Here is a 57,671-nt window from a genome sequence, read left to right on the forward strand (position 1 = left end):
CTTCGTTTCTTCAACTTAGCAATTATTTCGGGACCTTAGCCGGTGGTCCGGATTCTTCTCCTCTCGGACATGGACCTTAGCACCCATGCCCTCACTCCATCGGTCGATTATCATGCATTCGGAGTTTATCTGGACTTGATAGGCGGTGAAACCCTCGCATCCAATCAGTCGCTCTACCTCATGATAACATCCAACAGGCTGCACCTAAATGCATTTCGGGGAGTACGAGCTATCTCCAAGTTTGATTAGCCTTTCACCCCTACCCTCAGTTCATTCGAAAGCTTTTCAACGCTTACCGATTCGGTCCTCCAGTTAGTGTTACCTAACCTTCAACCTGACCAAGGGTAGATCACTTGGTTTCGCGTCTACTGCCAGTGACTATATTATCGCCCTTTTAAGACTCGCTTTCGCTTCGGCTCCTTATCTACTATGACAATTAACCTTGCCACTAACAGTAACTCGTAGGTTCATTATGCAAAAGGCACGCAGTCACACCTTAATGGCGCTCCTACCGCTTGTAGGCAGACGGGTTCAGGGTCTATTGCACTCCTCTGTTCGAGGTTCTTTTCACCTTTCCCTCACGGTACTGGTTCACTATCGGTCTCTCGGGAGTATTTAGCCTTACGGGATGGGCCCCGCTAATTCACACAGGATTTCTCGTGTCCCGCGCTACTCAGGTGCTCCGTCAGTCATCATGCGATATGTCGGATACGCAGCTATCATGCTCTTCGGCCATACTTTCCAGTATGTTCTCCTATATCTAAAAATAACCTTCGTTCGAAGTCCTATTACCCCGCCTTTGCCGAAACAAAAACGGTTTGGGCTGTTCCCCGTTCGCTCGCCACTACTCAGGGAATCACTCTTGTTTTCTTCTCCTACGGGTAATGAGATGTTTCAGTTCCCCGCGTTCGCTCATGATCTTAAATCATGTGTCAGACCATAGCCTGACGGGTTGCCCCATTCGGATATCTGCGGATCAATTCGTATGTGCCGATCCCCGCAGCTTTTCGCAGCTTATCACGTCCTTCATCGCCTCCGAGAGCCTAGGCATCCACCGTCTGCCCTTACTTACTTTTGTGCGCCCGGCAATATGATTGCCGCGGGCGGTATACTTAAGCTTGTTGTGCTCTACTTCAATTCTTTATTCTATTTTGCTTCCAATATGTCAATGATCGCCTTTTCTTTCGTGGAGAATATCGGATTCGAACCGATGACCCCCTGCTTGCAAAGCAGGTGCTCTAGCCAGCTGAGCTAATCCCCCGTAGTCCCAGGCAGAGTTGAACTGCCGACCTCTACATTATCAGTGTAGCGCTCTAACCAACTGAGCTATAGGACTGCTTCTCTCTTATTCGAACTCTTTACCCTCTGCCTGTGGCAGCATGTGCTGCCTGACCGTCACATCGTTTCTTTTATCCTCCTTTCCTTCTTAACTCCCGCCTCCCCCTCCATAAACAGATGGAAAGATCGAAAGAAGAAAGATCGAAAGATAAACGAAGAACTGCCTCGGGGGAGGGAGAGACTCCTGTTTTTTCAAAGTCTATTCTCTCTTATCGCTCTAAGAGAGAACCCTCCCGGACATCCTCCCGCCGCGCCCAAGGCGCGCCACAGAGAATATCCGCAGGTTATATTCGTTTTATTCATACGTCGAACACGCTATCCTTTGCAGCGCGTGTGTAGTAAAGCTTTTTTAAGTTAAAAAGCCGAGAGTCGAAACCGAAGGCGATAGATGGATTCCTTCGCGTTCGGATAAATCTCCGAAACACGACGGTTCACCCCTACCTGCTTCTTAATCTCCTTATCCCCTTGGACGGACAATTCCTTTTACAGTCCGAACTCCAGAAAGGAGGTGTTCCAGCCGCACCTTCCGGTACGGCTACCTTGTTACGACTTAGCCCCAGTCACCGGTATTACCCTAGTGCGCCCCTTGCGGTTACGCCCTTCAGGTACCCCCGACTCCCATGGCTTGACGGGCGGTGTGTACAAGGCCCGGGAACGTATTCACCGCGCCATGGCTGATGCGCGATTACTAGCGAATCCAGCTTCACGGAGTCGAGTTGCAGACTCCGATCCGAACTGGGGAAGGGTTTGGAGATTCGCATCCGGTCGCCCGGTAGCTGCCCTTTGTCCCTCCCATTGTAACACGTGTGTCGCCCCGGATGTAAGGGCCGTGCTGATTTGACGTCATCCACACCTTCCTCACGCCTTACGACGGCAGTCTCGGTAGAGTCCTCAGCTAAACCTGTTAGCAACTACCGATGTGGGTTGCGCTCGTTATGGCACTTAAGCCGACACCTCACGGCACGAGCTGACGACAACCATGCAGCACCTACATAGACGCCCCGAAGGGAAGACGGCTTTCACCATCCGTCGTCTACATTTCAATCCCGGGTAAGGTTCCTCGCGTATCATCGAATTAAACCACATGTTCCTCCGCTTGTGCGGGCCCCCGTCAATTCCTTTGAGTTTCACCGTTGCCGGCGTACTCCCCAGGTGGATTACTTAACGCTTTCGCTGTGGAAGCTTGACGGTATATCGCAAACTCCTAGTAATCATCGTTTACTGCGTGGACTACCAGGGTATCTAATCCTGTTTGATACCCACGCCTTCGTGCTTCAGTGTCAGTCGCAGTATGGCAAGCTGCCTTCGCAATCGGAGTTCCTCGTGATATCTATGCATTTCACCGCTACACCACGAATTCCGCCTGCCGCCTCTGAACTCAAGCCCGGCAGTTTCAACGGCACGCTGAACGTTGAGCGCTCAGTTTTCACCGCTGACTTACCGAACAACCTACGCACCCTTTAAACCCAATAAATCCGGATAACGCTCGCATCCTCCGTATTACCGCGGCTGCTGGCACGGAGTTAGCCGATGCTTATTCTTACGGTACATTCACAGCAATACACGTATCGCCCGTTATTCCCGTATAAAAGAAGTTTACAATCCTTAGGACAGTCTTCCTTCACGCGACTTGGCTGGTTCAGGCTCTCGCCCATTGACCAATATTCCTCACTGCTGCCTCCCGTAGGAGTCTGGTCCGTGTCTCAGTACCAGTGTGGGGGATAAACCTCTCAGTTCCCCTACCCATCGTTGCCTTGGTGAGCCGTTACCTCACCAACCAGCTAATGGGACGCATGCCTATCTTACAGCTATAAATATTTCCTTACCCGGTCATGCAACCGAATAAGTATATGCGGTATTAGTCCGTCTTTCAACGGGTTATCCCCCTCTGTAAGGCAAGTTGCATACGCGTTACGCACCCGTGCGCCGGTCGCCATCAAACTTAGCAAGCTAAGTTCATGCTGCCCCTCGACTTGCATGTGTTAAGCCTATCGCTAGCGTTCATCCTGAGCAGACTGAAAAAATTATCCTTGACGATAATTCGATTTATCAGGTAGTACACCTCGGTTTCTTTTTCCCTCTCGGTCTTTTCTTTCTCTTTGACAGAGTATTTTTTGAGTCGAGAGCAGTATGCATCGCCCTTTGCCTCTATCCCCCGGTTTCAGGGCAGAGCCAAGGAAAACGAAGCACTTCTCTCTCGCTTCTCTTCTTGTACTACACTTTTGTTCTTCGTATGAACAATGTCAATGATCGCTGTCTTTTTATCCCATATCCCCCATCACGGCACGGAGCCGATCAAGCAGCGGACAGTGGGTGCAAAAGTAAAACCTTTTTCCGAATCAGCAAAATCAATCGGCGTTTTTTCGCCTGACTTTGAATAAAGGAGGCGTTTTGCCGTCCTTCCCGTTAAAGAACCCCCCGACCCGCTTGTCGGAAAAACCCCTTCATCCTCGGTAAATCGGTCATGGATCGCTTTTGCGGTCACAAAAGTACTCCTTTTTTCTTTACAACCAAATCTTTCAAAGAGTTTTTTCCTCAAAAATACCCACAAAACATGCGGAAAAGGAAAGACATCACCCATGAGAAAAACCGGAAATACAGGCATATATAAATGGTTCGCGCGCGTAAGAGAGAAAAAGGACTGAAAGAGGAGGAAAATGAGAAGAAGAAAATTTTCTCTGCAAAAAGACTTTTCAGCCGGAAATGTTGGCGGCTGGTCGGGAATAAAGGGCACACCGGGGGAGAGAAGGGTGTCGAAAAAAACAGAGGTTATCAATCGCACAAGCCGAAAATCGAGCCGTAAATCACCCAAATCTCAAACCAAAATCCACCAAAAATGGCGCGAGAATATTTTCGGTCCGGTGCGAGATTTTTTCAACTCCCGCACCAAAACAAAATTTTTCTCAGACCACGTTTTACAGCCCCAAATACACCGAATTTTTCAAACCAAAATGGATATGACAGAGNGAGATTTTTTCAACTCCCGCACCAAAACAAAATTTTTCTCAGACCACGTTTTACAGCCCCAAATACACCGAATTTTTCAAACCAAAATGGATATGACAGAGTCTTTGGGAGAAATGAAAGCAGAGTACTCGGATGGTACAAAGCGGCACAAGACGAACATAAAACAAACACTCCCCGAGAAAAACGCTAAATTTGTGGGCTTACATATAATAATCGCGTTTGAGACCTGACCCATGAGTCTCTGAAGCACATATATAACTAAGGAGTAACAAAGATGAATATCTCATACAAATGGCTCTTGGAGTACCTGTCTTGCACTCTCTCTCCGCAGGAGATAGCCGATACGCTCACCTCCATCGGTCTGGAGACCGGCGGTGTAGAAGAGATCGAGACGATTCGGGGTGGTTTGCGAGGTTTGGTGATCGGCCATGTTCTGACTTGTGAGGAGCACCCGAATTCGGATCATTTGCATATCACCACGGTAGATGTGGGGGCGGATGCGCCCTTGCAAATTGTCTGCGGTGCGCCCAATGTAGCCGCAGGACAAAAGGTGGTAGTGGCCACGGTGGGTACCACGCTCTATCACGGAGAAGAAGAGTTTGCCATCAAGAAATCCAAGATTCGGGGAGTAGAGAGCTTCGGAATGATTTGCTCCGAAGTGGAAATCGGTGTAGGTTCGTCGAATGACGGGATTATCGTCCTGCCGAGCGATGCGCCTGTGGGGATGCCTGCTGCCGAGTACTATCATGTAGAAAGCGATTACTGCATAGAAGTTGACATTACGCCCAACCGCGTAGATGCCACTTCGCACTATGGCGTGGCACGCGACTTGGCGGCCAGCCTGAAACGGAATGGCATACCTGCAAAACTCAAACTGCCGGAGGTAAATCTGCCGACAGACATCATTGACAGTCGAATAGAGGTGAAAGTGGCAGATGCTACGGCCTGCCCACGCTATCAGGGATTGGTGATCAGAGATATTACGGTAGGAGAAAGCCCTGAATGGCTACGCAACAGGTTGCTGGCGATCGGCCTGCGCCCGATCAATAACATAGTGGACATTACGAATTACGTTCTTCATGAGTTCGGTCAACCTCTTCATGCTTTTGATATGGCTTTCATCAAGGGAGATCGAGTTCATGTGCAGACAGTGGCCGAGGGTACTCCGTTCATCACACTGGATGGCGTGGAGCGTAAGCTGACGGCCGAGGATCTGATGATATGCGATTCGAACGGCGATCCCATGTGTGTGGCGGGCGTTTTCGGCGGTCTTCACTCCGGTGTAACGGAAAAAACAACAGATATATTCCTCGAGAGTGCCAATTTCAACCCGACGATGGTACGCCGTACAGCTCGCCGATTGGGTCTCAATACGGACAGTTCTTTCCGCTTCGAGCGCGGATTGGATCCGGAGCGTACGGATTGGGCATTGCGTCGTGCGACTTCGCTTATATTAGAGATTGCAGGCGGCTGTCTCGGTGGGATGACAGATATTTATCCCAATCCCCTGCCACCGCACCGGATCTGTTTGTCTTTCGAGAAAGTGAACTGCGTGATAGGCAGAACGATAGAGCCTGAGATGGTGAGGAGCATCCTCAACAGTCTTGAAATTCGCATCAGCAAAGAAGAGGACGGGGTCATGACGTTGGAAGTGCCACGCTATCGTACGGATGTAACCCGCGATGTGGATGTGATCGAAGAGATCATGCGCATCTATGGCTACAACCAAGTGGAGCTGACGGGCTATATCCGTGCCAGCCTGGGACACGAGGCAGAAACGGATCGTCGCTACAAATGGCAAACAGTCGTATCCGAACAATTGGTCGGAGCCGGCTTCAATGAAATACTCAACAATTCGCTTACGGCCGGTTCTTATTACGAAGGTCTTAAGGCCCATCCGAGAGAGATGGCCGTGGAGCTGATGAATCCGCTGAGTCAGGAGCTTAACTGCATGAGGCAGACTCTGCTATTCGGAGGATTGGAGACGCTCAGCCACAACCTCCGTCGTAAGCATCTCTCCCTCTATCTCTTTGAATGGGGTAAATGCTATCGCTTCCATGCCGCAAAGCGCATGGACGAGACTCCCCTTGCTGCCTATGCAGAGGACGATCGCCTCGGCATTTGGATATGCGGACAACGGGTGCACAATAGCTGGGCACACCCCGAAGAACCGACTTCGGTGTTTGAGCTGAAAGCTGTGGTGGAGCAGGTGCTTTGTCGCGTAGGGATCGAAACCGGAGCTTATACGCTGGAGACAGCTGACAATGATCTGTACGTATCTGCCATGGAGGTCAAGACTCGTTCGGGCAAACTGTTGGGTACATTCGGAACGGTATCAACGGAACTGATCAAACGCTTCGACATCGAGCAACCCGTTTACTTTGCCGAATTGCTTTGGGATGCCCTCATGAGCGAATCGGCCCGATACAAATTGGAGGCACGCGATCTGCCTCGCTTCCCCGAAGTAAAGAGGGATCTGGCATTGCTTTTGGATAAAGCTGTTTCCTTTGCCGAAATAGAATCACTGGCTCGTGGCTGTGAGAAGAAACTGCTGCGCAGGGTGGAACTATTCGATGTGTACGAGGGAAAGAACCTGCCTGCCGGAAAGAAGAGTTATGCCGTGAGCTTCTTCCTGCGCAATGAAGAGAAGACGCTTAACGACAAACAGATAGAGGCTATCATGGCTAAGATACGGACGACTCTGGAGCAAAAGCTCGGTGCGCAACTCCGCTGACAATCAAACGAAAAACGACAAAATAAGAATCGACATATCATTATGGGACGAGCATTTGAATATCGTAAAGCAAGGAAAATGAAACGCTGGGGCAATATGGCCCGCGTCTTCACCAAGTTAGGAAAGGAAATCACCATCGCTGCGAAAGAAGGCGGCCCCGACGTGGAGACCAATCCGCGTCTGCGTATCCTCGTGCAGACAGCCAAGAAGGAGAATATGCCGAAGGAGAACGTGGAACGTGCCATCAAAAAAGCTACCTCCAAAGACTACACAGACTACAAGGAGATGAACTATGAGGGCTATGGCCCTTACGGCATCGCGATCTTCGTAGAGACTGCTACGGACAATACCACACGTACCGTGGCCAACGTACGCAGCTACTTCAACAAACATGGCGGATCGCTCGGCACTTCCGGCAGCTTGGAATTTCTCTTCCAGCACAAATGCGTATTCCACATCGTCAAGAAAGACGATATGGATCTGGAAAGCCTCGAACTCGAACTGATAGACTACGGTGTGGACGAACTGGAAGAGGACGAAAACGAGATCATTCTCTACGGTGACTTTTCGGAGAACTCCAACATCCAGAAATATCTGGAAGACGCAGGCTATGAGATTGCTTCGGCCGAATTCGTCCGCATACCTAACGATACGAAAGAGGTGACCGCCGAACAGCGCGAACAGATCGAGAAGCTCATCGAACGAATCGAAGAAGACGAAGACGTGCAAAACGTCTTCCACAACATGAAGGAAGAGGAGGGCGAAGAGTAATCCACTCAAGCCCTATTCCCTCTATCCCCTTCTCTTTTTACCCATAACCTCTCTAAGCGGAGTGCATTGACCGCTGAGATGGCGGTGTGTCATAATGCGCAAATTACTGCGTTGCGCGACATTCGGCTTCAGTCACGTACTTCACAGTACGCTCCTTTCAGCCTCAGTGCCTTGTACTTTAGGCATTCTTACGTACCTAAAAGGGAGCTGTGCCAAGAATGAATTTTGACACAGTCCCCGTCAAGCTCTCCGGGGACAATGTGCTTCGCTTGCGTTTTTTCTTATCCAATCAACTTTTTTCACGATGGCAAAGCCTGTGGTAGAAACGCCTTTGATGCGCCAATACTTTCAGATCAAGCAAAAACACCCCGATGCTATCCTGCTGTTCAGGGTGGGAGATTTCTACGAAACATTCTCGGAGGATGCCATCGTGGCTTCCGAGATCTTGGGGATAACGCTGACACGGCGCGCCAACGGTGCTGCCCAGTTTGTCGAATTGGCCGGCTTTCCTCATCATGCGCTGGATACCTATCTGCCCAAATTGGTACGAGCCGGCAAGCGCGTGGCCATATGCGACCAACTGGAAGATCCGAAAAAGACCAAAACGCTGGTCAAACGAGGCATTACCGAGCTGGTCACTCCCGGCGTATCGACCAACGACAATGTGCTCTCTCATAAGGAGAACAATTTCCTTGCAGCCGTCTCCTGCGGCAAGGAGGTCTTCGGTATTTCTCTTCTGGACATATCCACCGGCGAATTTATGGCCGGACAAGGCAATGCCGACTATGTGGAAAAACTCCTGACCAACTACCGCCCGAAGGAAATCCTCGTGGAACGGTCGGAGCGGTCTCGCTTCAACGATCTCTTCCACTGGAGCGGATTTATCTTCGACATGGAGGACTGGGCTTTCTCCTCGGAGAACAATCGACAGCGCGTACTCAAGCACTTTGACCTGAAAAGCCTCAAAGGTTTCGGGCTGGAAGAGCTTTCGATAGCCGTAACGGCAGCCGGAGCCGTGCTGAACTATCTCGATCTGACACAGCACCATCAGCTACAACACATCACTTCGCTGAGCCGACTGGATGAAAACCGGTATGTACGCTTGGATAAGTTCACCGTCCGAAGCCTGGAATTGCTTAGCCCGATGAACGAAGGAGGCAAGAGCCTGCTCGACATCATCGACCATACGATAACGCCTATGGGAGCAAGGCGTATGCGACAATGGATCGTATTTCCACTCAAAGATCCTGCACGCATACAAGCCCGACAGCGAGTGGTGGAGTTTTTCTTCCGACATCCTGAAGAGCGAGCCATCATTGCCGAACACCTGACAGAGATAGGCGACTTGGAGCGTTTGGTGACGAAAGGTGCCATGGGACGCATTTCGCCGCGAGAGATGGTACAGCTACGCGTTGCCCTGCAGGCACTCGAACCGATCAAGGCAGTTTGTACCCAAGCAGACGAAGAGAATCTGCGCGCACTGGGAGAAAAGTTGGAACTGTGTACGGAATTACGCGACAGGATATTGCGTGAGGTGATGCCGGACGCTCCGGCCGCTCTCGGTCGCGGTCCCGTCATCGCACATGGTGTCGATGCCACGCTCGACGAACTGCGCGCACTGGCATACAGCGGCAAAGATTACCTGATCAAACTACAGCAGCAGGAAATAAAGCGAACGGGAATACCCAGCCTCAAAGTAGCTTATAACAATGTGTTCGGCTACTATATCGAAGTGCGCAACACGCACAAGGACAAGGTGCCGGCCGAGTGGATCCGCAAGCAAACGCTCGTCAGTGCCGAACGGTATATTACGGAAGAACTGAAAGAGTACGAAGCCAAAATACTCGGAGCCGAAGAGAAAATAGCTACCCTCGAAGGACAGCTATACGCCCTGCTTGTAACCGAGCTGCAGCGATACGTGGCTCCTCTGCAACAAGACAGTCAGGCGGTGGCTTCTCTGGATTGTCTTCTCTCCTTTGCCGAGTCGGCACGTCGCTACAGATTTATCTGCCCTGTAGTGGACGAGAGCTTTACCATCGACATCAAAGCCGGCCGCCACCCCGTCATCGAACAGCAGCTGCCGGCCGATGAACCTTATATCGCCAACGATATTTATTTGGACACAGACCGCCAGCAAGTCATCATCGTCACCGGCCCCAATATGAGCGGTAAGTCCGCTCTGCTCAGGCAGACGGCCCTGATCTCTCTGATGGCACAGATCGGCTCCTTCGTACCGGCCGAAAGTGCACGTATCGGCATGGTGGACAGCATTTTCACACGGGTGGGAGCTTCGGATAACATCTCCATGGGCGAATCCACCTTCATGGTCGAAATGCAGGAAGCCTCCAATATTCTGAATAACCTCACACCCCGCAGTCTGGTACTATTCGATGAATTAGGGCGTGGCACCAGTACCTACGACGGTATCTCCATAGCCTGGTCTATCGTGGAGTACATCCATGACAATCCCAAAGCGCATCCACGCACCCTCTTCGCCACACACTACCACGAGCTGAACGAGCTGGAAGGGCAACTCGATCGGGTACACAACTTCAATGTATCGGCTCGCGAAGTGGACGGCAAGATGCTATTTCTTCGCAAATTGGAGCCGGGCGGCAGTGCACACAGCTTCGGCATTCAGGTAGCCCGTCTCGGCGGCATGCCACCTCATATCGTACAGCGAGCTACGGACATATTGCATCGGCTCGAACAAGAAAGGGAGAGAATAGAGGGAGAAGAGCCGAAAACCAAAGACACCAAACGAGGCCCTTCCGAAAAGGTAAAAAATGCATCGCCCACGCTTCCCCGGGACGAAAAAGGCAGGAGCATCGACGGCTATCAACTTAGCTTTTTCCAGCTCGACGATCCCGTCCTGTCCCAAATCAGAGAGGAGATCCTCGACCTGAACATCGACAACCTCACCCCCTTGGAGGCCCTCAATAAGCTAAACGACATCAAACGAATCCTCCGCGGATACTGATACGGCTGTAAAAGCCGGCACCTCGTCCGATAGTCCAAACGGTGTGACAGGCTAAAAACTCAAGCCAAAAAAGTTTTCAACAACGAAGACGAACTTGGAATCATTCCAAATAAGCATCTAAAAGGAAGCTGGATTCAATCTAAAAAGGGAAGAAAATCCAACTAAATGAAGTACAGAAACGATCTGTGTATAAATGAAATTCGATTTATATACAGATCATTTTCGTTTTATATATAAATCGTTTTCTATTTGTATATAAATCGTACCTGATTTATATATAGTTCGGACGGCTCAAAAGGCCGATTCACGAGCTTACAAAAAAGAGGCACGCACTTGATTCGTAGATGAATCGAGTGCGTGCCCCATCTGTTTGATGGGGATTGGGAAAGCTTTATCTCTCTTTACTTCATAATAGGAAAGGCTGTCCGACCGGTTCAAAAACCCTGAATATCGAATAAGCAAATGGCAGAAAGGGCTCTACCATCGACCGTTTGCACATTAGGATGAAGTCGGAGTACATATACATATCGTTTGTTGATTCGTCAATACAAATTCTATTCACACGACAAGATCTATCTGTTATACAGATATTTACCTTCAAGCGAAAGGCTTTGTCGGTGTGCAAATGTAATCAAAAAGCCGAAGCCGAATGAATCGCAAACATTCGGATCCTACCGCTATGCCCTCGGGAGAAGAATACATCCTTATGATTTTGATCCACTTCTTGTTGGAAATCGACCGACCAACATTTAGAAAACCTACTTGGTTAATTTTCTAACTCGAAACACTTGGTATAAAATCCCTTGCATTTTTTTACTGTTGGATTTTTATTTATCAGCCGCATTTCCTTACCTTTGGGACGAAGTTCGAAGAAGAATAGATGGGGGCACGGTAGGAACTATCCGATCGAAACCCCTTTTTTGCGATAGAGACAAATAAGACTCAGGTATGAAACGATTGATTACCGCATGCGTTTTGGCGTGCTCCTTGTGGCCTGTATATGGGCAAAGAGTACTGAGCGTGAACGAATGCCGGCGCCTCGCTCTCGAGCACAACAGAGACTTAGCCATAAGTCGCGAGAAGATAAATGCGGCTACCAGTACTCGCAAAGCCGCTTTCACCAGCTACCTGCCCGAGATCTCGGCCACAGGTACCTATCTGCACAACCAAAAGGAAGTATCACTACTGAGCGACGAGCAGAAGCACAAGCTCCAGAATCTCGGCACCGACCTTGTCACAGCCGTAGGCCAGAATCCTTACATCACGACGGCCATTCAGTCCATCCTCGCCCAGCATCCCGATTTGGCTCCCCTTATCGGATCCATGATGCCGCAGATAGCCGCCCAGACGAGTCAGGGGCTTAATGCCTTCGGCACACACCTTGTCGATGCCCTCCGCACCGACACTCGGAACGTCTATGCCGGTGTACTGACCCTGACCCAACCGCTGTACGTAGGCGGCAAGATATATGCCTACAATCGCATCACGCGCTATGCAGAAGAGATAGCACACTGGCAGCACAAGACCGGACAGCAGGATGTGATCCTCGCCACCGACCAAGCCTATTGGCAGGTAGTTTCCCTGGCCAATAAGCACCGCCTTGCCGTGAGCTATCTGGAGTTGCTGACGAAGCTCGACAACGATGTTCAGAAGCTCATCAAGGAAGGATTGGCCACCCGTGCCGACGGTCTCAACGTATCGGTAAAAGTGAACGAAGCGGAGATGACGCTCGCCAAGGTAGAGGACGGGCTTAGCCTCTCGCGCATGCTCCTGTGCCAAACGATAGGACTACCCCTGGAAGAGAAGATCGTCCTCGCAGACGAAGGGCAAGAAGAACTGCCGACAGCCATTGCTCCGGCAGAGGCCGACCTGCAATATACGCTCGACAACCGCCCCGAACTCAAGAGCCTCGCCCTGTTAGAGCAAATCTCCAAACAGAAGATACGGCTTACACGGTCGGAATATCTGCCTTCGCTGGCTTTCGTGGGCAACTATATAGTGACTAATCCGTCCTCCTTCAACGGCTTCGATAACAAATTCGGAGGCATGTGGAATGTGGGTGTGATGCTCAAGGTTCCCATCTGGCACTGGGGACAAGGCACGCATAAGGTAAGAGCGGCCAAAGCGGAAGCTCGCATCGCAGCCCAACAGCTTGCCAAAGCACGCGAAAGCATCGAGCTGCAGCTCTCCCAAAGTGTCCTCAAAGTACGGGAGGCAGGCAAACGCCTTGTCATGGCCACGAAGAATATGGAGAAAGCAGAAGAAAACCTGCGCTATGCCAATGTAGGTTTTCGTGAGGGCATCATAACGGCCTCCAACGTACTGGAAGCGCAGACGGCATGGCTATCGGCCCGGTCTGCAAAGATCGATGCACAGATCGATGTGAAACTGACCGAACTGATGCTGCGCAAGGCTTCGGGACACCTCTCTCCGGAAGAAGTCGTTTCGGAATGATACCGTTTTTCCTTATTTCGTTATTCATCTGATCAAACATATTATCATTATGACGGACAACAAACAACGTAATATCGTATTCCCGGCTTTTCTCCTCTTGCTGGGAGTCATCGCAGTGGTGACGATCGTTGGGTTTTTCATGCTCAAACCTGCCGAGGAGATTATCCAAGGACAGATCGAAGTGACCGAATACCGGGTGTCCAGCAAAGTACCCGGGCGCATCAAGGAGCTTAGGGTATCCGAAGGGCAGCAGGTACAGGCCGGCGATACCCTCGCCATCATCGAAGCTCCCGACGTAGCAGCCAAGATGGAACAGGCAAGGGCTGCCGAAGCGGCTGCACAGGCTCAGAATGCCAAGGCTCTCAAAGGGGCACGCAGCGAACAGATACAGGCAGCCTATGAGATGTGGCAGAAAGCACAAGCCGGCGTAGCCATAGCGACCAAGACGTACCAGCGCGTGCAGAACCTCTATGACCAAGGAGTTGTGCCGGCTCAGAAGTTGGACGAAGCCACAGCGCAGCGCGATGCGGCTATCGCTACGCAAAAAGCGGCCGAAGCCCAGTACAATATGGCTCGCAACGGTGCTGAACGCGAAGACAAGTTGGCGGCTTCTGCCCTCGTCGATAGGGCCAGAGGGGCTGTCGCCGAGGTGGAGTCGTACATCAATGAAACCTACCTCATAGCCCCACGGGCCGGCGAAGTGTCGGAGATATTCCCCAAAGCTGGCGAACTCGTAGGCACCGGCGCACCTATCATGAACATTGCCGAGATGAACGATATGTGGGCGAGCTTTGCCGTTCGGGAGGATTTCCTCGGCAATATGGCCATGGGAAGCGTCCTGGAGACGGTAGTACCTGCTCTGAATGAAGAAAAAGTACGCTTCAAGATCACATTTGTCAAGAACATGGGTACCTACGCGGCTTGGAAAGCGACCAAGACAACGGGGCAGTACGACCTGAAAACGTTCGAGGTAAAGGCTACCCTCGTCGATAATGACAAGGCACAAAAACTACGCCCGGGTATGTCCGTGATCATACGCAAGTAACGATGAGCAGTAAGGTCATGCACGGGACAGCCCTTATAGCCACCATGCGCAGAGAGGTACGACAACTGTCGAGTCGCGCCCTCTTCCTCTTCTGCATGGTGATAGCTCCTGTCTTTTGCTGTCTCTTCTTCCCCTCTATCATGGATATGGGTTTGCCGCAGAACCTGCCTGCAGGGGTTGTGGATCTCGATCGTACACAGACGTCGCGCACCATAGCACGCCACCTCAATTCGATGGAGCAAACCCAAATCGTCAAGCAGTTCGAGAGCGTACGCGAGGCTCGGCTGGCGGTACAGCGAGGTGAGATATACGGTTACTACTATATCCCTGAGGGAATGACACGGGATGCCTACGCACAGAAGCAACCCAAGCTCTCCTTCTATACCAACTATGCCTATATGGTGGGCGGTTCGCTCCTCTTCAGGGACAATAAGATGATCAGCGAGCTGGTAGCCGGTGCAGCCGCTCGTTCGCAGCTGTATGCCCGGGGAGCCACCGAAAGCCAGGCCATGGAGTGGCTGCAGCCGATCGTCATCGACACCCACCCCATAGGCAATCCGTGGCTCAACTACTCCATCTACTTGAGCAACATCATGATACCCGGCGTGCTGGGTCTGCTGATCTTTATGGTCACAGTGTGTAGCATAGCCATGGAGATCAAGAGGTCGACAGCTCGCGAATGGATGGAAATGGCCGGCGGCAGCATGTCCATCGCTCTTTTGGGCAAGCTGCTACCCCAAACGGTGGCATTCATGCTTATCGGCACCTTTATAGACGTATATCTGTACGGCTTCCTCTCCTACCCGATCAATGGTGGTTTTATGCCGATGCTGATCCTTATGTATCTCTTCATCCTCGCTTGTCAGGGTTTGGGCGTACTCATGTTCGTCACCCTGCCGACGATGAGGTTGGGGCTTAGCTTTGCTTCTCTGTGGGGCATTATTTCCTTTTCCATATGCGGAGCTTCATTTCCCGTTCTCGGTATGCCCACCATCATACAGCCCGCCAGCGTGCTATTCCCGTTGAGGCATTACTATCTAACTTACGTGACCAGTGCTTTGGACGGATTCTCACTGCAATATGCCTGGACCAATATCCTCGCTTTCGTCATCTTCGCACTGCTGCCACTGCTGCTCCTTCGCCGGCTCAAGCACATACTCCTAACCCACAAATACGTCTCTTGACATGTCCGATATTACTCCGAAACAGCCTCGACGCTTTTCTACGGCATTCTTCCTGACGATGTTCTTAGACCTCTTTGCCATATGGAGGTACGAGCTATGCAAGACGTTCAGAGATATGGGTATGGTCATCTTTTTCATCATAGTACCCCTCCTCTACCCACTTCTCTACAGCTATATATACAGCCTCGAAGTGGTACGCGATGTACCGGCCATGGTGGTGGACAGATCGAACTCGGCATCGAGTCGTGACTACCTGCGAAGGGTAGATGCCACTCCAGAAGTAAGCATCGTAGGGCACTGCACCGACATGGAGGAAGCCAAGGAACAGATCCGCAGGCGCAATGCCTATGGTATCATCTATGTTCCGGAGGATTTCTCCCAACAACTCAATACCGGCAGAAAGGCCCATATTTCCCTCTACTGCGATATGAGTGGACTGCTCTACTACAAGAGCCTGCTCATTGCCAATACACAAGTTTCGCTGGAGATGAACAAGGAGATCAAGATAGCGCGCAGCGTGGGTGCTACGGAGCGTCAGGGAGAGATCATCTCTTACCCCATCAACTATGAGGACGTGGCACTGTACAATCCGTCCGCCGGCTTCGCTTCGTTCCTACTACCTGCCGTGCTCATCCTGATCATACAGCAGACACTCCTGCTCGGTATAGGCCTCTCGGCCGGTACGGCGCGTGAGAAAAATAGGTTTCACGATCTCGTGCCTACGGACATCAGCCACTACTCCGGTGCACTCCGTATTGTCTTTGGGAAGGGGCTGGCCTATCTGACCATCTACGTACCAGTGCTGTGCTATACACTGGTTATCGTGCCTCGTATGTTCGGCTTTATCCAGCTGGCAGAAGCGATGGATCTGATTCTCTTTGCCCTGCCTTATCTGCTGGCTTGCATCTTCTTCGCCATGTCGCTCTCTGTCTTAGTACGCCATCGTGAAAGTTGTATGATGATCTTCGTCTTTACTTCCGTACCGCTCCTCTTTATCTCCGGAGTGTCGTGGCCGGGTGCATCCATACCGGAGGGCTGGCGCATTGTCTCCCATCTCTTCCCCTCTACATTCGGCATCAACGGATACATCAAAATCAAGTCCATGGGTGCCAATCTACGAGAGGTCAATAGCGAGTACATGGCTCTTTGGCTACACACGATCGTCTACTTCCTGACTACCTGCCTCATCTACTACCGTCAGGTACGGAAGAATCGCCGCCACATTCGCGAAGCTAATGCTCTCATTACACAGGGTAACAAAGAAGTCCTGAAATAAAGCTGCCGGTCTCCGATTCGCATTTAGCCAACAGAGATACAGCAACAAAAAAGCGATGCTCTTTCGAACATCGCTTTTTTCTTTTGGGGTTGGTACTTTAACCTTGCCCCATCCTCAAGAGTTTTTTACTTTGCGGCATAAGCAGACAGCATCCAAACGAGCTTCTCCTGCTCAGAGAGGAAACCGATCATCAGATCCACAGTTACCTCATCACCGGCCTCACCGGCAACTTCTGCGATGTCACGCTCCTTGGCAATGATGATCTGCAGCGTGTCGGACACATTCTTCAGTGTACTTGCAGCACAAACGAGATCGTGCTCTTCCTTCACTTCAGCCACTTTCAGGTACTCGCTGAAGCGGTTCTCAGGCTTGCCACCAAGTTGGAGGATACGCTCAGCTACTTCGTCGATCTTTCCTGCGAGGTCATCGTACATCTTTTCGTACTGCTCATGCAGAACGAAGAACTCTGCGCCACGGATATTCCAGTGGAATCCACGAAGGTTGGAGTAATACACTTGGAGGTCAGCCAACAGACCGGACAAACCTTTCACAACGGGAGCAAGATTCTGCTCTTTCAAACCTGTTACTTCAAGAATCTTTTTCATAATCTTCTACGTTTTTAATTGTTTCTTTCTTTTTTGTTGTGAAACAAAGGTAGGCATTAACTCCCCCACCTGCAACAGAAACCATTTATACACATATTGAACCCGTCAATAGCCCCACATCTTACCTTCCATAGGCCACGAAGACTATATGTTTTACTATAAAAATAGACGGGCTACCGATACAGCTAAGTAAATCCGGCCAAGACAATAATACAGCAGAACTACCCGTAAAAGGTTTCCTTATAAAAGAAGAAATTTGCGAACAAGCCTGAAATGATTTATGTTCGTAGTGTCCGAATGACAGGAACAAAAACATGTGCTTCGGGGGTTTGATGTTTGGAAAGTAGCCGGAACGTAATGAGTTTGTAATAACCACGGTCTACTTTTACGACGAGAATAATACAAGATGAATATGAACAAGAATCTAATTCTATCAGTCTGCTTCTGCCTCTCCGGCATGGCAGCTTTCGCTCAAAACAACCAACAAGACAGCATCCTCCGTGCTCTGGAGGAGCGTGTGGCGGCACAGGAAGAAGTCACTCGGGAAAACAAGAAAATCAAGATCTCGGGCTACGTGCAGGGGTACTTCCAGCATGGAGAGAAGCAGGCTTCTCTCAATGTGGGCAGCCCCAATGAGAATACGGACGAGGCTTTCAACCGTATCGGTATCCGCCGCGGACACCTCAAATTCGCCTATGGGGACAAGTGGGGTGGCGTCGTATTGCAAATGGACGTTACGGAAAAAGGTGTAGGGCTGAAAGATGCATACATGGATCTGAAATCACCGCTCGGAGATGCCAGCTCGATCCGTGCCGGCTTATTCGATCGTCCCTTCGGTCATGAAATAGGCTACTCCTCTTCACGCCGGGAATCGCCCGAACGCTCTATGATCTTCCGTACCCTTTTCCCTAATGAGCGCGATCTGGGAGCCAAGGTTGTACTCCAGACAGGCAAAACCTCTCCATGGCATTTCCTCAAGCTCGAAGCCGGACTCTTCGCCGGTAACGGCATCAAGCCGGAGATCGACAACCGCAAAGATTTTATCGGACGGATCTCTGCCGGCAATACCATCGGCAACGCCATCGAGTGGGGGATAGGAGCATCTTTATATAGCGGTGGCGTTTATCAAGGGTCGACCAAAGTATTCCGCATGAACGGGAGCGACTTCGAACTCGATGACAAGGAGGGCAACAAAGGCGCATTCGCCACGCGTCGCTACTACGGCGTGGATGCCCAATTCTCCTATTACAGCAGCACAACGGGTATGACACGTCTTCGTGGCGAATTTATCGGTGGAACGCAGCCCGGCACGGATGCTTCCAGCAAAAGCCCGAACTCCTCTTCTCTGCCGACGGCCGACACCTATATCCGCCCCGTCTCGGGCGGTTACATACTGCTGGCACAGGATATAGCCACTCTACCTTTCACTGCTATTGCCAAATACGACTGGTACGACCCGAATACGAAGGTTTCGAAAGACGAAATCGGCAAGGGCTACACCGGGAAAGCAGACATCGCATACCAAACCTTGGGTCTGGGACTGATCTGGAGAGCGACATCGTCCATCAAACTTACGGCCTACCACGAATGGGTAAACAACGAGAAAACCGCGTCTCTTTCCTCCTACACAAAGGACCGTCAGGACAACCGTCTCTACCTCTGCGTACAGTACAAATTCTGATCACATAGCACACAAGCGCACGGGAAGAAACGAACCCGACGCTACACATACAAAGGCCGAGACCTCAGGTATTCCACCCGAGGTTTCGGCCTTCTCGTATTATCAAGGGGAAGGAGATCGGCGGAAGAAAAACATCGGAATCATAGCAAAAGAGCTGTTGTAACAAATTCATAACAATCCTGACATATGGGCGTAATAAGTGGGCTATACTTTTGGCTCAGGTAATAAGAAACCCAATTACACACGATTCAAAAAACTAAAATGAAAATGAAGAAAACACTCTTTGCCGGAGCGATGCTTACCATTATGACTTTCTCTCTTCAGGCACAGCGTATCAAGGGATCCGACACAGTATTGCCTTTGTCACAGAAGGAGTCCGAGCAGTATATGAAAGAGAACCCGTCTGCTCGCCTGACCATCACCGGTGGAGGGAGCGGAGTCGGCATAGCAGCACTGATGTCCGGTACTACTGACATCGCACAGGCTTCGCGCCGAATCAAATTCTCAGAGCGCCAGAAACTACAGGAGAGCGGCCGCTCGGTCAAGGAGGTAGTGATCGCATACGATGCTCTGGCCGTAGTGGTGCATCCGTCCAACAAAGTCGGCAAGCTCACGCGTCAGCAGCTGGAAGGCATCTTCACAGGCAAGATCAAGAACTGGAAAGAGGTAGGCGGTGCCGATATGAAGATCGTACCCTACTCTCGTGAGACCTCTTCGGGCACTTACGAATTCTTCAAGGAAGTCGTACTCGGCAATAAGAACTATATGAACGGTATCATGAGTATGCCGGCCACGGGAGCCATTATTCAGTCAGTTAGTCAGACGGCAGGTGCCATTGGATATGTAGGACTTGCCTACCTGAACAAAGAAGTAAAGGCCCTGTCCGTTTCCTTCGATTCGGGCAAGACTTTCACGGCCCCTTCGGTAGCCAATGCCAAGAATAAGAGCTATCCGATCGTACGTCCGCTCTATTACTACTACGACACACGATCAGAAGCCAAAGTAAAGCCTTTTGTCAATTACGTTCTCTCCCCCAAAGGGCAGGACATCGTAGACAAAGTCGGCTTTATCAGCATCAAATAAGCTCCTTCCCCAATAGATAAACACAAGCCTCAACACAAATTATGAAGTTCCTACAGAAAATCCTCGGACGGATGGTAGAGGCTCTTTTCACACTTAGCGGTGCCATTACGAGCATCGCTATTGTGCTTATCACACTGTTCCTCTTCAATGAAGGGCTCGGCCTTTTCCGTTCGCCCGTGATTGAAGAGGGATACGCCCTCTATCGCCATGCCGACAACCGAGTACAGAAGCTGTCGCCACATGACATCAAACGGATTTTCGATGGAGAAATAACCAATTGGAGCCAACTGGGAGGAGACGATCAGGATATCATGCTCTTCCGTATCGATGACCTGTTTTCTATCTACAGCGAGGAAGAATTAGGCGAGAACTATGCGCTCCTCCCCGATAAGATAGGAGAGGTGATCGCAGCCAATCCGGGCATCATCGCTTTCCTGCCGCAGAAATATGCTCCTGCGGACAGCGGAGTAGTACGGGCTATGGACACGGGCGACATTTCGCTTAGCGACTTCTTCGGGAGAACGGAGTGGATGCCTACGGCTTCTCCCGCCCCGTTATACGGTATTCTCCCGCTTATATTAGGCACGCTACTGGTTAGCTTGGGAGCTATCGCTCTGGCCCTTCCGTTGGGCCTGGGTGTAGCCATTTACCTGTCCGAACTGGCTTCGGGGCGTATTCGCAAGATACTCAAACCGGCCTTCGAACTACTGGCAGGGATACCCTCCGTCGTTTACGGCTTCTGGGGATTGGTCGTGCTGGTTCCCTGGGTACAGCAAACCTTCGGTCTCTCCGTCGGCGAAACGGCCTTTACGGGCAGCCTCATCCTCGCCATCATGGCCTTGCCCACCATCATCACGGTGGCTCAGGACGCCATGAACAATACTCCCCGATCCATGCGAGAAGCCAGTCTGGCTCTCGGGGCTACCCGCTGGCAGACGGTCTACAAAGTCGTGATACCCTATGCCAAATCGGGCATATCGGCCGCCGTAGTACTGGGGATCGGCCGAGCCATAGGGGAGACGATGGCCGTGCTCATGGTTACAGGCAATGCAGCCGTCATGCCCACCTCCTTCTTCGAATCGGTACGAACCATTCCGGCCACGATCGTAGCAGAGCTGGGCGAGGTACCTGCAGGTAGCTCCCACTATCAGGCACTCTTCCTGCTGGGATGTATTCTATTCGTGATCACGATGATCATCAGCATAACGGCTGAAGTAATCTCCAAGAAACAACCCAAAGCATCGGTCTAAACAATGGTATTGAACAAGAAAAACAGCGAACGCATAGCGTTTCTCACCTTTCGGATACTCGGATTCTCCATATTGGTGCTACTGATGGCCTTGCTCGGATTCATTATCTATAATGGTATCGGGGTAATCAACTGGGAGTTTATCACCACAGCTCCGACCGAAGGGATGACGGCAGGCGGTATCTATCCGGCCATCGTCGGTACACTCTGCCTCGTGGCAGGCAGTATGCTCGTGGCCTTCCCGGTGGGGATCATGTCCGCCATATACACACGGGAGTATGCACGCAACGGGTGGCCTGTACGCATCATCCGCATCATGACCAACAATCTGGCCGGCATTCCCTCCATCGTATTCGGGCTGTTCGGTATGGCTCTGTTCGTGAATACCATGGGTTTCGGCGATTCTATCATCGCCGGCTCGCTCACACTCGGTCTGCTGGCACTGCCCCTCGTGATCCGAACGACGGAGGAGGCACTGAAAGCCGTACCCGATTCATACCGCACCGGTAGCTATGCCCTAGGGGCAGGTAAGCTGCAGACGATATTCAGGGTGGTACTGCCTGCAGCCTTTCCGGATATTATGACGGGCCTCATCCTCTCCATCGGAAGGGTCTCCGGCGAGACGGCTCCCATCCTCTTCACTGCGGCCGCTTACTTCCTGCCGAAACTCCCTTCGAGCATATTCGATCAGGTCATGGCACTGCCATACCACCTCTACGTGATCGCCACCAGCGGAACGGACATTGAAGCCTCGCGGCCGATAGCTTACGGCACCGCTCTTGTGCTGATCACCATCGTACTACTGATGAACCTGATAGCTACGGGTATCAGATCCTATATGTCCAAAAACAAGAAACAATCTGCCTAAACAGCAATGATAGAAGCGAAAAATATAGATTTTTTCTATGGCGACTTCCACGCCCTCAAGTCGGTAAGCATGAAGATGGAGAGCAATACGGTAACGGCTCTCATCGGTCCTTCGGGCTGTGGTAAGTCCACCTTCCTGCGCCTGTTCAACCGCATGAACGACCTGATCGAGGGAACCAGCCTCACGGGGGAATGCCTGATAGATGGCGTGAACATACACGACAAATCCATATCCGTAGACGACCTGCGCAAGAAGGTGGGTATGGTATTTCAGAAACCAAACCCTTTCCCCAAATCCATTTTCGAGAATGTGGCATACGGCCTGCGCGTCAATTCGATGGGCGATAAGCAATTCATTGCCCAACGAGTGGAGGAGTCCCTACGCGCGGCTGCACTCTGGGACGAAGTAAAGGACAAACTGAAGAAATCCGCCTTTGCCCTGTCCGGTGGCCAGCAGCAACGTCTCTGTATAGCCAGAGCTTTGGCCATCTCCCCTTCCGTCCTGCTCATGGACGAACCGGCATCGGCTCTCGACCCCATCTCCACAGCCAAGATAGAGGAGCTGATACATGGACTCAAGGAGCTGTACACGATCGTAATCGTCACACACAATATGCAGCAGGCAGCACGCGTGAGCGACAAGACGGGGTTCTTCATGCTCGGCCAACTCATCGAATACAGCGATACGAAGAAGATGTTCCTGTCGCCCGATTCCGAACAAACGCAGAACTACATTACCGGCCGTTTCGGCTGATCGTTCTCCCCTCCCAAACACTTAAATTCAAACAAGGAAACTGCAATGAAGCATACCGAACAAGAAATGATCCTCCTCAAAGAGGAAGTAAACCGCATGTGGCAGCTCGTGCTATCCCAACTGGAGAAAGCCCGTCAGGCCTTTCTGACGAACGACACCGATCTGGCACGCGAAGTAATCAGCAGGGAGAAACGAGTGGATGTATGTGAACTGAAGATCGAAAGCGACTGCGAGAACTACATAGCCCTCTATAGCCCCGTGGCCATAGACCTGCGACTGACCCTCTCGCTGATGAAGATCTGCAGCACGCTGGAGCGGATAGGCGACTTTGCCGCCGGCATCGCTATGCATGTGCTCGATGAAGACTGCCAAGACATCCCGGCATCTCTGATAGAAAAGCTCGACATGGAACAGATGTTTACCGTCCTGCAGGGCATGCTATCGGATTGCTACGTGGCACTGGAAAGCGAAAACACCCAAATAGCGGGTCGGATATTCTCCCGCGACAAAGAGGTGAATGCCATCTATCATGCAGCCCCCAAGGTCCTTGCCCAGTTCCTGACGGAGCATCCCGAACACATCTACTGCGGTCTGAAGCTGCTGCTACTGATCCGCAAGCTGGAGCGCATAGGCGACCACTGCGGCAATATCGTGGAGGAGATCGTATTCTATGTGGATGCAAAAGTGCTCAAGCACAACAAAAGCAAAGCCGATTAGGAGAAGCACCTTACACTTTTTGCGCATTCTTACGAACCGAACCGGGGCTGTGCAAAGAATGGACTTTGACACAACCCCGGGTTACCTCCACCTCTTTTTACTGCTCCGGACAGCTCCATTTCCATTATTCCATATCTTTGGTATCCAAACTTTTGCAACGACAGCATGGCATATAAGATCCTGATAGTGGACGATGACCACAGCATATGCGAAATCCTGGCCTATAACCTCCGAAGCGAAGGCTTCGAGGTATGCAGCGCCCATTCCGCGGAAGAAGCCCTGATCACGCTCTCCGTTCCTTTCGACCTGATCCTGCTGGATGTGATGATGGGCGGCATGTCCGGATACAAGATGGCCGAGACCCTCCGAGAAAGGCGCGACACCACTCCTATTATATTCCTTACGGCCAAGGATACCGAGAACGATATGCTAACGGGCTTTTCGGTCGGAGGAGACGACTACATCCCCAAACCCTTCTCCATCAAAGAAGTCGTTGCCCGCGTCCGAGCCGTCCTGCGTCGTTCGACAGGCGCGAAAGACGAACATCATGCTTCATCCCGCCTGATCGTCTGCGGCGATCTGCAAATAAATCCGGAGACCAAAGAAGTATTCGTGGCCGGCGAACCCGTACAGCTGACCAAGACCGAGATGGAACTGCTCGTCCTGCTCGTTCGCTCCTCCGACCGCGTGCTCTCCCGTAGCGAGATTATCGAGAAGGTCTGGAGCGAAACGCCTTATATCACCGAACGAACGGTCGATGTGCACATTACCCGGCTTCGCAAGAAACTCGGCGTATGTGCTCCCATGCTGACCAACCGTTCGGGCTACGGCTATCGGTTCAATCCCGCTCTCCTATGCGACTGAACATCAAGGGCAAACTCTTCCTCCGATTCGGATGTCTTTTCCTGCTCTTCTTTGCAGGAGTGATCCTGATAGGACAGTGGCGGCAGCGAACGATCAAAAAACAAGCTCTTGAGGATCGGCTGGCAGAATACGTATCCATTATAGACAAAGCCGCCCCCGACACCACGGCCGACTATCGGCACAGACTCGGCCACATTTTGCCCCTTCTCCCCCGCTCCATACGCGTCAGCATCATCGACCACAAGGGCGTAGTCCTCTTCGATAATGTGATAGACAGCTCGGAGCAAATGCAGAACCACTCGGCGCGTGCCGAGGTCGTAGCTGCCTCCCGTCATCGGCATGGGACGGACATACGCATCTCCCAGTCCGATGGAGTCAAATATCTCTACCTGGCCGAAAAGATCGGCTCCCGTTTCATACGGGTAGCTCTCCCCTACAATACCGAAGTGCGCTATCTGCTTCGGATGGATGCCCCCTTCTTCTATTGGGCTATCGCCCTCCTGGCCGTCACCCTCCTGCTCATCGGCCGGGTGGCGCACAGCACGAGCGGAGCCATCAGACGCCTTCGCGATCTGGCCATCAACCCCGACACGGCAGCAGCGGGAGAGACATTCCCCGACGATGAGCTGGGCGAAGTAAGCCGGAAAATAGCGCGCAACTATCAGGACCTTCGCGAGAAAACGCAAGCAATCGACTACGAACGCGAACGCCTTGCCCAGCATGTACTCTATTCGCGCGAAGGAGTTTGCTTTTTCACCCCCGCACACGAAGTTCTTTTCTTCAACGGCCTTTTCGTTCAGTATCTGCATGCCATCAGCGACTGCAACGACATCAGCGCAGCAACGCTGGCGGAAGATCCCCTCTTTGCCCCTGTTTTCGACTTTGTGAAAGGAGGGGGCAAAACAACCTCCTACGAAAGCCGGATCAGACGCCATGGCAAAGCCTTCTCCCTGCGAGCAGGCGTATTCGAAGACGGTGGGTTCGAAATGGTACTCAACGATGTGACGGAAAACGAGAAAATGCACCGCATCAAACAAGAGATGACGGGCAATATAGCCCACGAACTACGTACGCCGGTAACGAGTATTCGCGGATATTTGGAAACACTCCTGGAGCAGAACCCCGACCAAGCCACCCGCGAGTACTTCCTCCAACAGGCCTATCATCGCACCTTGGCGCTATCGGATCTGATCCACGACATGAGCCTGATCACGAAGCTGGACGAGTCGCCCGCTCTTTTCAAGCTCTCCCCGATCAATCTGAGCAAACTGCTGGAAAGAGTCGGCAAGGACTTCGCCTCGGACTTTACGGCGCATCGCATATCCTTCCGGCCGAATCTACCGTCCGATACCGTTTTGACCGGCAATGAGAGCCTGCTCTATGCCATCTTCCGCAACCTGACGGAGAATGCCATCCGCTACGGCGGCGAAAACATACAGATCATCATCGATCTTTACCGCAAGGACGAGGATTATCTCTACTTTTCATTCTACGACACGGGAGTGGGGATCTCGGACGAATCGCATCTGACACGGCTCTTCGAGCGATTCTACAGGGTACACCAAGGGCGAACGAGAGAAACGGGCGGCACGGGCTTAGGCCTCTCCATCGTCAAGAACGCAGTCCTCTTCCACAAGGGAGAGATCACCATCAAAAACCGCTCCGAAGGCGGTCTGGAGTTCCTGTTCCGCCTCAAGCGCACCCTCTGACAAGCCCCCCCTCCGACGCCATCTTTCCTCCTTCTATCGCACTGTACAGAAAAGCGACTGAAGTCTCTTTTCAAGCAATGAGACTATTCTTTGTTGCCAAAGAGTTTACGCGCGGGAATTTGTCCGGTCGTCAGTCCGCAAAACATGGCGCGAGAAAATTTTCGTTTTGGTTCGGGAAGTAAAAATTTCTCGCGCCAGAACGAAAATTTTCTCGCGCCACTTTTTCAGAGATTTCGGGCCGGAATCAGCACATTTCCGGTGCGTATTGCGAAAGGTTGGGATGATAGACCGGCCTATCGGATCGGGGGGTGATGGATGCTTTACGGGATGCGGGCAGGCTAAGCCACGCCACAAGCTGTTTCACTTCCGGCCGGCCTGTTCTCGGAGCTTGCGTAAGCGGATTCGGTAGTGCTCGGCTTCGTCTTCTTCGTCCAGCTCCTCGCAGAGGGCAATAAGCCGTTTGAGCAATGTGCGGCTTTGGGGGTTGAGCCCATCGGCCTGTCGGTATGCATCGAGGGCCTCTTCGTAGTAAGCGAATTTCTCCAAGACTTGTCCCAACGTGAATCGAGCAGTAAAATCCGTCGGAGCAATGGCTACAGCCTGATTCAAAGCAGAGAGGGAAGCGGTTATTTCGTTCAGTCCGGCCAATGCCCGACCTTTCCTGACGAAGGCCTCCATATAGTCGGGATAGAGCGTGAGGGCTTTGTCGTAGGAGCGGATGGCCGCTTGAGCATCATGAGCCTCCGCAATACAGTCATTGCCCATTAGTACATATTCTTTGGCCAGTCGACGCATAACCTCGCGCTGCTCGGCCAACTCACGCCGCAGCTGTTCCTCACGGCGGTATGCATACTCCATTTCGAACAGCTTGCTCACCAGCAGACGGCGAAAGAGTGGGTCGTCCAAATCGTTCTTCTTCGCTAATGCTTGTGAAAAGGTGCCGATGGCTTCCGTATAACGGCAAGCATTCCACAGCCGGAGGGCTTGTGCATACTCACGTTCCGCCTCGGCACGTTCGAGCGAGTCATTGATTACACCCAGATCATTGGCTCGCGAATAAAAATCGACAATCTCACGACGGACGATGACGTCCCGACCGGCAAGCGGTGCACGCAGCACCATACCTTCGAGCGAACGGCACCGGCTGAGGGCTACATAGGCCTGACCGCCGGCGAAGGTCCCTTCCGAGAAATCGATGATCACCCGATTGAACGTCAGTCCCTGGCTCTTGTGTACCGTGATCGCCCAAGCCAATTTGAGCGGATACTGAATGAATCTGCCCAGGACTTCCTCCTCCACTTTATTGGCCTGCTCATTATAGGAGAAGCGTTTATTGTCCCAGATGCATGGTTCCACTGTGACAACTTCTCCGGTGCTGAGACATACGTCTATCGTTTCACTCTCCGGATCGAAGCCGGCTACTATGCCGAGTGTCCCATTGACCCATCGGTGATCTTTGTCATTGGAGACGAATATCACCTGAGCATCCTGTTTCAGGATAAGCTCTTCCTCGGTCGGTAAGGATGAAGAGGGGAAATCGCCTTCGATAGTGCCGTACAGGGTGATGGGGTCGCCCTGCAGCCGGTCCAACTGTCGCTCGTTGATGTAGCTCACGTGCCGGCGTTTGGTGGCGAGGGTGATGACCGGCTCGTCTTTCGGTGGTTCGTAATGGCGATCGACGCATTTATTGATGTCCCGAAGATCCTGTTCGATCAGCCTGCCTGATCGGATTCGATCGAGTATCTGCACGAACGCCTGCTCTGTCTGTCGATACACCTTGGTCAGCTCCACTGTGACGGGAGGAGTGGCTCGCAGTGCCTCGGAGGAGAAAAAGAAGGGGTTGGGATAAAATCGTTTCAGTATGTCGGCATCATCTGCCGTTACCACAGGTTCAAGTTGATAAAGATCCCCCACGAACAACATCTGCACACCACCGAAAGGCCTTTCTTGCCGGCCTCTGTATATACCGAGGAGCTTATCAATGGCATCGATGACATCGGCCCGAACCATGGACACCTCGTCTATGACAATCAGATCGAGGCTTCGGATCAGTTTCTTGTGTTCGTTCGTGTAGCGAAATACATCGAACACCCGTTTGTCACGAGTGCTCAGATCGGGATCGTTCGGCGGAATGGGGCGGAGTGGCAGCTTGAAAAATGAGTGGAGCGTCTGCCCTCCGACATTCAGAGCCGCGAGACCGGTAGGTGCAAGCACGATGAACTTCTTGTGCGTCGTAGCACAGATATGCCGAAGCAGTGTGGACTTACCCGTTCCGGCCTTGCCGGTCAGGAAGAGACTTTGGTCTGTACGCTCGATCAGGCTGAGCACATAGCCCATCTCCTCATTGGCCGGGTCAATGGTGGGCAGGGCCTCCTCTCTCTTTTTTGTCTTACGACGAGGCATGCGCTCAGGGGCGTTTGTATCGGGCTTTGACTTTCAGCTTGGCCGGTTTGCTCTCGTTATGGAAGCGATCCACGGCTGTCACCCAGTAGGTATAATCCGCTGAAGCGTGGGAGTCGGGAAGGCGGATACTGTTTTCGGGTGTAATCACCCAAATGTTTTCGGCATGTTGGGTCGTTTTCTTCACGCCATGGCGGAAGGCATAGACCACGAAGTAGGAGGCCTTGACGGGATCGGATTCGTCCTTTTCGGCAAGCCAGATCAGGTGAAAGCCCGATGGCAACCAAGCGGCATGCAGGCCTTTCACTTTCGGAGGAGCCTGTCGGTGCATGGCCGTATAAGCCGGTATAAGAGCGGGATAGCGGTGGTAGCGGCTACGCAGACTGTCTGCCACTCCTTGGGTATTGTTCACCACCTCACCGGCCGGCCAAAGGGCATGCCCGGCTGCTACGGCACGCTGCATCCGCATCTTGGGCGCGAGTTGTCGGGCAGTCATCGTTCGTTTGACATCCTGCCCGAAGTAGAGGTGTGTCGCTCCGACAGAATTACGTCCCCACCACTCAGCTAACGTGGCATAGTCTGCGGCTTTGTGTCCGATCTCCCAATAGATTTGGGGGATAACGTAGTCGATCCAGCCTTTTTTTTGCCACAATAGCACATCGGCATAGAGGTCATCATAGTTCTGAAGTCCGGCTGTCTCACTACCGGAAGGGGAGGAGCGTTTGTTCCGATATATGCCGAAGGGACTGATGCCGAAACGCACCCACGGTTTGGACTGCAGTATGGTCAGCTTGATTTCATGTACCAGCTTGTTTACATTCTCGCGCCGCCAGTCTCCCTTCGTTTGGGAGGTATATCCCTGTCCGTATCGGCGAAAACTGTCGCCATCGGGGAAAGCCATACCGGCCACCGGATATGGATAGAAGTAATCGTCCATGTGAATGGCATCGACGTCATATCGCATCGTAATATCTCGCACGATACGGCAGATGTAAGCTCTACAATCCGGCACTCCGGGGTCGTAGTAGAGCTGATTGTTGTAGGTGACGAACCACTCCGGATAACGGTGGTAGGGATGATCGGGGGCAAGCCCTGCCGTTCCGGAAGTCGAGGCGCGATATGGATTGATCCATGCATGCAGCTCCATCCCCCGCTTGTGACATTCGCTGACCATGAAAGCGAGCGGATCCCACAAGGGCGTAGGGGCTTGTCCCTGACGGCCTGTCAGGAAACGACTCCATGGCTCTATAGCAGATTCGTACCAGGCATCGCTCTCGGGTCTGATCTGGAAAATAATCGCATTACAGCCGGCTTCTTTGAGTTTATCCAGTCGCCCGATCAGCAAGCGGCGAACTTCGGCAGGGGCCAAGCGGGCATACTCGCTCTGATAGACGGTTTGGATCCATGCTGCACGAAACTCCCGCTTGGGATGATCAGTGTACACTTGTGGGGGCAATTTTCGCTTGGTGCCACAGCTAAAGAATGCCATTACACAAAAAACCAAGGCAAGAAAAAAGGCAGGAGACCTGCGAGAACAACGATACATGGGATGGTAATGATAGTGATATTAGAGGAGAAAGTCGCGAACGACTCTACTTTCCCCTGCGACGAATGTCTTTGTAGATGGTGACAAATACGACGATGCCGGAGGAAATGATGCCGAAAAACAATTGTCCGCTCGGCCTTCCTGCCCCAATGGCATAGATGACGAGCAGTATCCAAAGGAGTGCGATACAAATGATCTGGCTATTGCTAAGCGGTTTCCGCCGGGGCATATTGCTTTAGCTTAAGAGATAGAGTATGATGGAAAGCATTCCGAGAAAGACTATGAGCAGTCCCGTAATGATCCACAAGCGCTGCTCCAAAGGACGATTGCGCAGGAGAGGCAGGTTGTCCGCCCATCGGCTGATACGCCCCACTTGGGTCTGCTCCGGCTCTGCCAATGGCAATCCGGACTCCGCCAAAACAGTGCGAGCTGCTTCGAGGTCGCTTTCGGCCAATTCTATTCGCACACCACCGACATCGCACATAGGGCCTATGATGCGGTTGGTGTATTCATTACGCAGATAAGCCGTGATACCTGCTTCGGCGAGCATTCGTTGGAGTTCTTCTGCCAAAGCGTTGCTTTGCAGGCAGACGAGCGTGACCATTCTTTCTTCCATAGGTTCTCTTTTTCTCAGCGTTTTTGTGACAGACAGCTTTGCAGGGCAGATGCTATGACGTCCCGGTACTCAGGAAGAGGCAGCCAGTGGCGCAGATCTTTTCCTTCCAATATGCTTGTCCTGATTTGGGTAGAGGAGATTTCTATTCGCGGAGCATCATGTACGTATCGGCATCCGGCCGGGAGTTTTGTTTCGTCTACTTCATAGCCGAATCGCGGATAGATAATGAGCTCGTATTCGGCCGTCAGCCGATGATGATCTTTCCATCGATCGAAGCTCTGCCAGTTGTCCGCCCCGATCAGGAGGGCGAACCGATGACGGGGATACAGCATGCTGAGGACACGAAGTGTCCGGATGGTATAATGAGGAGAAGGTAGGAGTTCTTCGATGCGCACGACTTGAAAACGAGCATCGTTTTGAATAGCTTGTTCTATCAGCTCGCAGCGCAGATGGTACGGAAGTAGCTCTTGGGTGTTTTTTAGAGGATTCAGCGGGCTCGGCACGAACCACAACTCTCCGATCGGAGTGTATTCTGTCAGATAATTGGCCAGTGCCAAATGACCGATATGCAGCGGATTGAAAGATCCGAAGAAGAGCCCTGTCAGCATTATTTCGGTTTGATTCCCAGTGTATTCATCGCCAGAAGGATTTCTTCCGGCTCTCCCGTATGTTTGCCATCGACATCGCTCAGCTTGACGCAGTAGTGCCAATCGTCTTTCGCCGTCATCTTGCACTTCCAGAGCTTCATAACGATATTCAGTGGCTCTACACCCCCACCTACATCATTCGTCAAATTGGTACCGATGCCGAAGCTGGCCTTTATCTTGCCGGCACACATATCTTGAATCTCTATGGCTCGCTGGGGAGTGAGGCTGTCAGAGAATATGATGTACTTGATCTTGGGATCTACTCGCAGCTCTTCGTATCGCCGTATTGCTTTCTCGATGAATACTTCGGGGTCGCCGCTGTCATGCCTCAGACTGGTAAAGAGCATGGCATGCTTCTTGCTGAAGTTGCGCATGAAAACATCGGTCGTGTACGTATCGGTGAGCACAGTGCCGAGATCACCGTCATAGACATTGATCCAATCCTCCATGGCTACATAATTGGCCATCTTGTAGCCGTAAATAGCCCCGTGGAATTGTATCCACTCGTGCGGATGTGTACCGGACACGCGTAATCCATGCTTATGGGCTAAGTGTACGTTGCTGGTACCGAAGAGACTCTCACCTGCATACTGCTTGAGAATATCCGTCACACGATCTTCCACATCAAGGGAGAAACGCCTCCGCATACCGAATATCGAGAACGTAGCTCGATGCTCTCGCATCAATTCCCCCTTGGATCGAGTTACCTCTTCTACGTGCTTCCAATCCGGTTGGGCCCCGATAAAACGATAGTAGAGTTCGCTGATAATGGCCAGGATGGGTGTCTCCCAAAGCGTCACACGATAGAGAAGGCCTTGCGCTCGTATATCCAAGCGACCTTGTGCGTCTATCGATACTGTAACTTCTTCCGGATCGAAACGAAAACCTTCCAAAAAATCGATGTATATCGGCGGTAGATAAGGTAATTCCCGCCGGAGAAACTCTTTTTCCTCACGAGTCAAAGACAGAGATGCCATCGCTCGTATTTCGGCACGTACCAGCTCGGCAAATTCCTCGGTAAAGAGCTGCCGGTTGCGGTCTATGAAGCGGAATTCGCCATAAGCTCTGGGGAATAGCTTGGCATAGGCATAGCCGGTAGTGAATTTATATAGATCGGTGTCTAATATGCTCCGGATAATACCCATAAAACTTTGGAGTTAGAAAATGAATAAAGTCTTAGTACCTATCCAACCATAGCACGAAAGCAGGACAACGACTCTGGCAGATAAATGTTTCGACTTCGTCTTTGTCTTTTCTCTTCGAGCACATGCTCTCGGCCAACAACAAAGAAACATCCGCTACGAGACTTGCCTCAACGGCCAAAGCACTACCTACTATACTCGGAGCCATGGCTAAAACGGATATACCCTTTTCACGCAAAGCGGCCACCTCTTGGAGTGCAGCATCCGACTCTTCAAGGTGGACCATTTGGATTTTCTTTCCCTTTTTCTCAAAAGAATTTATCAGTTCTGTAGCTATCCTCTCGGTCTGTTCGTTACCGCTCATGCTTGTCAGGATAATACAAGAGGAAGCCGAATCCGATAGGTATTCAGTCAGATTGAGACGAAGTAAGTCTATATCCCGTTGCATCGTAGCCGTTCTCTTCTTACTTCCATTCAGTAGAGCCAGTATACGCTTGAGCGCTTTTTCGCCAAGTTCCGAAGGTGCCAATATCAGATTGCGCAGAACGATGTAGACAAAGAAGATAATCATGGGGAAAAATAAGCCCATGGCCAGATTGATAAGCAAGATCAATAAATCTCTCTTCGAACCGGGAACAGACTTAGTCTTGTCCAACACAATTAGGCTCGAAGATGCATCAGCAGTCAAAAGATCCACTTTGTATTCATTGATCATAGACACCAACCTCTTGCGCAAAGCCTCACTGTCAGCACTGATTTCCTTCTCCGTGATCCCCAAAGAGAGAAGAGTAGAATCCGAGACATAACCCTCTGACTTTTGAAGATCGCTTAGACTTTTTTCCACCAAAGCGATTTTTTCTTCTACCTCCTGACGATATTTCTCGCGGGACTGGATATCGAATTCTTCTATAAGGCCGTCAAGAAAATCTCTTGCAAAACCTAAAGATCTGTTTATCGTTATCCTCATCTCTATTCGCCCCTTCGACTCCTCGGTTCTAAGCTCCGAATCGTAGCGCACACGTGCTCTATCCTTGGGTTCTTTAGTAACTATAATAGGCATAGAGGAGAATTCTTTTTCCAAAGCTTCAGGGTTGAATCGCTCCGTTTTCTCCACCCTAAGTTCTCCGATCGGGGTAGCTACAGGAGTACCATAAGGAAGCTGGATATCGGCCAGACTTATCCCTTTCGCCTCATGTATTCCTTTCAGAGATAAGATCATAGCATATTCTTTTTCAATCTTCATCTTTACAGTGAAAGAGCTATGCGCACTCTCAGGGGAGAAGATTAAATGAATCGGAGTACTATCATATATATCATGATTAGCCACCTTACCCGGGAGGAAATAGTTTACATCGTACTGTATTTTCTCTCCCACTCTTTCCACTAGGCTTGTAGCACAAAGACCATTGAAAATAGAATTCCAATCCAATACGGAAATACCTTCCCAACGTGGGGTATAGCTATCATAGAGGCTATAATTCGGGTTCAATCCGCCGGAACTTGTTCGCTGAATTCCTTCGGGGAATCGTGCCATTACGGCTGTAAAATAGGTGCTGGGAGCTACGCCCGCCCTCTTATACTTCACTACGCCCCAGCCACCAAAAAGAGCAACAGAAAGGAGAATCCAATACCAATTTCGGAGACAAATTCGGAAAAATAAAGTCAGAATGGAATCCTTCGGGAGGACAACACTTCGAAATGGTTTCTCTGCCAGATGACAATTATCGCTCATACTTATTGATAGGCTGCTGTTATTCTTGTTCAAAAGGTAAGATTCTAAAGCGAAGATATGAACAAAAACTCAAAAACCTTTACAGGTTCTCTCCAAAAAGATAGACGGAACATTGTTTAAGACATCACTCATATTAAGCCGATTACACCGAATGACGATGCAGGAAGAAATTCAAACCCAGCTCACGGGTTATCAAAATGAAGACTACAGCCAATAAAATTGCCGCTACAAACCAGATGGTCAAGCCTAGCCATTTGAGACCAACAGGAATAATGCCATTTCTTCCCGGACCGTGGTGCCTTAAGATGATAGCCATTACCGGCACAACGACAATGATGGAAAGAGAAACCGTAGCACAGAGCACCATCCATGAGGGAATAGATACCCAATCCGAGGTTAAGGGAGCATCAGTTGCGTAATCACCTGCAAATAACTCCAAAACCAGCCCCAAGAGCCCGAAAGCAACGGCGAATACAAATCCGATTCCTACGAGGACGAACAATCCTTTCAGGACACATCCCAATGTATTGAGTACCGAAGCACCCCTACGATGAAGATTCGCATCTACATCGGCAGCGACACGCCTACCAATATTCTCTACGGTAATCGGTTCGCCGTACATCTCCAGTTTTTGGGAAGCCGTTATTGCCGGGGGAGCTATCATCCAAACAGCTAAATAGCCGACAATAACCATCCAAAAGAGCGAAGACGCGACAATCGTCATGAGCACGACAATTACACGAACGGCATTCACATTCCATCCCGTATATGCTGCGATACCACTACAAACACCACATAGAACGGCACGATCCATGTCTCGGTAAAACTTTCGCTTCGGAGATTCCTCCGTTGCGTATCGATGGTCTGCTGCTTCTTTTCCATTCTGTCGGTATTGATCGGCACCGGCAGAATATCCGCCAACCATATTGATCTTTTCTATGACTTCTCGAATCAGGCCGATACTTATTATGGCGTGTTCGCTGTGCAATCGGGCGATGACCATATCCGACAAATAAGCCTCAAACTCTTCGATCGTTTTACAATCCGTATGGTTATCCCGATCGAAATGTGAGGCTAAATTGTGTAGATACTCCTCCAGCAGGTTATAGGCATCCTCATCAATATGGAAGACCTTGCCTCCCAGATTCATCGTGAGCGTTCTCTTCATCTTGTCTCTCCGTTAATGGTGGATTCTTCTTCGGGTTTGATGTCGCGCACCAGTAGCTGCAATGATTTATTGCCGTTGAATTCGTTCTCTTCTATCGTGTAGCAAAGGTGGAAAGGACCATTTTTGATCTCATCGCAATGACCGGCCTGATTAAATGCAATCCCACTCACCGGATGGCGTTCGCCCGATCCCACCCTCACATCTATCTTCAGGTGTTCGGATGTCTTCCCCACAGCCCTGCTACCTCCGGCATCGTACAGCTGTCGGGATATAAAGACCGGCTTGGAATTTTCCGGTCCGAATGGCCCCATCCGCTTGAGGTTGTCGAGAAGTTTGTAATTGACCTCTTCGATGGATATTTCGGCATCTACATCTATTTGCGGCACCAGTAATTCCGGCGATACAGCCTCTTCGGCATAGTCCGTAATCATCTTTCGGAAAGCTTCCAGATTCTCTTCTTTGATCGTCAGACCGGAAGCAAAAGGATGTCCACCGAAATTGACCAGCAAATCCTTGCAATGTTCGATAGCCTTATACACATCGAATCCTCCCACCGAACGAGCCGAACCGGAAATGTAATCGCCGCTCTTCGTCATCACGATCGTCGGGCGCGAATAGCGTTCAGTCATCCTGCTGGCTACTATGCCGATGACGCCCTTGTGCCATTCCGGCCGGTAGATAACGAGGATCTTCTTGTCCACATCGGATAGCTCGCCCAAAATGTCAATAGCCTGTTCCGTCACATCCTTGTCAAGCTCGCGACGTTGATCGTTGTATTCGTCTATATTGGCCGTTCGGCTTTGGGCCTCCACAGCATCCTGAGAGAGGAGCAGTTCCACAGCCTTCCCCCCATTCATCATACGACCGGAAGCATTGATCCGAGGCCCGATCTTGAAGACGATGTCGTTCATATCTATCCTTCGCTTCTTCAGACCGCATACATCTATTATAGCCTGTAAGCCAAGACAAGGGCGTTTATTAAGTTGGCGCAGTCCGTAATAGGCGAGTATGCGGTTCTCCCCCATAATAGGAACAATATCCGAAGCTATACTGACGGCCACGAGGTCGAGCAAAGGAAGGAGCTTGGATTCGGGTAAATTGTTGCTCCGGGCATAAGCTTGCATAAACTTGAACCCGACTCCACAGCCGGAGAGATGCTCGTAAGGATACGTATTGTCGGCTCTTTTGGCATCCAGCACCGCAACGGCATCGGGCAGGGTTTCATCCGGATTGTGATGGTCGCAGATAATAAAATCGATGCCAAGCGACTTGGCGTATGCCACCTTTTCGACGGCTTTGATACCACAGTCAAGTACGATTATCAGTTTCGTTCCGAGAGAGTGAGCCAAATCAATCCCTCGATAAGATATACCATAACCCTCATCGTACCGATCCGGAATGTAGTAATCCAATTGGGTTTCGGAGCAGCCCGTGGCGCGCAAGTACTTATAGACGAGTGCCACTGCCGTGGTACCGTCTACATCATAGTCACCGTAAATCATGATTTTTTCCTTTCGCCCCACTGCCCTGTTCAGGCGAGCCACAGCCTTGTCCATATCCTTCATCAGGAAAGGATCGTGGAGATCCTCCAATCTTGGGCGAAAGAAACGCTTAGCTTCCTCCACGGAAGCTATTCCCCTGCGTGCCAATAGGCACCCCACTACGGGCGCGAGCCTTAGCTCCCGACAGAATATTGTCCCGAGGGAACGTTCCTCTGCGGAAAACGGCTCCAAATTCCAGTTGTAATTCATTATATGTCATTTTTTTACTTTTTCAATTGTGAATAGCAAGAGTCGGAACAACAGGCACGTCCGGGCTCCAACTTGTATTTATTTTATAACGCTACACCGTGCATTTCTATTGAAAATGACACCGGCCGGCTACATTTATGCTCCGTAAATGTAATAATAATGCTGTATCATTTGTGCACAACGTACAGAGAACCGACTTGATCCATCTGCAAACTTGCGAGGGCAAAGGGCGGTAGATTATCTTCCTCGGCGAACTAACGCATACTGCGAGATGCGGATATTAAGAGCAACCGCTATTCGTTCAGAGCGATCATTCCCCGATCGGATTCTCTGAACTTGCCGTTACGCAGGAGCTCCTCGACGGCATAATCTGTATGTGTCTGCACTTTCGTTCCGTTACGAGCGAACCCAAGAAGCTGGGCTGCCAGTTTGCACAGTTCGAGGCGAGGAAGAGCAAGCTGTTCCTCCATGATATGCATAAGGGCATTCATGATCTCGATGGTGGGAATTTCGCTGATCTCTCTGCCGGAATCCGTGCGGTAATAGTCGAATCCTTCGGCCGCTTCGCTGTCTATCCAGAGCGTGTGGCTCCCTTCGAAGGAAACGGGATCGTGGTATAATTTGTCCGTCAAGCTATCGACGAGAGTTCGCAGGCGAGGAGAGACCCGACTAAGACCGAAGTGCTCGACTACGCGTCTGTACAAAAGGGTATCGGTAATAGGCTGCTCGGTTTGGACGATGGATCGGATCGCCTTTCTTACTTCTGCCTTGTTGGCGGTCAGGGTACTTAGGTCGGCAGTGTGGTTAGGAGCCTTCTCGATCGGGAAAGAGCGATAGGGTTGCTCTTTGCTCTTGGATGGCTTTTGGAGTGGGGCGGCAGAGGTGATGGAAAACTTCTTTACCGGCTGTACCGGTGCCATAGAGGAAATAGCCGGCAAGCGGAGCAAGGCATCTACTTGTTCGACAATACGGTCGATCACCCGATCCTTGTTTTCGAACCAATCCACACTCCATACTCTATGGATATTCCAGCCGAGCATGCGAAGGACTCCCGGCCGGACGACTTCCCTATCGCGCGTGGTCTTCGTCTCGAAATAGTTTTTCCCGTCACACAAGATGCCGAGGAGGTATTGTTCCGGATTCTGCGGATGGCGTATGCCGAGATCTATTTTGAAGTTCGAACAGCCGATCATCGTGTCCGTCTTATAACCACGGCTACGCAGTGCACCTGCCAGATCGGTTACGATCGCACTCTCGGCACGTACCTGACTGCTTCGATTGGGCAAATGAGACAATCCGTGTGCGGCAAACTCTAAAAGCAGGCGCAGTCCCTCCACACCGAGCGAATTGGTTCGTTTGAGATCTATCTGTTCGGGACTGAGCGAGGTATATATGATCATTTCGTATCGGGCACGCGATACGGCGACGTTCAGCCGGCGTTCCCCGCCCTTGTTGTTCAAGGGACCGAAGTTCATCGACACCTTACCGTCCTTGTCCGGTCCATAACCGATGGTGAAGAGTATGACATCGCGCTCGTCTCCCTGCACATTTTCCAGATTCTTGATAAAGATCGGTTCGGCACCATGCAAGGCTTTCTGTTCCAAGTCGGGCCTGGTGCTCAGAGCGTCCATCAGCATATCTTCTACAAGGTTTTGCTGCGCCTGACTGAAGGATACCACACCGATGCTTCGCTCGCACAGGGCCGGATCTTCCAACCGCCGGATAATCTCATCGACGATGGCTTGGGCTTCTTTGCGGTTGCTTCTCGTATTCGACTTGTCGTACACGCCGTCTATCTTCACCAAGCTGACTTTCGAAACCCTGTCATCAGTGGAGGGGAAGGTAAAGAGCTTGCCATCGTAGTAGCGACTGTTGCTGAACGCGATCAGGCTCTCATGCTTGCTTCGGTAGTGCCATGTAAGGTATCGGGAAGGCATTGACAGAGAGATACAATCATCGAGGATACTCTCCATATCGTCTATGTAGGCATCTTCTTCGTTGTTCCTTCCGGTCATGAAGAAACTGGTGGGCGGCATCTGCTTCGGATCGCCCACCACGACGAGTGCCTTGCCTCGGGCTATGGCACCTACGGACTCGCTCGTCGGCATTTGCGAGGCTTCGTCGAAAATGACCAGATCGAATTTCTCTGCATCGAGGTCGATAAACTGGGCCACCGACAGCGGACTCATCAGCATGCAGGGACAGAGCTTGGGCAGAAGAGTGGGTATTTGGTCTATGATCTTGCGAATGGAAGTCCCACGGCCTCCGTTGGCGATGTTTCGTTTCAGGATGCCCACCTCTGAACTGTTGGACGCAGTCATCGTCAGTTGGGGGATTTTCGCTGCCAAGCGACAGTATAGCTCCTGCTTGCTAAGCTCTTGGAAATTGGCCGTCAGGAATCTGTACTTCTCTATGACGGATTCGAAAAGGATACCGTTGAAGAGCTGTAGGGTAGGGTCTGATGCGATGGTCTCCTCTGCCATGCGCCTGTAGAGATTATGCGCAAAGGCTTCTGCCACAGATACAGCTGGTACGGATCCTTTGCCGTGGCATATCCTGTCGATGGCCGGTGCTGCTCCTGCATCCAAGAGAGCTCGCTTGCAGAGGATCCATTGCGACCAATCCTTCAACCGAGGCAGATGCTCTATCCAAACGGAAAGTCTGGCACAGATTTGTTCGTAGCCGGATGGAAGACTGATAGCGACGGAGTGGGCGAGGGAGTCCGACACCTGTAGCAGCCGGACGGTTCGGTCATATATCTGCTGTAGTTTATTCCTGTTGGAATCGAAGATGGGTTGCCAATGGCCGCCGATCTTAGCAGTCACGGCTTGGCGGATCACTTCATAGCTTTGGCCTGTCTGCTCGGCATGACCGGCCAACAATCGGACAAATTCTTCGGATCGGTGAAGATTTTCTTGGGCCTGTAGCCATTCCCGGTCACTTCCCAAACCTCTGACATCGAACAAACGGATCAGATCGGATTCGCTTCCACTGACCGATTCGCTCAGCTCTTGCAGAGCGCAGAGACGTTCGATGAGCAAAGGCACTTCGGCTTTGGAGAGAGTGGGTTTATGACGGCGCAAACGCTTGACAAAAGAGCCGGAAGCAAAAAACCGAGGCAAGAACCATTTACTTTCGATCATTTGCCATTCCGCACGCAGCCTGTGGCCGTCTTCTTCCAGAACAGTCGGTGCATAGTCTCGCGTAAGCTCTTCATGCAGACGGAGCCTATCACGAGCCGTACCCAGCAGATCGTGGGTTCGGATGCACGCTTGTCGGTTCTCGGCGAGGCGGAACAGGTCGTCATTGAAGCAGGAAATATGGAACAGACAGCCGAGAATGTCGCGCATCCGGATCACGCCATCGACCGATTCGTCGGGACCAACACCCAACAGATCTTCCAGTGCCTGCGGAGCAGAGGACAATTCTCCGAACAGGCGTTTGGCTTCTGCTAAGCTATCGCGCAGCGATGGCAGGTTCAGCATCGTCGGATCAGTCGGCTCCAAACCGTCCAGCGGATGTCCGGCCGGATGTCCGCTTACCAAAAACACAGTGTCCAGCTGGGTTATATCTTCGACTACTTTCTCTATCGCCTCTTTCTGCAATAGGCTTGCAGGCACTCGGCTGACATCCATATCCGCCCCCGAATGACGGAGGAAACCCGATATACAGTCGAATAGCGAGAGTCCGGACGCCCTCTCTTTGTGGAGGGCATCCATATACCCAATGAGCTTGGAGCGGTGGGAGAAGAGTTCGTCCGCACAGCTCAGGTAGTCAGAGGCCGGTTGCAGACGTCGGATGTCCAAGGCCGTTTGCATCTGACTGAGGAAGTGACTCTTGGTGACTTTGTTGGAGTGCAGCTCCAGACAGAAAGGTGCCAGCCCGATCTTTTCCAGTCGCTTTTGAACGACCGACAAGGCAGCCATTTTCTCAGCGACGAAGAGTACGCGCTTGCCTCGGTACAGTGCGTTGGCTATCATATTGGTGATAGTCTGGGATTTTCCCGTGCCGGGAGGGCCATGAAGGATGAAGCTCTTTCCTTTCCCCGACTCGATCACGGCCTCCAATTGCGATGAATCCACATCGATCGGGATGGAATAAGCCGTCGGAGGCACTGTGCTGTCGATGATGCGAGCGTCGATTTCCTCTTCGCTGTGGTCGAACATTTGCAAGCGGTTGTTCATCAAACCGTTCAGGATAGGGTGCTCTTGCAGCTTATCGGCATGGGTGTGAATATCGTTCCACATGACGAATTTGTTGAAAGAAAACAGCCCCACCATACTTTCTTCGAGCACATCCCAGCCTTTTTTGTCGCGAAGCTGTGAGCGAATAGCCGCCAAGACCAGTGGAATATCGGTACCCTTTTCGTCTTGAGGGAGCGTATTCAGGCCTGAGAGATCTATGCCGTATTGTTGCTTGAGCAGTTCGACCATCGTAATGTTCAGCATGGTCTCTTCGTCTCGGGTTCGCAGTTCATAGCCACGGCTTGCCCCTTTGCGGACGATCTCTATCGGCATGAGCAAGATCGGGGCGTAGCGAGGACGATGACTCTGCTCCGTCTCCATCCACCTGAGTATGCCTATAGCCAGAAAAAGCGAGTTGGCTCCGTTCTCCTCCAGAGCTGTTCTGGATTTTCTGTACAAGTCTTTGAGGGTGTTTTGCAGTTCGCTTTCGTCCAAATAGGAGTAGAGCGTATTGCTATGCAGCCCCATCGTGACAGTGGCGGCTACGACCTCCGGATTGGTAGCGGAGTCGTATATACCATATTCGTTGGGACGGGCACATTCGTCGGAGGGCGCAGGCAAGATGATAAACTTGTTGCCGGCATGGAGCGAATCCTCCAAAAGCTCGATGTTGTACGAGATAAGAGGCAAGGCTCTACGACCGGATCGGATATTGACAAGGTTGTTGCGCAGGGAAATATCCAGCAGCTTTCTTTCCCAAATATCCTGTTTGGTCAGCTCCTTATCGCTGTCCAGCTTGATGTCCAGCGGGCTGATCTTCATGATTCGCTTGGTGACATTGTCGTGCTTGATCCCCTCATTGACCAGCTCGAAGCCTCCCTCCGTAGCCACTCTCTGCGGCAGGGGTTTGATCCCTCCGAGCCGGCAAGCCACTACGTCTATGAACATCTGAAACAAGCCCGTACGCAGCTGCTGCGTAGCCATTTCAACGGCCAGTTCGAAACTGACAGGCTCCGAGGCCGTCAGCATCGTACTCTCGACGAAGACAATATCGTGGATACCATTGGCACAGCCCTTGAGCAGAAACTCCCGATCGTCGCCGGTGGCCTGGCTATAGAATCGCTCTTCCTGCCAGACACCCAAAAAAATATGCCCTTCGAACAGGACCAAAAGGGGATAAAGCCCTATATGCTCTATACAAGCCGCGAAGAGCAGGGTCAAATCTATGCAAGTACCTATTTTTTCATTCAGCACCTTGTCTGCCAACCGGATCCGTTGGCCTGCTTTTTCGAAGCTCGCCGGCGGATTGCTATAGACGATCCCTTCCGAGCGCAAGGCCTCGTACACGGCGGCTACCTGCCAGCGAACGATGGAGGGGTCTTGCGATTGGTATCCGGATAGCGAGTTGGACTTTGTCCATCGCTCCATGAATTTGGCCGCCTTGACGAGAACACGGGAGAGAAGCGGATGATTCGGTGTGACGAATGCCGACAGTATCTCAGGTATTATGCGGATCCCGGCCCACTGGTCATAGGCCATCAGATGCACTTCGTACTCTTCCCTGTAGATCTCTTCTTGCCCCACTCGGACGGTGCAGGAGAAGGAAGTGCCGAAGCCCTCTGTCAGCGAAATGAGCCGGGCTGCATCGACCTTCAGCTCCAGACCCTCCGCTTCTATGGTAGTACCTGTAGGAATCAGATCGAAATGACAGTCTGCCGGCTTGAGGTAAGCTCCTTCGATGAGGACGGTCGTATCCACCCAGTCGCGCCCGCTCTCGTTCGAGATGGCACAGCGACTGATGGTGCGGATACCGTTGTGCTGGATGGCAAAATTGATAAAGTCGATATACTCTAAAATCAAAGCTCCGGAGTACGGGGCAGAAAAGGATTTGTTCGGCTCCATATTTCATTCGTATACTTATGGCAGATCGGCCTGCTTCGGCAGCAGAATACGGAAAGTGGTACCAATGCCCGGCTCCGATTGCTTTACGCTTATTTTCCCTTTGTGATATTTCTCTATGATTCGCTTTGCCAGAGACAAGCCCAAGCCCCAACCTCTGGTCTTCGTGGAATAGCCCGGACGGAATATATCGCGCATTTTCCCCTTGGGGATCCCTTTGCCCGTGTCGGTAATATCTATTACTGCGTACGAGCCTTTCTCCTTGAGTTCGATCGTGATCTTTCCTTTGCCACTCATGGCATCGACGGCATTTTTGATCATATTTTCGATCACCCAACTGAACAGCGGTGCCGAAAGGGCTATGCGCATGACCTCATTCGGCATCCTCAATTCTATGTCCACCTGTCGCGATACGCGGTAGCGCATGTAGTCCGCTGTGCTGCCCAAAGCCTGACGGACATCCTGTACTTCCGTCTTGGGTTCCGAGCCTACCTTTTGGAACCGTTCGGCTATCATACGCAGTCGGTCTATATCCTTTTCCATCTCATTGGTGATAGATGGATCCTCTTCCGATGCCTTGAGGAGTTCCACCCATGCCATCAGGCTGGATATGGGTGTACCGAGCTGATGGGCAGTCTCTTTGGAGAGTCCGTTCCATACACGATTCTGTTCGGATCTGCGCTCAGCCAGCAAGGCCATGATGGAGATACCGAGGAAGACAAATATCACGCTCAGAGCTATATAAGGCAATACCAACAGTCGCCGCAGGGTTTGGCTGTCGGAATAATAGAGGAATTGTGGCCGACGGGCCTCTATTTCTATTCGGATAGGAGGATACCCTTCCTTGAAATAACGAAGTTTCTTTTGGAGGTAGGGTAGTGCAGGTTTGCCGGCCGGAATGTCGATATTGTTGTGCGAAATAATGGAGTCTTTGGAATCGCACAGGATGACGGGGATGCTATTATTGGATTGGATAATCTGCAAAACAAGGTCTTTGGCCAGAACGGCTTCATCGTCCGAAGCCACGATCTTGGTAGCCTGTGCCCATAGCTCGATTTTCTGCCTTTCCTCGCCGGCCATCTTATCGATCAGGCTGTCCGAAGCAAACAGCGTAAGGAGGGCAATAACCATGGCTGCGAAAATAAAGGTAACGCGCATCGTGATGCGGCTCCGCTCGAAGAAAGTTTGATTACCGCTCCAGCTCATACCCTATAGTTTTCGCTTTTCGTTCTTGGTGAGGCCTCTTGTTCGTATTCTTTTGCATAAGAAAGTAGGTATGCTATGCGCCCAAAGATAGAGAATAATGGTCTACTGCGGTAGGGAGATATTCCTCATTCTGTCCGAATTTCTCTCAGCTTCGGGCAGCTCTACAGCTCCATCATCGGACAAAGCTCTCCCCGTTCTTTCCCCGTGGGGGCGGATCCACAGAACCTCCTCTATTGAACGCAAAATCCATACAATGATTGTATCGAGAACCGAAGAGGACAACCCTCGCCTATTCGACCGGAAGAAACTCCACAAGCAGAGACAGCTGACAGACATTCCTCCCACTAAAAGAAAGTGTAGGGAGCATCATCCCCTGTCGAATGAGTTTACGCGCGGAAATTTTCTCTTTTGTCCTTCCTGAAAATGTGGCGCGTAAACTTTTTGGTTTTGGTGCGAGAAGTAAAAAAATCTCGCGCCACAGCGAAAAAATTCTCGCGCCGCTTTTCGGGAAAACACGCGCCACAATCGGAGCATTTCCCGTTCGTATTTCCGAGGCTGTCAGTCGTAGACTTTCCGACAATGGTGAGGCTCTAACGCCTCCATCCTACAGACTCGGCCAACAGACAAGCACGACCTCCCCACACATTGCCCTCGCATTAGACTGATGGGGTCATAACAGCTGATGCAGGAAGGTGCATAAAAGAAAAATTTTCCGGAATCATTTGGCACATAACGAAAAAAGCATACCTTTGCAGCGTCAAAATCAAAAGGGGCTTTCCTTTTGATGGGTATTGACTCCGTAGCTCAGTTGGTAGAGCAAATGACTCTTAATCATTGGGTCGTGAGTTCGAGCCTCACCGGGGTCACAAAACAATAGCAGAGAGGGCTGTGTTGAAATAGTTTTTTTCGACACGGCCCTTTTACTTTTATATTCGGGTTCGCCTTTTTCCGGGAGGAAAGCTCTCGCATCAGGCCTTCCGGCCCCCCTGCCCTCGAAGGGACAGAGATATAAAAAGAGCCTTTCGCCCTATTCGGCAGGGCTGCTGCATATATTACTATAGGTATATGAATGGAGGAACAGGACGATTAACGGCTGAGGTGAAATAAATTATATCTTTGTGCAAGTATTCATTCTAACAAAAGTGTAAGTATCAATAGAATAGACCTTCTGTGTAGCCCGTATCTCGCATATATGTGCCGGAGGCACTGGGAAGTCCTGTTGTCGAGGGCGTTTTTCGTCTGTCTTGAAAGAGATGGCCGAGAGTGATCGGGGAAGGCTTGCAGGGTCTTTTTCGTAATTCATAATAAACAGATATGATCGATTTGTCCACTGAGTTCGCCGGCTTGCGCCTGAAAAATCCTATTGTCGCAGCAAGTTCGGGACTGACCCGCAACCTCAAAACCATCAAAGATCTCGAAGCAGCGGGTGTTGCTGCCATCGTACTGAAATCACTGTTCGAAGAGCAGATCGAGGCAGAAATGTCCCAAATGATGTCCCCGATGGATTACCCTGAGGCGGCAGACTATATCAATGCCTATGTACAGAGCAACGAGATCTCCAAACACCTCGACTTCCTTCGCGAAGTGAAGCGCGAGGTGGCTATCCCCGTAATAGCCAGCATCAACTGCTTCCGCTCCGATTCGTGGGTGGACTTTGCCAAACAGTTCGAAGAGGCCGGAGCCGACGCTCTCGAAATCAACGTGATGCGACTCAATACCGATCTCTTCTTCGATGCCAACAAGGCCGAACAGATGTATGTGGATATTATCAGTTCTCTGATCAAAGCCATCAGAATCCCTGTAGCGGTGAAGCTGTCCAAGTCTTTTGCCAATATCCCATCTCTCGTCGATAAGCTGCGGGCGGCAGGAGCCAAGGGGGTAGTACTTTTCAATCGCTCATACCAGCCGGACATCGACATCGACAAGGTGCAGATGGTGGCCGGAGACGTATTTACCTCTGCCGGAGAAATCTCGGACACGATTCGCTATGCCGGTATCGTCAGCGCATTGGTGCCGGGCATATCCATCGCCTCTTCCACGGGTGTTCATGATGGAGAGGCTGCACTCAAGTGCCTGCTGGCCGGTGCACATGTGACGCAGATATGTACCGCTCTTTACAAAAAGGGACCTCAATTCGCGGCCGAAATGATCGCCACCATTGAGAGCTGGATGCAAGTAAAGGGCTACTATTCGGTCAGTGAATTCCGAGGCAAACTGAATGCTGCAAGTGTGAAGTCGGCAACGATGTACGAGCGTATGCAGTTCATGAAGTACTTTGCCAATAAAGATAATTGATCCCCTGCGGGATAGCTTTGTGTGAACAAAGCATAGTGTAAACGAATAAAAAGAAGAGCTAATGAAGAAATCAAGTGTAGTGGCCTCGGCTTTGGCCGTGGGTCTCGTGTTCGCCGGCTGCGGACTGAACAATATGGCAAAAGGCGGCCTTATTGGCGCCGGAGTAGGAGGTGCTATCGGTGCCGGAGTAGGTAACGTGGCCGGAAATACGGCTGTCGGTGCCATCGTCGGTACCGCAGTCGGTGGAGCAGCCGGTGCTCTCATCGGGAAAAAGATGGACAAGCAGAAGAAGGAACTGGAGGCTGCTGTACCCGACGCTACGATCCAGACCGTAAATGACGGAGAAGCTATCCTTGTTACTTTCGACAGCGGCATTCTTTTCGCCACGAACTCCAGCACGCTGAGTCCTAACTCACGCACTGCGCTGACGAAGTTCGCTGCAAACATGAACAAGAACCTCGATACGGACATCCGCATCGTAGGCCATACGGACAATACAGGCTCCGACAAGATCAACGATCCTCTGTCCGAGAGACGTGCAGCCAGCGTATACTCTTTCCTGAATTCTCAGGGCGTGAGTATGTCGCGTATGACAGCTGAAGGACGTGGAAGCCACGAACCGATTGCGGACAACAGCACAGCTGCCGGACGTTCGGCCAACCGACGTGTAGAGGTTTACATCTTGCCGAATGCCAAGATGATCGAACAAGCTCAGCAAGGTACGCTGAAATAAGCCTTATAGACCTAAGGAAATAGCGAAAGCCTCCGACTCTGCCTAATAAGGAGAGTCGGAGGCTTTTCTGTTTTGAGGATAGAATCTTGATTGTTGGCCTGTGCCCGAATCAATGCCGTTCTGACATCACCATAAGCTGGGTGTCGGGATGATATTTATCCAGATAGAAGCGGAGATAATCGAGGGTGTTGGCTGTGATGCGGTCGTCTTCGGCGGGATAAAGATTGTAGACGATGGTTTCGACCGTAATGCCCCTGTGGCGGCATAATTCCAAATTGAGTAGCGTGTGGTTGATACTCCCCAGTCGCCCACTCGTCACGAGTGCGATCGGGTAATCTCGGTCAGCAATAAAATCAGCCGTAAGATAGTCTTTGGTGATGGGCACCATCAGTCCGCCGGCGCCTTCCAGAAGCACGCGATCGTAGCCGCGAGAAAGCAGAGCCTCAGTAGCCCGGTCTATGATCTTGCAGTCCACCCTTTTGCCATCTATATCGGCGGCAAAGTGAGGGGAAGCCGGATAACTGAAAATATAGGGGCAGGTAAAACCTAATCGGTCTCCCTCCATCATGGAGCATCCGGTCAGACGGCGGTGTGCTTCTATATCCTCAGAAGTGCCGACGCATCCCGTCTGTACGAGCTTCTGGGTGATGACTCTTTGCCCTGACTCGGAGAACTTGTCGAAAAGAAAAGCCGTGGCATAAGTTTTCCCGATATTCGTGTCTATTCCGGTTACAAACAGGACTTGAGAGGGAATGATAGGCATGGCTGTATGGACGAAAGTTGAAAATCTTTTTACCGCTGTTCGATCTGATTGCGAACTCTGGCAATCAAAGTAGACGTAGAGTCCGATGCAGATACAAGCGGCAGCCGTAGTATATTGTGACGGATGAGTCCTTTTTGATAGAGCAATTCCTTGATTCCGGCCGGATTACCATCGACGAACATCAGGTAGTACATTCCTTCGAGTCGCTGTTGGATGGCTTCGGCTTCTTCAAATCGGTTCTCCAAACACAGATGTATCAAGCGACTGAAAAGTTCCGGATAGGCATTCCCGATCACGGAGATAACCCCCTCGGCACCTTCTTTAATAAAGGAAAGGGAGAGATGATCGTCGCCCGACAGGACGATGAAAGGATCGGGTTTTTCCGCCACTATTGCACGTACTTGGTCTACATTGCCCGATGCTTCTTTGACACCGATGATATTCGGACAGTCTGTAGCCAGTCTAAGAGTAGTTTCGGGTTTGATATTTACACCCGTTCGTCCCGGAACGTTATAAAGGATGATAGGCGTATCGGTAGATTCGGCCAATTTCCTGTAATGTCTATAGATGCCTTCTTGCGTGGGTTTGTTGTAGTAAGGTGCAACGGATAAGATGGCATCCACGCCGGTCTTGTCCATGGCTTGGAGCCGATTGACGAGCCGCTCCGTATAGTTACCTCCGGCCCCAACGATGATCGGACACCGTCCTGCCACCGCCTCCCTGACTGTTTGCATTATGGCAGAGCGTTCGGCTTCCTCGATGGTGGGCGATTCACCCGTTGTGCCAAGTACTACGATGTAGTCGGCACCTCCCGCTACCTGATAATCCGCTAAAAGTCGAAGCGATTCGTGATCTACCTCTCCCTTCTCATCGAAGGGGGTAATCAGGGCAACCCCCATACCTCGCAACTGTGCTCTGTCCATTCGTATTCTATTTTAGAAACAAAAGTAAAAATAATGGAGCAATGAATATGAAGAGGTATTTACAATTCGGAAGGAACTGCAGAATCGGAGAAATATGAAATTGTTTCATTCGGAAAAAACTTTTATCTTTACGGATGAACAATTAACAAAACTATTCACCATTCGAGTGTAATTGGTTTTCTGACAAAATTGATTCAAAAGCATTTAATTAAAGTAAGGAGGATTTTTTATGAGCTCACAAGGAAAGTTTTCTCTCGGTCTGTTAGTGGGCCTTGCCATTGGGGCTGCCGCTGCTTATTTCGCCGATCGTGAAAAGCGCAATCGCTTCGTTGAAGACATCAACAGCACTGCCGACAAAGTAAAGGACAGCGTGGTGGAAGGCTATTACGAAGCCAAGAACCGCTACCAGAAGTACCGTAGGAAGATGAAGGGAATCACCGAGGATATGGTGGAAGAGATTGGTGACAAGTACGACGAAGTACTCGACGATCTCAGAAGCGAATAACTCCGGGGCGTGTAGATCGTGTGCCAGGCATACCATCTACACGCCTTATCTTTTGAAGGCGGAAGTGTGTCAGAGAGCCCGTTCCCCTTTGTGCCAATCGAACACCCCCTCAGGGACGTAAGGTTTTTAGCAGTAGAGAGGGTTGTATGCGGTCGAGTTGATTTTGTTGCCGGACTGAAATATAATCTGCTGCCGGCTCTTTATCTCGTTTTTTCATCCCTATTCCATTTAAGTTTAACTAAGATAGACAGACAATGCTCAAACGACTAATAGAAAATACATATCGCTATTTCGCCCTTCGGACAGAGAGCATAGCATATACGATAGCCGAAGAAGGAGCACGATTGGTCGCGAAATTGGCTTTGCTGGCTATGTCCGTCCTGATGTCGTTCCTGATACTCATATTCCTGAGTATCGCCTTAGGATTCGGCTTTGGGCGGTGGCTCGGAATAGGAGCTACGGGAGGCTTTTTCGTTGTAGTAGGGATATATCTGCTGGTTTTCCTGATCGGATATCTTTGTCGTCATCTGATCAGAAGATTTATCCTCGGACGGCTGGCCGGAGAGGTGCTGGAAATCGTAGCTCGCCATCAAAGAAAAAAAGAAGAAGAGGAAGAGAGGGCAAATAATAAATAGTTCCGACAAAAGTCGTCGTACAAACCATAACAAAAAGAAAGATGCGAGCATATTATGAACTGAAGCGTCGTCGAGATGCATGCGAAAAGGAAGCAATGCGGTGCCAAAAGGATATCTTTCGTTGCTTGGATCATGTACGCAACAATTATGGCGACATGATCTTCCAAGAAGTTGAGAACCACCTGTTCTACCCCGGTAGCCTCGGCAACAAAATACTCCGCTTCTTCATCGGCAAGAAGCAAGTGCCTTCAGCTAAACTAATGACTCCGACGGGTCGACCTACGCTTCATCTGATCGAGCAACTTACGGACTTCGGTCGTCCTTTGTTGATCAGTACCCTGCTTGGCTTTGTCAAGCGTAGTATCGTTCGCCGCTTCCGCAAGCGTCGATAATCTCCCCGATTCTGTCTTTTCGGGCAAGGGGCATTTTATGTCAGCGGCTGACAAACCGATATAATTGTTGTCTGCCTGAAACAAATCTCCATGAACACAAAAGAATATGTGCTGGACTTTATCAACCGCACGAACTGTAACCTTTTCCTTACCGGCAATGCAGGGACAGGTAAAACGACCCTGCTGCGCCACATTGTCCAACACACATTCAAAAACTGTATAGTAGCTGCTCCCACCGGAATAGCAGCCTTAAATGCCGGTGGCGTGACGCTGCATTCGCTTCTCCAGCTTCCTCCGGGGACATTCATTCCGTACGGATTGCCTCCCGAAAGCACAATGGGGGTAAACATCCTTACACCGACATCTTTCTGGAAACAGACACGTATGCATGCGTCGAAGCGTAAATTGCTTCGAAACATGGAGCTGCTCATCATCGACGAAGTCAGCATGCTCCGTGCCGACACGCTGGATCTGATCGATTTCGTTCTTCGTCGGGTGCGGAGCAATCCCCGACCTTTCGGCGGAGTACAAGTCCTGTTTATCGGTGATCTTATGCAGCTTCCACCGGTAGTCAAACCGCATGAATGGGAGCTAATGTCAGCAATCTATCAAGGCGTTTTCTTTTTTCATTCCATGGTGGTTGGTCAGCATCCGCCTGTATTCCTCGAACTGGAAACGATATACCGGCAGACGGACACACGCTTTATGTCCTTGCTGAACAACCTGCGCCACAATCGTCTGCCGGCAGACGATTTGACTTACCTGAAGGATCATGTGAATCCGACTTTCGACAGCACCTGTCACGAAGGCTATATCACGCTGACAACGCATAACCACAAAGCCGATCAGATCAATCGACGTGCTTTGGAAGCCTTACCGGCACCCTCCCAAACCTATAAAGCGACCATCAAAGGCGATTTTCCGGAGCATCTGTATCCTTTGGAACCGACAATGACGCTGAAAGAAGGTGCCAGAGTGATGTTCGTCCGGAATGACACCCGCCACCCGAGACGCTACTACAACGGGAAAATAGCCGTAGTCCACTCCCTTTCTGCGTCGTCAGTGGTCGTTCGGACTGACGGCGGAGAACTTATAGAGGTAGAGCCACACGAGTGGACCAACGTCCGCTACTCCGTAAACCCCGAAACCAACGCCCCCGAACAGGAAGTAATCGGCAGCTTCCGCCTCTTTCCGCTTCGAGCAGCTTGGGCTATCACCGTGCACAAAAGCCAAGGACTGACTTTCGAGCATGCCGCCATCGATCTGGAAGGCGTCTTCGTTTCCGGCCAAGCCTACGTAGCCCTGTCGCGTATGACAGGCCCTGAGGGGATGGTACTGCTCTCTCCTCCGGATCTGCGTGGGTTGGAAACTCCTCAAGAACTGGTCGAATATGCACAGACGAAGCCCGACGAAAAGGGACTCCGGACTTCTTTGCAGGAAAACAGCCTCGCCTATTGGAAGCAGCAATCCGATGAGGCTTTCGACTGGCAGAGCTTGATGAATATATGGCACAAACACAGTCTCAGCTATCGAGAGGAGAGCGAGCAGAGCAGCAAAAGCCATTATAGCGATAGAGCAGCCGAACAATCGGCCAAAATAGATGCGATCACCGAAGTAGCCGGCCGTTTTCGCCGGCAGCTTACCGGCCTTTGGGGGCAATCGCCACTCGACTTTGCGACCGTCAAGGAGCGAATCGACAAAGCCGTGGACTATTTCCTGCCACCACTTTCTGCCATAGCAAGCGAACTCTCCTCCACGATCCAAGAGGTGGGGACGCTGAAAAAAGCCAAACAGTTTGCGAAAGAACTGCTCGAACTACAGGACAATCTGCATACCGCCGTGTACCGCCTGCTTCGCTTACGAGCCGTTTTCGGTGCCCTCTCTGCCGGACAAAGTCTCAGCAGACAGGAGCTTCGGACGGAAAAGCTGATGACCGAATGGGTGCACAGCATCTCACCCAAGGACGAAGCCCTACCAACAGCCGCCGGCAATCGGAAGAGTAAAGAGAAAAAAACCAAGGAAAAGAAAAAGACTACCCACGAGACAACGCTCGAATTGCTACTGGCAGGTATGAGCATAGAAGAGGTCGCTACCGAGCGGAAACTCAGTCCGAGCACCATCGAAGGGCACCTTGCCCTTTTGATAGAGAAAGGACGATTGGCTCCCGATGCCTATATAGATGCCGGTATCATCTCCGAATTACGCCCCTATTTCACCAATCCCTCTCGCATATTCGAGCTCAAATCCTTGTATGAGCGTCTCAATGGGCAGTATTCCTATACCCTACTCCGCCTTTACCGTGCTTACTTCATCCTGATGGATGCAAAGGGGAAAGAATACACTCACAGAGAAAAAACCACCGAGTAAGCTCTATAATTCGAAAGAAAAGAGCAGATATTCTTCTGAATCCGTCAGCCCATTGATGGCGAATCGCCGATCGGCTGCATAGCCCATGATCCATACCACTTCTGTGCCTCGAGATAAGAGCCAAGCCTCCTCTCTCCAGCTCCGCGGCACATGACGATCGATAAAGAAACGGCTCACTCTCTTACAGCCATTCATCCCGTAAGGATAAATACGATCGCCTGGCTGCGGACGACGCACGCAAAGCCCCTCCGGAGAGGATTGCACAAGCGACAAAGGAAGCAACAGCTTGGTATTCGGAAGCCGCAGACCCTCCAAGCCCAAATCGGCAGGAGTACCACGCTGCCAACTCAGTCGCTTTCCATCCGGCAGATCGAGGAAGGAGTCTCCGATTTCAAGGCCGAACGGTTTCGACATCTCCGTCTTCGACGATAAGGGAAGCACCGTAAGCCGACCTCTCTCACGCAAGAGACGATGCGAAGAAGAGTAGAAAGCAGCTCCGGGCGGATTGTCCAAAGACGTAGCCACCTCCCGTATCTGATCCCTGTTGAACCCGTACGGATGCAGCAGATCGTACAGCAGCGTAAACGGAGCAGGTGTTTCTTCGACCTCCCGAATGCTTATCGAAGCGGTCGTTCTCAGGCTGTCGTGAAAATCCTCCGTTGCCTTCGAGTAAAAAGCTGCAACACCCTCCAGATTCTCCCGAGTGCGCAGCAACGCCTCCTGAAGCGACGGATTCAACTCCTTTAATAGCGGCATGATCCGGTGTCTGACCAGATTGCGCCGGAAGCGTGTATCCTCGTTGGAAGAGTCCGTACGATAGGTGATTTTTCGGTCGAGCAGATAAGCCTCTATCTCATCCCGTGTGGCATCCAGCAGGGGGCGCACGACACCATCGTTCCGCTTATAAGGCATCCCGCACAGGCCGTTGATTCCCGTTCCCCGACAGAGGTTGAGCACCATGGTTTCGGCATTGTCGTCGGCATGGTGTGCCACCGCCACGTATTCGATAGCCAGTTCTTTCCGCAACTGTCCGAACCATTCGTAACGCAGTTCACGTGCGGCCATCTCGATCGAAATCGACCGCTCGCGAGCATAACGAACCGTGTCGAAGTCGATCCGATGCAGCCGGACATTCAGCTCACGGCACAGGCCCTCCACGAAAGCTGCATCCTCATCGCTCTCTTCCCCTCGGAGGTGGAAATTGCAGTGTGCCGCCACCGTCTCATACCCCAATTCGCGCAATACGCAGAGCAGAGCCACCGAGTCGGCACCTCCGCTGAGAGCTACCAGTACGAGGCGGTCTCCTTCTCGGAAGAGCTTCCGCTCTCTGATCGTCGTTCGGACGCGGTTTGTCAGGGAAATCTTCATCTTGTCGTGAATATATCAGGGGAAAATATCCGGACCGGCCATCCTGCCGATGGGAAAATCTCTTGGGAATGACGAGGCTCTTCATCCGAATGAGCCGAATGCTGCCATAAAACAAAGAGAGAACTCTCGTCCTCTCTCATCAGTCCTGCCGGCACCTCCGAAGAGAGCCGGACCTTGTCTCGGAAAACTTCCGCACCTGTGAACCCGAAGCATCGGCCGCCAGCGAAAACCGCCCATACCGGCCTCTTACTTTTCAGGAGCCTTATGCTCCCATTTCGGGATCGACCATGATTCGTCCGCAGTATTCGCAGACGATGATTTTTTTCCGAAGTTTGACGTCCAACTGCTTCTGAGGAGGAATCTTGTTGAAGCAGCCGCCACAGGCATCACGCTCTACGGGCACCACGGCCAAGCCGTTGTGCGCACCCTTCCTGATACGCTTGAACGCCGTCAGCAGGCGCGGTTCGATCTTGGCTTCGAGCTTCTTCGCCTTTTCGCGCAGCTTCTCTTCCTCTTGCTTCGTCTCGGCAATGATGGTGTCCAGTTCGCCACGCTTTTCGGCCAACACCTCGCTATGCTCTTCCAGCACCTCTTTCAGAGCAGCTATATCGGTCTTGCGCTGTTGGATTTCGGCGTTGTATTCCTTGATCTTCTTTTCAGACAGTTGGATCTCCAGCTCCTGGAATTCGATCTCCTTGGAGAGATTGTCGAACTCACGGTTGTTGCGCACCTCGTCGAGCTGTTTTTTGTATTTCTCCAGCAGCGTCTTAGCCGTATTGATCTTCTCCTTTTCGGCGGTTACAGCCTGATTGAGCTGCTTGGATCCGGCTGTGAAGTTCTCCAAACGAGTCTGCATTCCGGCGATTTCGTCTTCCAGATCCTGTACTTCCAGCGGCAGTTCGCCACGGAGAGTCTTGATCTTATCTATTTCAGAGAGGGTATTTTGCAACTTGCTCAGTGCTGCCAATTTTTCCTCTACGCTCTGTTCGTTCTCAACGATGATCTTTTCTTTAGCCATGATGCTCAATTAACTAACTACAAATAGTTTACCGGATTGGTTGCAACCGATGATTTGTGGGTGGCAAAGGTAGGGAATTTCTGCGATATTATGCGCATAAATAGCTCATTAGCCACCTCTTCGCTCTCGTAATGACCGATCGTAACCAGCAGCAGATGCTCCCCTGCATCGAAGAAGTCGTTGTACTTCGCCTCACCCGTCAGGAAGAGGTCTGCGCCCTCCTGCGCGGCACGCCGCCACATGAAAGCACCGCTACCGCCGCATATAGCCATCCGCCCCAACGGCCGTTCCCTCCAAGCCGAATGAGACAGCACCTTCAGGCCGAATACCTCCTTGATGCGCAGCAGCATCTCCCGCTCGCTTATGGGCGAAGGCAGGTCGCCCACGATGCCGCCTCCGGCCGAGGGATGATCGTTGGCCAGTGGGATCAGGCTGACAGCCGGCAGCTCGTACGGATGAGCTGCGTGCAGAGCCTGCATCACGGCACCCTGCCTGTATGCCGGCAGTACAATGCTGATCCGCTCCTCAGCCTCACGGTGCAATTCGCCTATCGCTCCCACAAAGGGATTGGCACCCTCGGCAGCTCTGAAAGTCCCTGTGCCGGCATGGCTGAACGAACAGCAATCGTAATGCCCCAAGCGGCCTGCACCGGCCTGCCACAAAGCCTGCCTCACGGCATCGGCATGCTCCGTAGGGACGAAGGTGACCAGCTCCAAGAGCTTGCCCTGCAGCGGCTCCAGCGGTCGCGTATTCAGCAAGCCGAAGCGTTCGGCCAGCAGCGCATTCAGCCCCTGCGGAGCGTTGTCTGCATTGGTATGAGCCGCATATAGCACCAGTCCGTGCCGTACGGCGAACTCCACGCACCGCTCCACGTAGGAGCTGCCGGTCAATCGCTTGAGCGGTTTGAAGAGAATAGGATGATGCGCAATGACCAGATTGCATCCCAGCCGAATGGCCTCCTCCAATACCGCTTCGGTAACATCCACACAGAGGAGGGCACCCATTGCCTCCCGGTTGGTGTCGCCCACCTGTACGCCACTATTGTCATAGCTCTCTTGATAAGCCCTCGGGCAGACCGCCTCGATAGCTTCTATAATATCCTGAATGATCATCTTCGAGTACGAGCCAAACGGCTCTGTTTGGTTTCTTTAGTCCAAAGGTAATTTTTTGCACACACTTGACCGCCGCCCCCTTATCCTTAGAAAGTCACCGATGGGTGCAAACCATCCTCCTGCCTCAAATGATCAAATGAAAAAATCGCGCCGGAATCGGCCCGATTGCGGTTCGTGTTTTCGGGAAAACACGCGCGAGAATTTTTTCGCTGTGGTTCCAAAAATTTTTAATTCTCGCGTCAAAACGAAAAAATTCTCGCGCCACTCTTTTTCAACTGCAAATCAGACCTGTTTACGAACCACAGCCACTAAAACAGCTTTGTCGGTCGAATTGTCATATTCTCCTATGCTGTATGTTCACGGAGATACTTCACCGATGCTCCCATGCATACGCATACGATGCCGCCTCATTCGTTGGATTCGTCCCCCCTATCCTACGCACAAATAACACCAATATGAGATTATCTTTTGTTAAAAATGTCATTCGTATTTGTTTTTATCTATCCATGAATTATATTTGTAGAGCCAACAGAATGCTTACAAATCAAAAAAGCACTTATTATGAGGAGATTTATTTTTATTGATTTTGTACTGGTTGCAGTACTTACGGCTTGCACGAAGGAACACTTCGAGTATCAAGAAGACGGACAACAAGAAGGGCAATCTGAAACCAGATTGTTCGAGGAGAAAGTAAAGGCTTTTGCCCTTTCGTCTTTCACCGACATGTCGAAAGGAAGAGGTGCTACCCCTCTTGGCCTTCCGAATGTAGAAAGCGTAGAACCCATTACCTCGGAGATTATACAACGCACCGGAACCGAGCGAGATACGGTAGCCTACATCGTCAATTTTGACCAAAATGCTTCTATGATTATTGCAGGAAGCAGAATATTACCTCTCACCACAGTGGCTATTTGCGATTCAAGAATGGCTGTTATAGACACAATTCAGAACAAAGGGTTGGCCACTTTTATGAAATTACTACCAAACTATT

General features: G+C 51.2%; 48 protein-coding genes, 3 tRNA genes and 2 rRNA genes (2 of these 53 cut by a window edge). 27 read left to right on the forward strand and 26 right to left on the reverse strand.

The window, feature by feature from the left end:
- From HQ50_RS00605 to HQ50_RS12440, 6 genes are all read right to left on the reverse strand, one after another.
- A 23S ribosomal RNA gene (locus HQ50_RS00605) occupies window positions 1–1,078 on the reverse strand (it extends 1,817 nt beyond the left edge of the window).
- 109 nt (window positions 1,079–1,187) lie between these two features.
- Window positions 1,188–1,261: transfer RNA gene (locus tag HQ50_RS00610), tRNA-Ala, on the reverse strand.
- A gap of 1 nt (window position 1,262) precedes the next feature.
- Window positions 1,263–1,336, reverse strand: a tRNA-Ile gene (locus tag HQ50_RS00615).
- A 503-nt stretch (window positions 1,337–1,839) separates the two neighbouring features.
- Window positions 1,840–3,362, reverse strand: a 16S ribosomal RNA gene (locus HQ50_RS00620).
- The 16S and 23S rRNA genes sit together here with 2 tRNA genes alongside, the layout of an rRNA operon.
- A gap of 254 nt (window positions 3,363–3,616) precedes the next feature.
- On the reverse strand, window positions 3,617–3,943 hold the full coding sequence (locus HQ50_RS11645) for a hypothetical protein (protein WP_039427566.1): 327 nt from the start codon (window positions 3,941–3,943) through the stop codon (window positions 3,617–3,619).
- A gap of 210 nt (window positions 3,944–4,153) precedes the next feature.
- Window positions 4,154–4,225 (reverse strand): hypothetical protein, encoded by a 72-nt coding sequence (locus tag HQ50_RS12440; protein WP_369794156.1) that lies wholly within the window; start codon window positions 4,223–4,225, stop codon window positions 4,154–4,156.
- Here HQ50_RS12440 and HQ50_RS12445 point away from each other — a divergent pair.
- The 8 genes from HQ50_RS12445 (at window position 4,200) to HQ50_RS00670 (ending at window position 16,749) form a co-directional block, all read left to right on the forward strand.
- Complete coding sequence (locus tag HQ50_RS12445) at window positions 4,200–4,535, forward strand: DUF1661 domain-containing protein (protein ID WP_369794157.1); 336 nt, start codon at window positions 4,200–4,202, stop codon at window positions 4,533–4,535. The two genes, HQ50_RS12440 and HQ50_RS12445, sit on opposite strands and share 26 nt — an antisense overlap.
- 44 nt (window positions 4,536–4,579) lie before the next feature.
- The gene (pheT, locus tag HQ50_RS00640) at window positions 4,580–7,039 is read left to right on the forward strand and encodes a phenylalanine--tRNA ligase subunit beta (protein WP_039427571.1); all 2,460 of its coding nucleotides are present in this window, start codon (window positions 4,580–4,582) and stop codon (window positions 7,037–7,039) included.
- A 42-nt stretch (window positions 7,040–7,081) separates the two neighbouring features.
- Entirely contained in the window at window positions 7,082–7,810 is a 729-nt protein-coding gene (locus HQ50_RS00645) for a YebC/PmpR family DNA-binding transcriptional regulator (protein ID WP_004583754.1), read from the forward strand.
- A gap of 304 nt (window positions 7,811–8,114) precedes the next feature.
- Window positions 8,115–10,790 (forward strand): DNA mismatch repair protein MutS, encoded by a 2,676-nt coding sequence (gene mutS / locus HQ50_RS00650; protein WP_039427573.1) that lies wholly within the window; start codon window positions 8,115–8,117, stop codon window positions 10,788–10,790.
- Window positions 10,791–11,738: 948 nt separating this feature from the next.
- A complete protein-coding gene (locus HQ50_RS00655) occupies window positions 11,739–13,244 on the forward strand; it encodes a TolC family protein (protein WP_039427575.1) in 1,506 nt (501 codons plus the stop codon).
- Window positions 13,245–13,293: 49 nt separating this feature from the next.
- On the forward strand, window positions 13,294–14,289 hold the full coding sequence (locus HQ50_RS00660) for an HlyD family secretion protein (protein WP_039418605.1): 996 nt from the start codon (window positions 13,294–13,296) through the stop codon (window positions 14,287–14,289).
- Between the two features lie 2 nt (window positions 14,290–14,291).
- Window positions 14,292–15,473 carry an ABC transporter permease gene (locus HQ50_RS00665; RefSeq protein ID WP_026292088.1) on the forward strand — a complete coding sequence of 394 codons (1,182 nt, stop codon included), beginning with the start codon at window positions 14,292–14,294 and terminating at the stop codon, window positions 15,471–15,473.
- Window positions 15,474–15,531: 58 nt separating this feature from the next.
- The gene (locus HQ50_RS00670) at window positions 15,532–16,749 is read left to right on the forward strand and encodes an ABC transporter permease (RefSeq protein ID WP_052074857.1); all 1,218 of its coding nucleotides are present in this window, start codon (window positions 15,532–15,534) and stop codon (window positions 16,747–16,749) included.
- Window positions 16,750–16,874: 125 nt separating this feature from the next.
- On the opposite strand, the gene HQ50_RS00675 is transcribed toward HQ50_RS00670, so the two are convergent.
- On the reverse strand, window positions 16,875–17,354 hold the full coding sequence (locus HQ50_RS00675) for a Dps family protein (protein WP_018964456.1): 480 nt from the start codon (window positions 17,352–17,354) through the stop codon (window positions 16,875–16,877).
- A 412-nt stretch (window positions 17,355–17,766) separates the two neighbouring features.
- On the opposite strand from HQ50_RS00675, the gene HQ50_RS00680 reads away from it, so the two are divergent.
- The 8 genes from HQ50_RS00680 (at window position 17,767) to HQ50_RS00715 (ending at window position 26,278) form a co-directional block, all read left to right on the forward strand.
- Window positions 17,767–19,035 (forward strand): hypothetical protein, encoded by a 1,269-nt coding sequence (locus HQ50_RS00680; RefSeq protein ID WP_152566832.1) that lies wholly within the window; start codon window positions 17,767–17,769, stop codon window positions 19,033–19,035.
- A 261-nt stretch (window positions 19,036–19,296) separates the two neighbouring features.
- On the forward strand, window positions 19,297–20,118 hold the full coding sequence (locus HQ50_RS00685; RefSeq protein ID WP_196246888.1) for a PstS family phosphate ABC transporter substrate-binding protein: 822 nt from the start codon (window positions 19,297–19,299) through the stop codon (window positions 20,116–20,118).
- 41 nt (window positions 20,119–20,159) lie between these two features.
- Window positions 20,160–21,368 (forward strand): phosphate ABC transporter permease subunit PstC, encoded by a 1,209-nt coding sequence (gene pstC, locus HQ50_RS00690; RefSeq protein WP_039427581.1) that lies wholly within the window; start codon window positions 20,160–20,162, stop codon window positions 21,366–21,368.
- Window positions 21,369–21,371: 3 nt separating this feature from the next.
- Window positions 21,372–22,235: a phosphate ABC transporter permease PstA gene (pstA, locus tag HQ50_RS00695; RefSeq protein WP_018964461.1), complete on the forward strand. Its 864-nt coding sequence runs from the start codon at window positions 21,372–21,374 to the stop codon at window positions 22,233–22,235.
- A gap of 6 nt (window positions 22,236–22,241) precedes the next feature.
- Window positions 22,242–22,988 carry a phosphate ABC transporter ATP-binding protein PstB gene (gene pstB, locus HQ50_RS00700; protein WP_018964462.1) on the forward strand — a complete coding sequence of 249 codons (747 nt, stop codon included), beginning with the start codon at window positions 22,242–22,244 and terminating at the stop codon, window positions 22,986–22,988.
- A gap of 45 nt (window positions 22,989–23,033) precedes the next feature.
- The gene (gene phoU, locus HQ50_RS00705) at window positions 23,034–23,705 is read left to right on the forward strand and encodes a phosphate signaling complex protein PhoU (protein WP_039427583.1); all 672 of its coding nucleotides are present in this window, start codon (window positions 23,034–23,036) and stop codon (window positions 23,703–23,705) included.
- Between the two features lie 165 nt (window positions 23,706–23,870).
- Window positions 23,871–24,569, forward strand: a complete 699-nt coding sequence (locus HQ50_RS00710; RefSeq protein WP_018964464.1) for a response regulator transcription factor — start codon at window positions 23,871–23,873, stop codon at window positions 24,567–24,569.
- A complete protein-coding gene (locus tag HQ50_RS00715; protein ID WP_081960016.1) occupies window positions 24,500–26,278 on the forward strand; it encodes a cell wall metabolism sensor histidine kinase WalK in 1,779 nt (592 codons plus the stop codon). The genes HQ50_RS00710 and HQ50_RS00715 overlap by 70 nt, the downstream gene beginning before the upstream one ends.
- 105 nt (window positions 26,279–26,383) lie before the next feature.
- Here HQ50_RS00715 and HQ50_RS11955 read toward each other — a convergent pair whose 3' ends face one another.
- On the reverse strand, window positions 26,384–26,485 hold the full coding sequence (locus HQ50_RS11955; protein WP_235285204.1) for a DUF1661 domain-containing protein: 102 nt from the start codon (window positions 26,483–26,485) through the stop codon (window positions 26,384–26,386).
- Between HQ50_RS11955 and HQ50_RS11765 the strand changes: the two genes are divergently transcribed.
- Window positions 26,445–26,687 (forward strand): DUF1661 domain-containing protein, encoded by a 243-nt coding sequence (locus HQ50_RS11765; RefSeq protein WP_200880423.1) that lies wholly within the window; start codon window positions 26,445–26,447, stop codon window positions 26,685–26,687. The genes HQ50_RS11955 and HQ50_RS11765 overlap by 41 nt on opposite strands.
- Here HQ50_RS11765 and HQ50_RS00720 read toward each other — a convergent pair.
- The 11 genes from HQ50_RS00720 to HQ50_RS00770 all read right to left on the reverse strand — a co-directional run bounded on the left by HQ50_RS00720 (window position 26,639) and on the right by HQ50_RS00770 (window position 44,569).
- Entirely contained in the window at window positions 26,639–28,681 is a 2,043-nt protein-coding gene (locus HQ50_RS00720) for an AAA family ATPase (protein WP_052074856.1), read from the reverse strand. The genes HQ50_RS11765 and HQ50_RS00720 overlap by 49 nt on opposite strands.
- Before the next feature lie 4 nt (window positions 28,682–28,685).
- Window positions 28,686–30,167 (reverse strand): glycoside hydrolase family 10 protein, encoded by a 1,482-nt coding sequence (locus HQ50_RS00725; protein WP_081960017.1) that lies wholly within the window; start codon window positions 30,165–30,167, stop codon window positions 28,686–28,688.
- Window positions 30,168–30,270: 103 nt separating this feature from the next.
- Complete coding sequence (locus HQ50_RS00730) at window positions 30,271–30,453, reverse strand: hypothetical protein (protein ID WP_018964468.1); 183 nt, start codon at window positions 30,451–30,453, stop codon at window positions 30,271–30,273.
- A 6-nt stretch (window positions 30,454–30,459) separates the two neighbouring features.
- Entirely contained in the window at window positions 30,460–30,840 is a 381-nt protein-coding gene (locus HQ50_RS00735; protein ID WP_039422133.1) for a DUF2007 domain-containing protein, read from the reverse strand.
- Between the two features lie 14 nt (window positions 30,841–30,854).
- The gene (gene nadD, locus HQ50_RS00740) at window positions 30,855–31,448 is read right to left on the reverse strand and encodes a nicotinate (nicotinamide) nucleotide adenylyltransferase (RefSeq protein WP_018964470.1); all 594 of its coding nucleotides are present in this window, start codon (window positions 31,446–31,448) and stop codon (window positions 30,855–30,857) included.
- Window positions 31,448–32,632, reverse strand: coding sequence for a nicotinate phosphoribosyltransferase (gene pncB / locus HQ50_RS00745; protein ID WP_018964471.1), 1,185 nt, complete (start codon window positions 32,630–32,632; stop codon window positions 31,448–31,450). Before pncB ends, nadD begins: the two co-directional genes overlap by 1 nt.
- 31 nt (window positions 32,633–32,663) lie before the next feature.
- Window positions 32,664–34,214, reverse strand: coding sequence for a hypothetical protein (locus HQ50_RS00750; RefSeq protein ID WP_235317892.1), 1,551 nt, complete (start codon window positions 34,212–34,214; stop codon window positions 32,664–32,666).
- 289 nt (window positions 34,215–34,503) lie between these two features.
- Complete coding sequence (locus HQ50_RS00755; RefSeq protein WP_039418622.1) at window positions 34,504–35,529, reverse strand: PspC domain-containing protein; 1,026 nt, start codon at window positions 35,527–35,529, stop codon at window positions 34,504–34,506.
- Window positions 35,526–37,280 (reverse strand): single-stranded-DNA-specific exonuclease RecJ, encoded by a 1,755-nt coding sequence (gene recJ, locus HQ50_RS00760; RefSeq protein ID WP_039427591.1) that lies wholly within the window; start codon window positions 37,278–37,280, stop codon window positions 35,526–35,528. Before recJ ends, HQ50_RS00755 begins: the two co-directional genes overlap by 4 nt.
- A 293-nt stretch (window positions 37,281–37,573) precedes the next feature.
- Window positions 37,574–43,366, reverse strand: coding sequence for a DUF3320 domain-containing protein (locus HQ50_RS00765; protein ID WP_039427593.1), 5,793 nt, complete (start codon window positions 43,364–43,366; stop codon window positions 37,574–37,576).
- A 15-nt stretch (window positions 43,367–43,381) separates the two neighbouring features.
- Window positions 43,382–44,569 (reverse strand): HAMP domain-containing sensor histidine kinase, encoded by a 1,188-nt coding sequence (locus HQ50_RS00770; protein WP_018964476.1) that lies wholly within the window; start codon window positions 44,567–44,569, stop codon window positions 43,382–43,384.
- Between the two features lie 97 nt (window positions 44,570–44,666).
- On the opposite strand from HQ50_RS00770, the gene HQ50_RS11770 reads away from it, so the two are divergent.
- The gene (locus tag HQ50_RS11770) at window positions 44,667–44,990 is read left to right on the forward strand and encodes a hypothetical protein (protein ID WP_162473240.1); all 324 of its coding nucleotides are present in this window, start codon (window positions 44,667–44,669) and stop codon (window positions 44,988–44,990) included.
- Here the strand turns inward: HQ50_RS11770 and HQ50_RS12450 are convergent.
- Window positions 44,956–45,048, reverse strand: coding sequence for a DUF1661 domain-containing protein (locus tag HQ50_RS12450; RefSeq protein WP_152566834.1), 93 nt, complete (start codon window positions 45,046–45,048; stop codon window positions 44,956–44,958). The genes HQ50_RS11770 and HQ50_RS12450 overlap by 35 nt on opposite strands.
- Between HQ50_RS12450 and HQ50_RS11045 the strand changes: the two genes are divergently transcribed.
- The 4 genes from HQ50_RS11045 to HQ50_RS00785 all read left to right on the forward strand — a co-directional run bounded on the left by HQ50_RS11045 (window position 45,020) and on the right by HQ50_RS00785 (window position 47,597).
- Window positions 45,020–45,163: a DUF1661 domain-containing protein gene (locus tag HQ50_RS11045; RefSeq protein WP_369794158.1), complete on the forward strand. Its 144-nt coding sequence runs from the start codon at window positions 45,020–45,022 to the stop codon at window positions 45,161–45,163. The two genes, HQ50_RS12450 and HQ50_RS11045, sit on opposite strands and share 29 nt — an antisense overlap.
- 199 nt (window positions 45,164–45,362) lie before the next feature.
- Window positions 45,363–45,435, forward strand: a tRNA-Lys gene (locus tag HQ50_RS00775).
- Window positions 45,436–45,883: 448 nt separating this feature from the next.
- Window positions 45,884–46,864, forward strand: coding sequence for a dihydroorotate dehydrogenase-like protein (locus tag HQ50_RS00780; RefSeq protein WP_018964477.1), 981 nt, complete (start codon window positions 45,884–45,886; stop codon window positions 46,862–46,864).
- Between the two features lie 61 nt (window positions 46,865–46,925).
- The gene (locus HQ50_RS00785) at window positions 46,926–47,597 is read left to right on the forward strand and encodes an OmpA family protein (protein ID WP_018964478.1); all 672 of its coding nucleotides are present in this window, start codon (window positions 46,926–46,928) and stop codon (window positions 47,595–47,597) included.
- A gap of 109 nt (window positions 47,598–47,706) precedes the next feature.
- On the opposite strand, the gene bioD is transcribed toward HQ50_RS00785, so the two are convergent.
- Window positions 47,707–48,360, reverse strand: coding sequence for a dethiobiotin synthase (bioD, locus tag HQ50_RS00790; RefSeq protein WP_039427595.1), 654 nt, complete (start codon window positions 48,358–48,360; stop codon window positions 47,707–47,709).
- 29 nt (window positions 48,361–48,389) lie between these two features.
- Window positions 48,390–49,283, reverse strand: a complete 894-nt coding sequence (gene dapA / locus HQ50_RS00795; RefSeq protein ID WP_039424370.1) for a 4-hydroxy-tetrahydrodipicolinate synthase — start codon at window positions 49,281–49,283, stop codon at window positions 48,390–48,392.
- A 229-nt stretch (window positions 49,284–49,512) separates the two neighbouring features.
- Between dapA and HQ50_RS00800 the strand changes: the two genes are divergently transcribed.
- The 4 genes from HQ50_RS00800 (at window position 49,513) to HQ50_RS00815 (ending at window position 53,182) form a co-directional block, all read left to right on the forward strand.
- The gene (locus HQ50_RS00800; protein ID WP_018964481.1) at window positions 49,513–49,788 is read left to right on the forward strand and encodes a YtxH domain-containing protein; all 276 of its coding nucleotides are present in this window, start codon (window positions 49,513–49,515) and stop codon (window positions 49,786–49,788) included.
- Window positions 49,789–50,042: 254 nt separating this feature from the next.
- Window positions 50,043–50,423, forward strand: coding sequence for a hypothetical protein (locus tag HQ50_RS00805; RefSeq protein WP_039424367.1), 381 nt, complete (start codon window positions 50,043–50,045; stop codon window positions 50,421–50,423).
- 41 nt (window positions 50,424–50,464) lie between these two features.
- Entirely contained in the window at window positions 50,465–50,815 is a 351-nt protein-coding gene (locus tag HQ50_RS00810; protein ID WP_018964483.1) for a hypothetical protein, read from the forward strand.
- 90 nt (window positions 50,816–50,905) lie between these two features.
- Entirely contained in the window at window positions 50,906–53,182 is a 2,277-nt protein-coding gene (locus HQ50_RS00815) for a helix-turn-helix domain-containing protein (RefSeq protein WP_039427597.1), read from the forward strand.
- Between the two features lie 3 nt (window positions 53,183–53,185).
- Here the strand turns inward: HQ50_RS00815 and tilS are convergent, their stop codons facing one another.
- From tilS to HQ50_RS12455, 4 genes are all read right to left on the reverse strand, one after another.
- Window positions 53,186–54,550 (reverse strand): tRNA lysidine(34) synthetase TilS, encoded by a 1,365-nt coding sequence (gene tilS, locus HQ50_RS00820; RefSeq protein ID WP_039427599.1) that lies wholly within the window; start codon window positions 54,548–54,550, stop codon window positions 53,186–53,188.
- Between the two features lie 262 nt (window positions 54,551–54,812).
- Entirely contained in the window at window positions 54,813–55,568 is a 756-nt protein-coding gene (locus HQ50_RS00825; protein ID WP_039418633.1) for a zinc ribbon domain-containing protein, read from the reverse strand.
- Between the two features lie 17 nt (window positions 55,569–55,585).
- A complete protein-coding gene (locus HQ50_RS00830; RefSeq protein WP_039427601.1) occupies window positions 55,586–56,680 on the reverse strand; it encodes a Nif3-like dinuclear metal center hexameric protein in 1,095 nt (364 codons plus the stop codon).
- Between the two features lie 132 nt (window positions 56,681–56,812).
- Window positions 56,813–56,923, reverse strand: a complete 111-nt coding sequence (locus HQ50_RS12455) for a DUF1661 domain-containing protein (RefSeq protein ID WP_152566836.1) — start codon at window positions 56,921–56,923, stop codon at window positions 56,813–56,815.
- Between the two features lie 318 nt (window positions 56,924–57,241).
- On the opposite strand from HQ50_RS12455, the gene HQ50_RS00835 reads away from it, so the two are divergent.
- Window positions 57,242–57,671: the 5' portion of a C10 family peptidase gene (locus HQ50_RS00835; protein ID WP_039427603.1), read on the forward strand. It continues 710 nt past the right edge of the window; 430 of the gene's 1,140 nt are visible here — the first part of the coding sequence; its start codon is at window positions 57,242–57,244; its stop codon lies off the right edge, out of view.

Origin of the sequence: Porphyromonas sp. COT-052 OH4946, assembly GCF_000765965.1 — a bacterium.
Lineage (GTDB): Bacteria > Bacteroidota > Bacteroidia > Bacteroidales > Porphyromonadaceae > Porphyromonas > Porphyromonas gulae.

Coding starts and splice junctions, on each gene's coding strand:
- pstB (WP_018964462.1), top strand. CDS start 22,242: ATGATAGAAGCGAAAAATATAGATTTTTTCTATGGCGACTTCCACGCC.
- HQ50_RS00715 (WP_081960016.1), top strand. CDS start 24,500: ATGTGCTCCCATGCTGACCAACCGTTCGGGCTACGGCTATCGGTTCAA.
- HQ50_RS00710 (WP_018964464.1), top strand. CDS start 23,871: ATGGCATATAAGATCCTGATAGTGGACGATGACCACAGCATATGCGAA.
- HQ50_RS00665 (WP_026292088.1), top strand. CDS start 14,292: ATGAGCAGTAAGGTCATGCACGGGACAGCCCTTATAGCCACCATGCGC.
- HQ50_RS00680 (WP_152566832.1), top strand. CDS start 17,767: ATGAACAAGAATCTAATTCTATCAGTCTGCTTCTGCCTCTCCGGCATG.
- HQ50_RS00675 (WP_018964456.1), bottom strand. CDS start 17,354: ATGAAAAAGATTCTTGAAGTAACAGGTTTGAAAGAGCAGAATCTTGCT.
- HQ50_RS00810 (WP_018964483.1), top strand. CDS start 50,465: ATGCGAGCATATTATGAACTGAAGCGTCGTCGAGATGCATGCGAAAAG.
- pheT (WP_039427571.1), top strand. CDS start 4,580: ATGAATATCTCATACAAATGGCTCTTGGAGTACCTGTCTTGCACTCTC.
- HQ50_RS00655 (WP_039427575.1), top strand. CDS start 11,739: ATGAAACGATTGATTACCGCATGCGTTTTGGCGTGCTCCTTGTGGCCT.
- HQ50_RS00685 (WP_196246888.1), top strand. CDS start 19,297: ATGAAAATGAAGAAAACACTCTTTGCCGGAGCGATGCTTACCATTATG.
- HQ50_RS00765 (WP_039427593.1), bottom strand. CDS start 43,366: ATGGAGCCGAACAAATCCTTTTCTGCCCCGTACTCCGGAGCTTTGATT.
- HQ50_RS00785 (WP_018964478.1), top strand. CDS start 46,926: ATGAAGAAATCAAGTGTAGTGGCCTCGGCTTTGGCCGTGGGTCTCGTG.
- phoU (WP_039427583.1), top strand. CDS start 23,034: ATGAAGCATACCGAACAAGAAATGATCCTCCTCAAAGAGGAAGTAAAC.
- HQ50_RS00730 (WP_018964468.1), bottom strand. CDS start 30,453: ATGCCCCGGCGGAAACCGCTTAGCAATAGCCAGATCATTTGTATCGCA.
- HQ50_RS00770 (WP_018964476.1), bottom strand. CDS start 44,569: ATGAGCTGGAGCGGTAATCAAACTTTCTTCGAGCGGAGCCGCATCACG.
- pstA (WP_018964461.1), top strand. CDS start 21,372: ATGGTATTGAACAAGAAAAACAGCGAACGCATAGCGTTTCTCACCTTT.
- pstC (WP_039427581.1), top strand. CDS start 20,160: ATGAAGTTCCTACAGAAAATCCTCGGACGGATGGTAGAGGCTCTTTTC.
- HQ50_RS00825 (WP_039418633.1), bottom strand. CDS start 55,568: ATGGCTAAAGAAAAGATCATCGTTGAGAACGAACAGAGCGTAGAGGAA.
- HQ50_RS00735 (WP_039422133.1), bottom strand. CDS start 30,840: ATGGAAGAAAGAATGGTCACGCTCGTCTGCCTGCAAAGCAACGCTTTG.
- recJ (WP_039427591.1), bottom strand. CDS start 37,280: ATGAATTACAACTGGAATTTGGAGCCGTTTTCCGCAGAGGAACGTTCC.
- mutS (WP_039427573.1), top strand. CDS start 8,115: ATGGCAAAGCCTGTGGTAGAAACGCCTTTGATGCGCCAATACTTTCAG.
- HQ50_RS00800 (WP_018964481.1), top strand. CDS start 49,513: ATGAGCTCACAAGGAAAGTTTTCTCTCGGTCTGTTAGTGGGCCTTGCC.
- HQ50_RS00815 (WP_039427597.1), top strand. CDS start 50,906: ATGAACACAAAAGAATATGTGCTGGACTTTATCAACCGCACGAACTGT.
- nadD (WP_018964470.1), bottom strand. CDS start 31,448: ATGCTGACAGGGCTCTTCTTCGGATCTTTCAATCCGCTGCATATCGGT.
- HQ50_RS11645 (WP_039427566.1), bottom strand. CDS start 3,943: ATGCCTGTATTTCCGGTTTTTCTCATGGGTGATGTCTTTCCTTTTCCG.
- HQ50_RS00755 (WP_039418622.1), bottom strand. CDS start 35,529: ATGAAGAGAACGCTCACGATGAATCTGGGAGGCAAGGTCTTCCATATT.
- pncB (WP_018964471.1), bottom strand. CDS start 32,632: ATGGGTATTATCCGGAGCATATTAGACACCGATCTATATAAATTCACT.
- HQ50_RS00720 (WP_052074856.1), bottom strand. CDS start 28,681: ATGCCTCGTCGTAAGACAAAAAAGAGAGAGGAGGCCCTGCCCACCATT.
- HQ50_RS00805 (WP_039424367.1), top strand. CDS start 50,043: ATGCTCAAACGACTAATAGAAAATACATATCGCTATTTCGCCCTTCGG.
- HQ50_RS00830 (WP_039427601.1), bottom strand. CDS start 56,680: ATGATCATTCAGGATATTATAGAAGCTATCGAGGCGGTCTGCCCGAGG.
- HQ50_RS00670 (WP_052074857.1), top strand. CDS start 15,532: ATGTTCTTAGACCTCTTTGCCATATGGAGGTACGAGCTATGCAAGACG.
- HQ50_RS00725 (WP_081960017.1), bottom strand. CDS start 30,167: ATGGCATTCTTTAGCTGTGGCACCAAGCGAAAATTGCCCCCACAAGTG.
- tilS (WP_039427599.1), bottom strand. CDS start 54,550: ATGAAGATTTCCCTGACAAACCGCGTCCGAACGACGATCAGAGAGCGG.
- bioD (WP_039427595.1), bottom strand. CDS start 48,360: ATGCCTATCATTCCCTCTCAAGTCCTGTTTGTAACCGGAATAGACACG.
- HQ50_RS00645 (WP_004583754.1), top strand. CDS start 7,082: ATGGGACGAGCATTTGAATATCGTAAAGCAAGGAAAATGAAACGCTGG.
- HQ50_RS00660 (WP_039418605.1), top strand. CDS start 13,294: ATGACGGACAACAAACAACGTAATATCGTATTCCCGGCTTTTCTCCTC.
- HQ50_RS00780 (WP_018964477.1), top strand. CDS start 45,884: ATGATCGATTTGTCCACTGAGTTCGCCGGCTTGCGCCTGAAAAATCCT.
- dapA (WP_039424370.1), bottom strand. CDS start 49,283: ATGGACAGAGCACAGTTGCGAGGTATGGGGGTTGCCCTGATTACCCCC.
- HQ50_RS11770 (WP_162473240.1), top strand. CDS start 44,667: ATGGTCTACTGCGGTAGGGAGATATTCCTCATTCTGTCCGAATTTCTC.